At 52.4% G+C, this 57,671-nt stretch carries 49 protein-coding genes and 1 tRNA gene (1 of these 50 running past the window's edge); 19 read left to right on the top strand and 31 right to left on the bottom strand.

The window, feature by feature from the left end; all coding sequences use genetic code 11:
* The 4 genes from BKD14_RS12580 to BKD14_RS12565 form a co-directional block, all read right to left on the bottom strand.
* Window positions 1-577, bottom strand: partial view of a siderophore ABC transporter substrate-binding protein gene (locus BKD14_RS12580; RefSeq protein WP_075656512.1) — the 5' portion only. It extends 335 nt beyond the left edge of the window; only the first 577 of its 912 coding nucleotides appear in the window; the start codon lies at window positions 575-577; its stop codon lies beyond the left edge, outside the window.
* A gap of 55 nt (window positions 578-632) precedes the next feature.
* Entirely contained in the window at window positions 633-1,424 is a 792-nt protein-coding gene (locus BKD14_RS12575; protein WP_075656510.1) for a siderophore-interacting protein, read from the bottom strand.
* Between the two features lie 155 nt (window positions 1,425-1,579).
* Window positions 1,580-2,710, bottom strand: a complete 1,131-nt coding sequence (locus BKD14_RS12570; RefSeq protein ID WP_075656508.1) for an HPP family protein — start codon at window positions 2,708-2,710, stop codon at window positions 1,580-1,582.
* Window positions 2,711-2,808: 98 nt separating this feature from the next.
* Window positions 2,809-3,561, bottom strand: a complete 753-nt coding sequence (locus BKD14_RS12565) for a DeoR/GlpR family DNA-binding transcription regulator (protein WP_075656506.1) — start codon at window positions 3,559-3,561, stop codon at window positions 2,809-2,811.
* Window positions 3,562-3,815: 254 nt separating this feature from the next.
* Between BKD14_RS12565 and BKD14_RS12560 the strand changes: the two genes are divergently transcribed.
* The 8 genes from BKD14_RS12560 (at window position 3,816) to BKD14_RS12525 (ending at window position 14,328) form a co-directional block, all read left to right on the top strand.
* A complete protein-coding gene (locus BKD14_RS12560; RefSeq protein WP_075656504.1) occupies window positions 3,816-4,862 on the top strand; it encodes an autoinducer 2 ABC transporter substrate-binding protein in 1,047 nt (348 codons plus the stop codon).
* Between the two features lie 199 nt (window positions 4,863-5,061).
* On the top strand, window positions 5,062-6,579 hold the full coding sequence (locus BKD14_RS12555) for a sugar ABC transporter ATP-binding protein (RefSeq protein WP_075656502.1): 1,518 nt from the start codon (window positions 5,062-5,064) through the stop codon (window positions 6,577-6,579).
* A 10-nt stretch (window positions 6,580-6,589) separates the two neighbouring features.
* On the top strand, window positions 6,590-7,567 hold the full coding sequence (locus BKD14_RS12550; RefSeq protein ID WP_022709626.1) for an ABC transporter permease: 978 nt from the start codon (window positions 6,590-6,592) through the stop codon (window positions 7,565-7,567).
* A 17-nt stretch (window positions 7,568-7,584) separates the two neighbouring features.
* On the top strand, window positions 7,585-8,592 hold the full coding sequence (locus BKD14_RS12545; protein WP_028233306.1) for an ABC transporter permease: 1,008 nt from the start codon (window positions 7,585-7,587) through the stop codon (window positions 8,590-8,592).
* A gap of 4 nt (window positions 8,593-8,596) precedes the next feature.
* Window positions 8,597-9,679 carry an aldose 1-epimerase family protein gene (locus tag BKD14_RS12540; protein WP_075656500.1) on the top strand — a complete coding sequence of 361 codons (1,083 nt, stop codon included), beginning with the start codon at window positions 8,597-8,599 and terminating at the stop codon, window positions 9,677-9,679.
* Between the two features lie 73 nt (window positions 9,680-9,752).
* Window positions 9,753-10,679, top strand: coding sequence for a ribokinase (gene rbsK / locus BKD14_RS12535; RefSeq protein WP_075656498.1), 927 nt, complete (start codon window positions 9,753-9,755; stop codon window positions 10,677-10,679).
* 280 nt (window positions 10,680-10,959) lie between these two features.
* Window positions 10,960-11,919 (top strand): deoxyribose-phosphate aldolase, encoded by a 960-nt coding sequence (deoC, locus tag BKD14_RS12530; protein ID WP_022709622.1) that lies wholly within the window; start codon window positions 10,960-10,962, stop codon window positions 11,917-11,919.
* A gap of 12 nt (window positions 11,920-11,931) precedes the next feature.
* The gene (locus BKD14_RS12525) at window positions 11,932-14,328 is read left to right on the top strand and encodes an aldehyde dehydrogenase family protein (protein ID WP_075656496.1); all 2,397 of its coding nucleotides are present in this window, start codon (window positions 11,932-11,934) and stop codon (window positions 14,326-14,328) included.
* Between the two features lie 70 nt (window positions 14,329-14,398).
* Here the strand turns inward: BKD14_RS12525 and BKD14_RS12520 are convergent, their stop codons facing one another.
* Window positions 14,399-15,346, bottom strand: a complete 948-nt coding sequence (locus tag BKD14_RS12520) for an AraC family transcriptional regulator (protein ID WP_075656494.1) — start codon at window positions 15,344-15,346, stop codon at window positions 14,399-14,401.
* Between the two features lie 712 nt (window positions 15,347-16,058).
* On the opposite strand from BKD14_RS12520, the gene BKD14_RS12515 reads away from it, so the two are divergent.
* Together BKD14_RS12515 and BKD14_RS12510 are read left to right on the top strand one after the other, a co-directional pair.
* On the top strand, window positions 16,059-16,739 hold the full coding sequence (locus BKD14_RS12515; RefSeq protein ID WP_075656492.1) for a hydrolase: 681 nt from the start codon (window positions 16,059-16,061) through the stop codon (window positions 16,737-16,739).
* A 105-nt stretch (window positions 16,740-16,844) separates the two neighbouring features.
* A complete protein-coding gene (locus BKD14_RS12510; protein ID WP_075656490.1) occupies window positions 16,845-18,539 on the top strand; it encodes an amidohydrolase in 1,695 nt (564 codons plus the stop codon).
* 74 nt (window positions 18,540-18,613) lie between these two features.
* On the opposite strand, the gene BKD14_RS12505 is transcribed toward BKD14_RS12510, so the two are convergent.
* Both BKD14_RS12505 and BKD14_RS12500 read right to left on the bottom strand, forming a co-directional pair.
* The gene (locus BKD14_RS12505; protein ID WP_075656488.1) at window positions 18,614-21,694 is read right to left on the bottom strand and encodes an efflux RND transporter permease subunit; all 3,081 of its coding nucleotides are present in this window, start codon (window positions 21,692-21,694) and stop codon (window positions 18,614-18,616) included.
* A 28-nt stretch (window positions 21,695-21,722) separates the two neighbouring features.
* Window positions 21,723-22,868 carry an efflux RND transporter periplasmic adaptor subunit gene (locus BKD14_RS12500; RefSeq protein WP_075656486.1) on the bottom strand — a complete coding sequence of 382 codons (1,146 nt, stop codon included), beginning with the start codon at window positions 22,866-22,868 and terminating at the stop codon, window positions 21,723-21,725.
* 256 nt (window positions 22,869-23,124) lie between these two features.
* Between BKD14_RS12500 and BKD14_RS12490 the strand changes: the two genes are divergently transcribed.
* From BKD14_RS12490 to BKD14_RS12465, 6 genes are all read left to right on the top strand, one after another.
* On the top strand, window positions 23,125-23,652 hold the full coding sequence (locus tag BKD14_RS12490; protein ID WP_075656482.1) for a sigma-70 family RNA polymerase sigma factor: 528 nt from the start codon (window positions 23,125-23,127) through the stop codon (window positions 23,650-23,652).
* Between the two features lie 150 nt (window positions 23,653-23,802).
* A complete protein-coding gene (locus BKD14_RS12485; protein ID WP_245293638.1) occupies window positions 23,803-24,615 on the top strand; it encodes a FecR domain-containing protein in 813 nt (270 codons plus the stop codon).
* Between the two features lie 157 nt (window positions 24,616-24,772).
* Window positions 24,773-27,499: a TonB-dependent receptor gene (locus BKD14_RS12480; RefSeq protein ID WP_083647105.1), complete on the top strand. Its 2,727-nt coding sequence runs from the start codon at window positions 24,773-24,775 to the stop codon at window positions 27,497-27,499.
* A gap of 181 nt (window positions 27,500-27,680) precedes the next feature.
* Window positions 27,681-28,181, top strand: a complete 501-nt coding sequence (locus tag BKD14_RS12475) for a sigma-70 family RNA polymerase sigma factor (protein WP_075656480.1) — start codon at window positions 27,681-27,683, stop codon at window positions 28,179-28,181.
* 85 nt (window positions 28,182-28,266) lie between these two features.
* The gene (locus BKD14_RS12470) at window positions 28,267-29,223 is read left to right on the top strand and encodes a FecR domain-containing protein (RefSeq protein WP_075656478.1); all 957 of its coding nucleotides are present in this window, start codon (window positions 28,267-28,269) and stop codon (window positions 29,221-29,223) included.
* 111 nt (window positions 29,224-29,334) lie between these two features.
* Window positions 29,335-32,988, top strand: a complete 3,654-nt coding sequence (locus BKD14_RS12465) for a TonB-dependent receptor (protein ID WP_245293637.1) — start codon at window positions 29,335-29,337, stop codon at window positions 32,986-32,988.
* Between the two features lie 45 nt (window positions 32,989-33,033).
* Here the strand turns inward: BKD14_RS12465 and cydX are convergent, their stop codons facing one another.
* From cydX to BKD14_RS12405, 12 genes are all read right to left on the bottom strand, one after another.
* A complete protein-coding gene (gene cydX / locus BKD14_RS12460; RefSeq protein ID WP_075656476.1) occupies window positions 33,034-33,165 on the bottom strand; it encodes a cytochrome bd-I oxidase subunit CydX in 132 nt (43 codons plus the stop codon).
* Between the two features lie 49 nt (window positions 33,166-33,214).
* The gene (gene cydB / locus BKD14_RS12455) at window positions 33,215-34,360 is read right to left on the bottom strand and encodes a cytochrome d ubiquinol oxidase subunit II (protein ID WP_075656474.1); all 1,146 of its coding nucleotides are present in this window, start codon (window positions 34,358-34,360) and stop codon (window positions 33,215-33,217) included.
* On the bottom strand, window positions 34,360-35,958 hold the full coding sequence (locus BKD14_RS12450) for a cytochrome ubiquinol oxidase subunit I (protein WP_075656920.1): 1,599 nt from the start codon (window positions 35,956-35,958) through the stop codon (window positions 34,360-34,362). The genes cydB and BKD14_RS12450 overlap by 1 nt, the downstream gene beginning before the upstream one ends.
* 540 nt (window positions 35,959-36,498) lie before the next feature.
* Window positions 36,499-38,205, bottom strand: coding sequence for a thiol reductant ABC exporter subunit CydC (gene cydC / locus BKD14_RS12445; RefSeq protein ID WP_075656472.1), 1,707 nt, complete (start codon window positions 38,203-38,205; stop codon window positions 36,499-36,501).
* Window positions 38,202-40,061: a thiol reductant ABC exporter subunit CydD gene (cydD, locus tag BKD14_RS12440; protein WP_245293636.1), complete on the bottom strand. Its 1,860-nt coding sequence runs from the start codon at window positions 40,059-40,061 to the stop codon at window positions 38,202-38,204. Before cydD ends, cydC begins: the two co-directional genes overlap by 4 nt.
* Before the next feature lie 13 nt (window positions 40,062-40,074).
* Window positions 40,075-40,656, bottom strand: coding sequence for a GbsR/MarR family transcriptional regulator (locus BKD14_RS12435; RefSeq protein ID WP_033315780.1), 582 nt, complete (start codon window positions 40,654-40,656; stop codon window positions 40,075-40,077).
* 141 nt (window positions 40,657-40,797) lie between these two features.
* A complete protein-coding gene (gene mnhG, locus BKD14_RS12430; RefSeq protein ID WP_075656470.1) occupies window positions 40,798-41,151 on the bottom strand; it encodes a monovalent cation/H(+) antiporter subunit G in 354 nt (117 codons plus the stop codon).
* Complete coding sequence (locus BKD14_RS12425; protein ID WP_022709184.1) at window positions 41,148-41,429, bottom strand: K+/H+ antiporter subunit F; 282 nt, start codon at window positions 41,427-41,429, stop codon at window positions 41,148-41,150. The genes mnhG and BKD14_RS12425 overlap by 4 nt, the downstream gene beginning before the upstream one ends.
* Window positions 41,426-41,908 carry a Na+/H+ antiporter subunit E gene (locus BKD14_RS12420; RefSeq protein WP_022709183.1) on the bottom strand — a complete coding sequence of 161 codons (483 nt, stop codon included), beginning with the start codon at window positions 41,906-41,908 and terminating at the stop codon, window positions 41,426-41,428. Before BKD14_RS12420 ends, BKD14_RS12425 begins: the two co-directional genes overlap by 4 nt.
* The gene (locus BKD14_RS12415; RefSeq protein ID WP_075656468.1) at window positions 41,905-43,557 is read right to left on the bottom strand and encodes a monovalent cation/H+ antiporter subunit D; all 1,653 of its coding nucleotides are present in this window, start codon (window positions 43,555-43,557) and stop codon (window positions 41,905-41,907) included. Before BKD14_RS12415 ends, BKD14_RS12420 begins: the two co-directional genes overlap by 4 nt.
* Window positions 43,557-43,892: a Na+/H+ antiporter subunit C gene (locus BKD14_RS12410; RefSeq protein WP_022709181.1), complete on the bottom strand. Its 336-nt coding sequence runs from the start codon at window positions 43,890-43,892 to the stop codon at window positions 43,557-43,559. The genes BKD14_RS12415 and BKD14_RS12410 overlap by 1 nt, the downstream gene beginning before the upstream one ends.
* Window positions 43,892-46,837 carry a monovalent cation/H+ antiporter subunit A gene (locus tag BKD14_RS12405; protein ID WP_075656466.1) on the bottom strand — a complete coding sequence of 982 codons (2,946 nt, stop codon included), beginning with the start codon at window positions 46,835-46,837 and terminating at the stop codon, window positions 43,892-43,894. The genes BKD14_RS12410 and BKD14_RS12405 overlap by 1 nt, the downstream gene beginning before the upstream one ends.
* 380 nt (window positions 46,838-47,217) lie before the next feature.
* On the opposite strand from BKD14_RS12405, the gene BKD14_RS12400 reads away from it, so the two are divergent.
* Entirely contained in the window at window positions 47,218-48,543 is a 1,326-nt protein-coding gene (locus BKD14_RS12400; RefSeq protein ID WP_075656464.1) for an FAD-binding oxidoreductase, read from the top strand.
* Window positions 48,544-48,564: 21 nt separating this feature from the next.
* Here BKD14_RS12400 and BKD14_RS12395 read toward each other — a convergent pair whose 3' ends face one another.
* The 11 genes from BKD14_RS12395 to BKD14_RS12345 all read right to left on the bottom strand — a co-directional run bounded on the left by BKD14_RS12395 (window position 48,565) and on the right by BKD14_RS12345 (window position 55,547).
* Window positions 48,565-49,023 (bottom strand): hypothetical protein, encoded by a 459-nt coding sequence (locus BKD14_RS12395; protein WP_075656462.1) that lies wholly within the window; start codon window positions 49,021-49,023, stop codon window positions 48,565-48,567.
* Between the two features lie 129 nt (window positions 49,024-49,152).
* Window positions 49,153-49,527, bottom strand: a complete 375-nt coding sequence (gene crcB, locus BKD14_RS12390) for a fluoride efflux transporter CrcB (protein WP_075656460.1) — start codon at window positions 49,525-49,527, stop codon at window positions 49,153-49,155.
* A gap of 29 nt (window positions 49,528-49,556) precedes the next feature.
* Window positions 49,557-49,769 carry a DNA gyrase inhibitor YacG gene (yacG, locus tag BKD14_RS12385; RefSeq protein WP_075656458.1) on the bottom strand — a complete coding sequence of 71 codons (213 nt, stop codon included), beginning with the start codon at window positions 49,767-49,769 and terminating at the stop codon, window positions 49,557-49,559.
* Window positions 49,769-50,389, bottom strand: coding sequence for a Maf-like protein (locus BKD14_RS12380; RefSeq protein ID WP_245293635.1), 621 nt, complete (start codon window positions 50,387-50,389; stop codon window positions 49,769-49,771). Before BKD14_RS12380 ends, yacG begins: the two co-directional genes overlap by 1 nt.
* Before the next feature lie 41 nt (window positions 50,390-50,430).
* A complete protein-coding gene (gene infA, locus BKD14_RS12375; RefSeq protein ID WP_022709174.1) occupies window positions 50,431-50,649 on the bottom strand; it encodes a translation initiation factor IF-1 in 219 nt (72 codons plus the stop codon).
* Between the two features lie 125 nt (window positions 50,650-50,774).
* Window positions 50,775-51,245, bottom strand: a complete 471-nt coding sequence (locus BKD14_RS12370; RefSeq protein WP_022709173.1) for a low molecular weight phosphatase family protein — start codon at window positions 51,243-51,245, stop codon at window positions 50,775-50,777.
* A 3-nt stretch (window positions 51,246-51,248) separates the two neighbouring features.
* Window positions 51,249-51,731: a UPF0262 family protein gene (locus BKD14_RS12365; protein ID WP_022709172.1), complete on the bottom strand. Its 483-nt coding sequence runs from the start codon at window positions 51,729-51,731 to the stop codon at window positions 51,249-51,251.
* Window positions 51,732-51,785: 54 nt separating this feature from the next.
* Complete coding sequence (gene hisD / locus BKD14_RS12360; RefSeq protein WP_075656454.1) at window positions 51,786-53,078, bottom strand: histidinol dehydrogenase; 1,293 nt, start codon at window positions 53,076-53,078, stop codon at window positions 51,786-51,788.
* Between the two features lie 9 nt (window positions 53,079-53,087).
* A complete protein-coding gene (locus BKD14_RS12355; protein WP_075656452.1) occupies window positions 53,088-53,546 on the bottom strand; it encodes a DUF2948 family protein in 459 nt (152 codons plus the stop codon).
* Between the two features lie 145 nt (window positions 53,547-53,691).
* Complete coding sequence (gene murA / locus BKD14_RS12350; protein WP_075656450.1) at window positions 53,692-54,981, bottom strand: UDP-N-acetylglucosamine 1-carboxyvinyltransferase; 1,290 nt, start codon at window positions 54,979-54,981, stop codon at window positions 53,692-53,694.
* Between the two features lie 383 nt (window positions 54,982-55,364).
* On the bottom strand, window positions 55,365-55,547 hold the full coding sequence (locus tag BKD14_RS12345) for a hypothetical protein (protein ID WP_022709168.1): 183 nt from the start codon (window positions 55,545-55,547) through the stop codon (window positions 55,365-55,367).
* A 150-nt stretch (window positions 55,548-55,697) separates the two neighbouring features.
* On the opposite strand from BKD14_RS12345, the gene BKD14_RS12340 reads away from it, so the two are divergent.
* A tRNA-Thr gene (locus tag BKD14_RS12340) sits at window positions 55,698-55,772 on the top strand.
* A gap of 312 nt (window positions 55,773-56,084) precedes the next feature.
* Complete coding sequence (locus BKD14_RS12335; protein ID WP_075656448.1) at window positions 56,085-57,359, top strand: type VI secretion protein ImpB; 1,275 nt, start codon at window positions 56,085-56,087, stop codon at window positions 57,357-57,359.
* Here the strand turns inward: BKD14_RS12335 and BKD14_RS19445 are convergent.
* Window positions 57,353-57,671, bottom strand: a 319-nt coding sequence (locus BKD14_RS19445; protein WP_210215512.1) for a hypothetical protein, incomplete at its 5' end; no start/stop codon positions are given. The genes BKD14_RS12335 and BKD14_RS19445 overlap by 7 nt on opposite strands.

Below are 57,671 nucleotides of genomic sequence, written 5' to 3'. Positions count from 1 at the left end.
CATAGGCGCTGATCTTACCGCCGGTTGTCAGAACCAGCAGACCCGTACCTGCTTTTGCAGTCAGCGCTTTCAGTTCGTCTTTTTTGGCATTCAGCTTGGTCAGCGCATCTTCAGCTTCTTTGTCTTTGCCGAAAATATTGGCCAGAGTGCGAACATTGTCTTCCGAGCTTTTTACGAAATTTGCAGCATCGGCAGTGAGGTCGATTGTCGGCGCGATTTTTGCCAGTTCAGCATATTTGGCGGCGGAGCGACCACCAACAATAATCAGATCCGGCTGCGCAGCGTTGACAGCTTCATAATCCGGCTCAAACAATGTACCGATCTTGATATATTCATCGGCATCATATTTGGTCAGGTAATCCTGCTTTTTGATGGTCGGAACACCCAGAACCTTAACGCCCAATGCATCCAGCGTATCAAGGGATGAAAGGTCAAAAGTGATAACCTTCTGCGGAACATCCGGCAGTTTGGTTTCACCCTGTGCGTGTTTCACGGTGACTTCACCGGCAAGAGCCGCGCCTGCAAACATTAGGGCACCGGCAGCGATGCTTGCGAAAAGTCCTGTCATCCGTTTCATTGCTTTTCCTCTTCAATAGCCTGATTTATCCGGCAGATTTTCGAAATTTCACGTATCAGTCTTCAACATGGTCATGGCCGCCGATACGACCCGGACGCCAGTAACCTTCAGAAGCGATCTGCTCACGGGTCAGGCCGCGCGAGATCAGATTCTGGCGCTGCTTGCGCACATTGCTGGTTTCACCGATCAGAATGGCATGGCCACGGCCATGCGGCAGCATAAAGCCGGCAACCGCCTCTGCCATCAGATCGCTCGGACCGGCTTTCTGATCGCCGCGATGCAGCCATGTGATCTGCGTTGCCGACAATCCTTCGCGGACATCATTCAGCGCGATCTGCGAGGCCACACTGTCCACCTCGATCAGAACATGCATCTGCGCTTTTGCAGGCATGGTTTCAAGAATATGGAAAATCGCCGGAATGCAGCATTCATCACCGGTAATCAGATGCCAGTCAGCATCCTCACGGAAAGATGCGCCACCGCGCGGACCACGTACACTGATCTTGTCGCCGATCTTGGCATCACGGGCAAAAGCCGGTCCGGGTGTCAGATGTGTACCGTCGCCATGCATGAAAAAATCCACATCCAGCAGGCCTTTTTCTTTATCAAGACTGCGGATTGTATAGTCACGACGGCCAAACTCGCCATCGCCGGTCGGCAGCATCATCACAATGGCCTGTCCTGCACGATAGGTGAAGTCTGCAATATCCGGTGCGGTAAAAGTGACACGGCGCATATTGGCCGGAGCATCCGCCACAGCGGTTACAGTCAGTTCCCACTGACGCAGTTGCGGACGGCCTGTTGGTGCCTGTGGTGTCTGTACTGGCGCAGTTTGATCCGGTGTCATTTGCATATTCACTCCCTATAGGCATTCAGAGCGCCGTAGCCCAATGGGGCGTACAAAACTCGCTACACGGCAGGCAAACATCATTTCTGACGATGCCTCATCGCTTTGCCTTATGCTATAGATAAGTGGATAAAAGAAATCAACTTTGTATTATCTTATCCGGAGCTTTTCACCGGCATATCCGGCTGCACCAGTCGCGCGAGGGCTGCAAGCAGGTCGGTTTGCGAGATCAGCCCCTGCACATGGTGATCCTTATCAACAATAATCACCGCATGAGAACGGCCATTGGTGAGCACTGGCAAAAGACTCAGAGCCGTATCCTGCGGCTGAGCCACAGGCGGACTGGTCATCAGCGTTGCAACAACCCCTTTGCCTTTCAGCAATTCACGCAAGCCCACTGTGCCAAGCAACACATTGCGATCATCAACCACCGGCAGCGAGCGGATATTATGCCGGAGCAATAATGAACGGGCATAATCATCCGTATCATCCGCTTTCACGGACACAACGTGGCGTGACATGATCGACGCGCAATCGGGCCCCGCTTTACCCGCCGCATTGTTACGCATGACAGACTGCATCTCGATCTGCCGCAGCAAGACTTCCAGATCTTCACGGCTGATATCGAAACTCTCCTGCATTTCAGACAACGCAGCATCAATATCAGCGGAGGTCGGGCCGCCGCGCATTTGTGTCGGCGTATCCTGCGTCTGGTGCGGATTAATAACCGGTATTGTGTGCGGATAAGGGCGTCTCAGCAGCCTGTGAAAAACAATGCCGAACAACACCACAATCGCAGAATCCAGCGCCACCGGCGTAAAAGGAAACAAGAAGCCCGCCTCGGTCACCGTATGGCCGCCGATCACGGCAGTAAGCGCAATCGCTCCGCCGGGCGGATGCATGGCACGTGCCAGCGACATGGCAAGCACGGACAAAGAAACCGCCAGACCGGCCGCCAGAAACGGCTCTTTCACCAGCTGATAGACAATAACGCCGATCAGGGCTGAAATCGTATTCCCGCCGATAATTGCCCATGGCTGCGCCATCGGACTGGTCGGAACAATGAAGAGCAATACGGCCGAGGCACCGACCGGTGCGATCAGAAATACATAATGCGTGGTGTGGTCATAGAGCCATGCGCTGACCATGCCGGTCACAACAACACAGAGCAGAATACCAAGACTGGCAATCAGTCGGGAACGAAAAGTTGCACCGGCCAGCAAGGGCGCAAAAAGACGGTCTGCCGTGCGTTTCAGACGGCTGCCGTTTTTTTCAGGCGAGGACATTTGAGAAAACCACTATCACATTTCGGGCTGAACGTGATTAGCAGTCATAGACCCTAATAAACAGACAAACCAGAGATAACTGACTAAGAATCTCCGCTTTAATGGCTGAAAATCCTGCGGAATTGCGTAATTTGCGCAAATGGTGCCGAGCGTACTTTGCCGAATTTGCTGCCATCCACCACCAGATAAGAGTCCATCGCGCGGGCAATTGCCATCTGTTTGACTGGAATCTCATGGAAATGTGAACAGGTCACGCCATGTTCATCATGCACACCGCCAGCCGAGATAAAGGCCTTATTGATGATAATCTTCTTCAATGTCTCAATCCCCTCCTCACCGGAGAAAGAGGCTGCGGAGCGGTGGAACAGGCCGCCCAGCACAATCAGGCGTACATCCTCGCGGGATGACAGGATTTCCGCAACATTGAGCGAATAGCAAACAACCGTAACAGACTTATTCTCTGGCACCAGACGCGCCAGATGCGGTGTGGTCGTACCGCAATCGATGAAAATCGTGTCATGTTCTTCAATCATCGCGGCAGCTTCCGCGCAAGCCTGCGCCTTGGCGCCTGCATGACAATCACTTTCGTGGTCAAGACTGTAATCGCTGTGACCATTATTATCCTGCGCAGAGAAAATATAACCGCCAAGGCAGTTCAGCCCCTTGAGCACATCACTATCCGAGCGCGCCAGATCCCCGCCGTTGAGATCCCGCTGCGCCATATCACGGCGGATGGTCATTTCAGAAACACCGAGTTGCGCTGCCGCATCCCGCAAACGCATCACACCTTGTTTTTCCATCAATGCTGCGAGTTCAGTGAGACGCTCGTCTCTGCGGCTGGTTCTGCTCAAGATTCTCCCCCTTTTTGAATCATTTTTACTCTCCCACCTACAAAAAATAGTGCGTTGCGTGAAGCGGCAGTCTTTGCAGACTTGACACATTAAATTATTTAGTGAAACGATCCAAACATAATGATCGGATACTAACAATATAATATCCGTCTTATTGTCAGATAATTTTCCCAATCCAGGATACTGGCCGGAGGGTGACGGGAATTATCGGACAACAGGATGTTTAACAGGTAGGGTTTCTCAGGGAGGATCGCGTGAAAAAACTTCTCGCTTCTGTTGCAGTTGCAATGTCCATCGCTATGCCATCCGCTTTCGCGGAAGGTGTAATCGACACATCCAAGGTCAATAAAGACCTCATCACCACAGCCAATGACAAGAAATATACCATTGCGACCGTTGTTAAGGTCGATGGTATTGCATGGTTCGACCGTATGCGTGACGGTGTGGCTCAGTTTAAAGATGAAACCGGCCATGACGTATGGATGGTTGGCCCAAGTCAGGCTGATGCGGCCGCTCAGGTGCAGATCGTTGAAAATCTGATCGCACAGGGCGTTGACGCTATCACCATCGTACCGTTCTCGGTTGAAGCGGTTGAGCCGGTTCTGAAAAAAGCCCGCGAGCGCGGCATCGTGGTTATCTCCCACGAAGCATCCAACATTAAAAACGTCGATTATGACATCGAAGCCTTCGACAACAAGGCTTACGGCGCCAATCTGATGAAACAGCTCGGCGAATATATGGGCGGCAAAGGCAAATATGTTGCCACTGTCGGCAGCCTCACCTCGAAGTCCCAGATGGACTGGATTGACGGCGCTGTAGAATATCAGAAAGCCAATTTCCCGGAAATGTCGCAGGCAACCGAGCGTCTGGAAACCTATGACGATGCCAATACCGACTACACCAAGCTGAAAGAAGCAATGACCACCTATCCGGACATTACCGGTATTCTGGGTGCGCCGATGCCGACTTCTGCCGGTGCCGGTCGTCTGATCGCTGAAGGCGGTCTGAAGGGCAAAGTCTTCTTCGCAGGAACAGGTCTGCCATCGGTTGCCGGTGAATATCTGAAGAATGACGATATCCAGTATATCCAGTTCTGGGATCCTGCTGTTGCCGGTTATGCCATGAACATGCTGGCTGTTGCTGCTCTGGAAAAGAAAAACGACCAGATCAAAGCCGGTCTTGACCTCGGCCTTGCCGGTTACAATTCTCTGCTCGCTCCGGATGCTGCACAGCCACATCTGCTCTATGGTGCAGGCTGGGTTGGCGTAACCAAAGACAACATGGCTGAATACGACTTCTAATCTGTAAAGAGCCGGAGGCGGTAACAGGCTTGTTGCCGCCTCTGTTTTTACCGGAGCAGACTATGTCCAAATTCAATCATGGATATCGCTCTGGTTTCTTTAATGGCCGCATATCACAGATGTCCGAATTGATCCGGGTTGGCTGTGAAATGCTCCAGCTCTGCGGGAACACATCCGTTCTGTCACAGGCAGGAATAATATGACTGAAAATTTGATAGAACTGCGCAATATCGGCATGCGCTTCGGGGGTGTTAAAGCCCTTGATGATGTGTCGCTGACCATCCGCCGCGGTGAAATCCATTGCCTTGCCGGTGAAAACGGCTCCGGAAAATCCACAATCATCAAAGTGATGTCCGGTGTTTACACACCGCAGGACGGCGAAATCCTGTTTGACGGCAAACCTGCCGGCAAGCTCAATCCTGTCAAATCCGTTCATCACGGCGTTCAGGTGATTTATCAGGACTTTTCCCTGTTCGGAAATCTGACTGTTGCCGAAAATCTGGCGCTGAACACTTTCCTGATTGAAGGCCGTAAAACCATCAACTGGAAACAGGTTCGCGAACTGGCACAGAAGGCGCTCGACCGCCTTGATGTAAAAATTAATCTCGATGCAAAAGTCGACAGTCTGCCAACCTCGGGCAAACAGATTGTTGCCATTGCCCGTGCGGTCATGGCCGATGCGCGCCTCATCATCATGGATGAGCCGACGACAGCGCTGACCCGCCATGAGGTGGATGCACTCTTCAAGATTGTGCGCGATATTCAGGCACAGGGCATTGCCGTGCTGTTTGTCAGCCACAAAATGCGTGAAATGCTGGAAATCAGCGAGCGCCTCACCGTATTCCGCAACGGTAAGAAGGTCGCGGAAGGCCCGATCAGTGATTTTGACGAACCGGCAATTACCCGCGCAATGACCGGTCTGGATCTGAAACCGGACAGCTATGTCTGGCAGGCACAAGAACAGAGCACACAGCCGGTGCTTCAGGTTGAAGACCTGAAAGCCAAAGATTCAGCGACCGGCAATGTGCTGCTCGACGGGGTAAACCTGTCGCTCCATGCCGGTGAAATTGTCGGTATTTCCGGCCTGATCGGCTCCGGTCGTACAGAGCTCGCTTTGTCGCTGTTTGGTATGCTCCCGCAATGCACCGGAAGAATGCAGCTGAACGGCAAAACCATTCATCCGAAATCAGTGCGTCAGGCCATTGATCTCGGTATTGCCTATGTGCCGGAAGACCGCCTCACGGAAGGTCTGTTCCTCACCCAGTCGATTGAGCGCAATATTATTGTGACCTCGCTGGATAAGATGGTGAGCGGCCTCTTCATCAACCGTAAAAAAGTCGATCAGGTCACGAAAGAAATGTTCGACGCCATGCAGATTGCAGCACCGGGTCCGCATACACCGGTCAACCATCTGTCCGGTGGTAATGCGCAGCGCGTGGTGCTTGCCCGCTGGCTTTTGACCGGCGCGAAAGTGCTGATCCTCAACGGCCCGACGGTTGGTGTGGATGTGGGCTCCAAAGCGCAGATTCATGCGATTATCCGCAAACTCGCCAAGGATAACGGCCTCGCTGTTCTGATGATCTCCGATGATGTGCCGGAGCTGGTGCAGAATTGTAATCGTGTTGTCGTGATGCATCGGGGCAAGCTGGTGGATGAATTGTCCGGCAGTGCCATGACTGAAGATGCCGTCAATGACCGGCTGAAGACACTGAACTGAGGAACCGGTCATGAAGTTCTATCAAACAACAGAATTTATCATCGCCTGCGTTCTGCTGCTGGCCATGATTACTATCGGCTTTATCAATCCGGCCTTCTGGTCGCTGGACAATATGTTTGGCCTGCTGCGTTCCAATGTCGTGATCGGCATTATGGCGCTCGGCGTGTTGCTGGTGATGATCTCCGGCGGGATTGATGTGTCTTTCACCGCTTTCGCGATTGCGGCCATGTATCTGACCGTTAAAGCCATGGTCGCCATCGGCTATGACGGTGTGGTTATTCCGTTTATCGCGGCCACGCTGATCGGTCTGGCACTCGGCGCTTTCAACGCGGCGATTATTTACAAGTTCCGTATGATCCCGCTGATCGTGACACTCGGCACCGGCTCCATTGTGCGTGGTCTGGTTCTTGGTCTGGTCGGCACCAGTATCGTCAACATCAACAAGATGCCGAAAGAGCTGATCGAATTCGGCAAGACCGACGTCGTTTCTATGACCTCGGCCACCGGTACGAATTTCGGCCTCACGGCGATGGTTCTGGTCTATCTCGGCATCGCGCTGCTCATTCATCTGATGCTGAAATATACAATGATCGGCCGCTCGATCTATGCCTATGGCGGCTCGCCTGAGGCAGCAAAACGCGTTGGCTTCAGCACCGCCAAGACCATTTTCGTGGTCTATTGTGTGGCCGGTGCGCTGGCCGGTTTTGCAGGCCTGCTGCATTCCTCGATGATCTGGCTTGCCAATCCGCGTGACTTTACCGGCCTTGAGCTGGAAGTGATTGCAGCGGTTGTGCTCGGCGGCGCGTCGATCTTTGGCGGACGCGGCTCGGTGCTTGGCACTTTGCTCGGCGTTTTCATGCTGGTGATGGTCAAGAACTCGCTGATCATCATGAAAGTCGACACCACATGGCAGAAAGTTGTCGTTGGTCTCATCATCATCATCGCCACGGCAATTACCGCATGGCGTGACCGGAAAAATCTGGTGTGAGCGGCGGGGATAAAGATATGAAAAAAGATATTGATACGCGCCGTTTCCTGAGCCCTGCAAACATGGATCGCAACATCCTGCAGCTGGTGATTATCACCGTGCTGGTTTTTGCTGCCATGAGCTGGCTCAATCCGGATAAATTCCTGCGCTATTACAACTTTGAATCGATCAGCTACATCATGCCGGAACTCGGCATTCTGTCGATTGCCATGATGATCGCCATGCTGACCGGCGGTATTGATCTGTCGGTTGTGGGCATCGCCAATCTCTCCGGCATTCTCGCCGGTGTCTATTTTCACTCCACCATGGTGCAGGCCGCCCAAAATTCCGACAGCAATATGCTGTTCTATACGGTGATTGGTGTGCTGCTTGCCTTGCTGGTGGGACTGGTGGCAGGGCTGGTCAACGGGATACTGATCGCCAAATTGCGCATCACGCCAATTCTCGCCACGCTTGGCACCGGTCAGGTGTTTATGGGGCTGGCACTGGTACTCACCGGCGGCCCTGCGATTGTCGGCTTTCCTGATGCATGGAACATGATCGGCAATGGCAAAATCTTCGGTATTGCCACACCTTTCATCATCTTTGTTGCCGTGTCCGGTCTGATTGCGCTGCTGCTCAGCCGCACCACCCTCGGCCTCAATCTGATGCTGATCGGCACCAATCCGAAAGCTGCCGTATTTGCAGGTCTGAAAAAAGACCGCATGATCCTCTATTCCTATATGCTCACAGGTATGCTCGCCTCGCTGGCCGGTATCATCCTGTCTGGTCGTACCAATGCTGCAAAATCCGATTACGGTGCATCCTATCTGCTGCAGGCCGTGCTGATTGCCGTACTCGGCGGCACCAATCCGGCTGGCGGTAAAGGGCGTGTGCTGGGTGTGGGTATTGCACTTGTTGCACTGATGTTGCTGTCATCTGGTTTCCAGATGCTGCGTTTCTCCAATCATCTAATTGATTTCATCTGGGGTGCATTCCTCATTCTGGTGATTGCAATCAATGCATTCCGCAATTCAGACAGGTAAAGCCATGCAGGATATTTCCGTTCATCTTCGCCGTCAGGATTTCACCGACAAGCCGCATGAAATTGCTTCATCGGATGGTCTGACCGTTACTGCATTCCGCTACGCCACCGGCGTTGAAGCACTGATGATTGAAAATCAGCGCGGCCATCTGATCGTTCTGCCCTATATGGGGCAGATGGTCTGGGGTGCGGAATTTGACGGCGTTGACCTGACCATGGGCAACAGCTTTGCCATGCCTCGCCCTGCCAAAACCATTGCCGAGACCTATGGCTGCTTTGCCTTCCATTCCGGCCTGCTGCGCAACGGTGTGCCATCAGCACAGGATACCCATGCCGCGCATGGCGAAATGCCATGTGCCAATATGGATGTTGCAGGGCTTATCTTCGGTGAGGATGAACAGGGCGCCTATGTCGAAGTGACAGGCGAATATGAATATGTGATGGGCTTTGGTGCGCATTATCTGGCACGCCCGTCCGTGCGCCTTTATGCGGATGACACATTATTCGACATCGAAATGGACGTGGAGAACCTCTCCTATGCCCCGATGGAACTGATGTATATGTGCCATGTCAACTTCGCCTATGACGAAGATGCCCGTATCATTCAGCCGACATCCTTCTCGCCGGAAGATACTAAAGTGCGCACCGCCGTGCCTGCCCATGTGACACCAAATCCTGACTATCTGGCGCTGATTGACGAGCTGGCCAAAGACCCGTCCGTCATGGAAGTGCTGGACGATCCTGATCGTTACGATCCTGAGCAGGTTTTCTATCTGCGCAATCTGAAACAGGATGAAAACGGCACCATTCATCAGATGATGAAACTGGAACAGGGTGAGGCTTTTGCCATCTCCTATCCGGCGGCAGATTTCCCGAAATGCGTGCGTTGGGTTCTGGTCAATGGCGATGCGCAGGTTGCAGCTTTTGCCCTGCCTTCCACCTGCGAACCGGAAGGCTATCTGGCAGAAAAAGCCAAAGGCAATGTGCGCCTGCTGGCTCCGGGCGAACGCGCGACTTTCCCTGTACGCCTCGGCTATCTGGCACCTGCAGAAGCTGATGAATTTGAGCAGATGATCACTGCGCTTTAAGGCACTGATCCGGAACAGCTGATGGTGTTCCGAATAAGATTAAGTGCGGAAACAAAGAGATAGAGTAGTTCTGATGTCGAAAAAAATCGCTGTTGTCGGTTCCAATATGGTCGATCTGGTTACCTATATGGACCGTATGCCGGTTCTCGGCGAAACGCTGGAAGCACCTTTGTTTGAAATGGGTTGCGGCGGCAAAGGTGCCAATCAGGCATTTGCTGCGGCACGTCTTGGTGCCGATGTAATGATGGTAACCAAAGTCGGTGATGATATTTTCGGCGACAATACTATTTTCAACCTGAAAAAAGCCGGTATCGACACCAAACATGTCGGCGTTATCAAAGGCAAATCCAGCGGCGTTGCCCCGATTTTTGTCGATAAAAGCGGCGAAAATTCCATTCTCATCGTCAAAGGCGCCAATGCCGATCTGCTGTCACAGGATGTAGATGATGCCGCAGAAGATCTGAAACAATGCGGCCTGATCCTGATGCAGATGGAAGTACCGGTCGAGACCGTCTACCACACCATCGCCTTTGCAGCGGCCAACGGCATTGAAACCATTCTCAATCCGGCACCGGCTGCGGCTGATCTTGATCCTGAACGCATCCGTCAGGTGTCCTTCCTCGTGCCGAATGAAACCGAACTGGCGCTGCTTTCCGGCATGCCGACCTCGACAGACGAAGAGACTATTGCTGCTGCCCGCTCGCTGATTGCCAAAGGTATCCGCACTGTCATCGTAACCCTCGGCGGTCGTGGCGCACGTCTGGTGACAGCGGATGATGTAGTCAATATCGCACCGGTCAAAGTCACCCCGAAAGATACAACCGGCGCAGGCGATGCCTTTATCGGCTCTTTCGCACGGTTCTATGCTGAACACGGCAATGTGGCGGAGGCTCTGAAAAGCGCCAGTCTCTATGCCGCCGACAGCATTACCAAGACAGGCACGCAGAAATCCTATGCATCTCTCGAAGAGTTTGCAGAGTTCTGCAAAAGCCATAGCTGAACCAGAGCGGTTCCAGCCAATATTGAACCATTGGAACCGCTCTATCTATTTGCCTAACGCATTTCCGAACGCAAAACCGGTTCCCACTTTTGCTGGAAAGTGCTCCTAAATATGCTGCGCCAAACGCCTGATAACAGGCAGAACAGCGCGTTGATTTAACCGGTGCAATCACCGGAACTGACAGCTTTCCGGTTCTACCCCCGTAGCCGGAAACCTGTCAGGCCAGCTTGCTTCCACCCAGAACAGGCCTCTGATTGCACCCCAATTTTACGGATATACGATGAGCACTTCTCATGCACGTAACACCGGAACCCCGCTGAAAACCGAATGGTTTGACGATATCAACGTCAACCGCTCGGCACTTGAGCGCCGTGCCGCGACCATTCCCGCCCGCCGTTCGGTGAAAAAGGAATATCAGGCTGCCTGGCTGGTACGCGCCATTCAGTGCATTGACCTGACAACACTGGCCGGTGATGACACTGCCGGTCGTGTGCGCCGCCTTTGCGCCAAAGCTAAAAACCCGATCCGTGCGGATATTCTGGAAGGTCTTGGCCTCGCTGATGCCAATATCACCACCGGTGCGGTCTGCGTTTATCCGACAATGGTTCCCCATGCGGTTAAAGCGCTGGAAGGCACAAATATTCCCGTTGCTTCCGTTGCCACCGGTTTTCCTGCCGGTCTTATTCCGCTGCCGCTGCGTCTGGCTGAAATCCGCTATGCGGTTGAAGAAGGCGCGAAAGAAATCGATATCGTCATCACCCGCGAACATGTTCTGACCCAGAACTGGCAGGCGCTTTATGATGAAATGGCCGCCATGCGCGAAGCCTGCGGCGAAGCCCATATGAAGGCCATTCTGGCTACCGGCGATCTGCAGACCCTGACCAATGTCTATAAGGCATCTATGGTTGCAATGCAGGCCGGTTCCGACTTCATCAAAACCTCAACAGGCAAAGAAGAAGTCAACGCAACCCTGCCGGTCAGCCTGACCATGGTGCGTGCATTGCGCGACTACGGCGAACTCACAGGCCAGATCATCGGCTTCAAGCCTGCCGGTGGCCTGCGTACTGCAAAAGAAGCCCTCGTCTGGCTGTCGATGATGAAGGAAGAGCTGGGTCATGACTGGCTGCAGCCGGATCTGTTCCGCATCGGCGCTTCCTCATTGCTCGGCGATATTGAACGCCAGCTCGAACATTATGTGACCGGCCGTTATGCCGACCTCTCCCGTCACGCTGCGGCATAAGGAATTACGACAATGGCACAGATCAAGGATATTCTGAACACAATGGAATATGGTCCGTCTCCCGAAGCCAATGGCGATGTTGTTGCATGGCTGAAAAATCATTCCGCGCCGTTTGGTCATTTCATCAATGGCCGCTTTACCGATGCAGGCAATGCGCAGATTATTGATGTCATCAATCCGGCAACGGAGCAGCGTTTGGCAGGCATTGCCAAAGGCACTGCGGAAGATGTTGATACGGCTGTCAAAGCCGCACGCGCTGCGTTCGGCAAATGGTCAAAGCTTTCCGGTCATGAGCGCGCAAAATATCTGTACGCCATTGCCCGTCACCTGCAGAAGCGTGAGCGTTTCTTCTCCGTGCTGGAAAGCATGGATAACGGCAAACCGATCCGCGAAAGCCGCGATATTGATGTGCCGCTTGCTGTCCGTCATTTCTATCATCACGCCGGTTGGGCTGAGATGGTGGAAGATGAGTTCCGTGGTTTCTCCCCTGTCGGTGTTTGCGGTCAGGTGATCCCGTGGAACTTCCCGCTCTTGATGCTGGCATGGAAAATCGCCCCTGCACTCGCTGCCGGTAATACAGTTGTACTGAAGCCTGCCGATCTGACACCGCTGACAGCGATCGCCTTCGCAGAAATCTGCCATGAAGTCGGTCTGCCTGCCGGTGTGGTCAATATCGTACAGGGCGACGGTGAAACCGGTGCGCTGATCTGCGGCCATGAGGATGTCAACAAGGTTGCCTTTACCGGCTCGACCAATGTCGGCCGTGTCATCCGCGAACAGATTGCCGGTTCCGGTAAAAAACTGTCGCTGGAACTCGGCGGCAAGTCACCATTCATCGTTTTTGAAGATGCCGATCTCGACAGCGCGGTTGAAGGCGTGGTTGATGCGATCTGGTTCAATCAGGGTGAAGTGTGCTGTGCAGGTTCCCGCCTTCTGGTACAGGAAGGCATTGCCGAGCGTTTCTATGCCAAGTTGCGCAAGCGTCTTGAAACAATCCGCGTCGGTGATCCGCTGGATAAATCGACCGATGTCGGCGCAATCGTTTCGCCATTGCAGGTGAAACGCATTTCCGCACTGATCGCCAAAGGCGTGGAAGAAGGCGGTGCGCTCTGGCAGACTGCGAATGCCCTGCCAGCCAAAGGCAGCTTCATCGCGCCGGGCTTCTTTACAGAAGTGGATCAGGCTTCCACAGTTTGTCAGGTTGAAATTTTCGGCCCGATTGCGGCAGCAACAACCTTCCGCACACCGGCTGAAGCGATTGCACTGGCCAATAACACCTCTTACGGACTGGCCGCTTCCATCTGGTCGGAAAATATCAATACCGCTCTGGATATTGCAGCCTCTGTTAAAGCCGGTGTTGTCTGGATTAACTGCACCAATATGCTTGATGCCGGTGCCGGTTTCGGCGGTTATCGCGAAAGCGGTTTCGGCCGTGAAGGCGCGCGCGAAGGGCTTTATGAATATCTGGTCAGCGACTGGGAAAAAGCTCTGCCGCTCGTTAAAGAAACTGATGCACCATCTTTCTCCGCTCTGCCTGTAGCCGGTGAAAAAGTGGCTGCCGGTTCTATCGACCGCACCATGAAAAACTATGTCGGCGGCAAGCAGGCACGCCCTGACGGTGGTGCAAGCTATGCGGTTTACGGCAAAGGCAATGTTGTCATCGGCGAAGCACCGCTCAGCAACCGCAAAGATATCCGTAATGCCGTAGAAGCAGCAGCCAAAGCCGGAGCATGGGGCGGTGCAACTACCCATAACCGTGCACAGGTACTGTATTACTTAGGCGAAAATCTCGAACAGCGCCGTGCTGAATTCATTGAATTACTCACCACCAGCACCGGTGTTTCCGAGAAAAAGGCAGAAGAAGAATTCGACGCTTCAATCCGTCGTATTTTCTATTATGCCGCACAGGCAGACAAGTTTGACGGAGCCGTTCACTCCACCAAATCGCGTCATGTCACACTGGCCATGAATGAGCCATGGGGCGTGACCGGTATTGTCTGTCCTGATGAATTACCATTGCTCTCAATGGTCTCACTGATCCTGCCAGCCATTGCTATGGGCAACCGGACTGTCGTTGTGCCGTCCGGCCGTCATCCGCTGATTGCCGGTGCTTTCTATCAGGTACTGGATACATCAGACGTACCGGCCGGTGTGGTCAATCTCATCACCGGTGAACGCGATGTGCTGGCGAAAACGCTGGCTGAGCATGATGCCGTGTCCGCGCTCTGGTATGTCGGCTCACATACAGGCAGTGCCATGGTTGAAAAAGCCTCGACAGGCAATCTCAAAGCCACATGGGTAAGCAATGGCCGTCAGCGCAACTGGCTGGATACAGCGCAGGGTCAGGGACGCGATTATCTGCGCCGTGCGGTGCAGGTGAAAAATATCTGGGTGCCATACGGCGCATAATTCAGAAATAATTGATAAAGCCGCCGCCTGTTTCAGGCGGCGGCTTTTTTTATGAGCCTTGTTGCGCATCTTACTTGTGTGCTTTGGCAGCACTCAATCGTTTGCGGCGTAATTCACCCGGGGTCACCATCCGGCATTTTTTCAATGCTGTTGTCATATGGCTCTGGCTGGAAAAACCTGCCCTGTCAGCAATTTCCGCCAGACAAATATCCGTATCGACCAGCATCTCCTCTGCCGCATTCAACCGCAGCATCAGCAAGAATTGATGCGGCGTCTGTCCGAAACTCTCGCGGAATGATGTCAGGAAATGCCCGCCGGACACGCCCAATATATCCGCCATTTTAGAGATGGATAATTTGCGCATATAGTTTTCGCGCAAATAAGCTTCGATACGCCTTGATGCCTGATAAGACAGGCCACCGCTTTCCTGCCGGCTGCTCCCTGCCCTCAGGAAGGAATGGTTCTGTACCAGCTGCACCATCAGGACCGACAGCAATGCTTTAATATATCCTGCGCTGACCGGTGCATTTTTAAGCAGTTCCGCGCGCAACAGATTGGCAATCAGCAGTGCCTTTGGATTTGGCAGTCTTGTAGGATGCGGGAACAATTCTTTAAGAGATAAACCGCCGGTAATATCCTGCAAGTCGCTCAGCAAAGAGTCATCCAGTGCAATCTGAATATAATCCGTTTCAATCGGCCAGCTCATTACATATTCGGCACCTTGCGGAATAATCAGCACTGATCCGGCTGGCGCGTCAAAACTTTCCCCGAATTTGCCCTGCAAAGACCAATGCAGATCTTTGATCGCCGCAAGCGTGATAATGACCACATAATGATCATGCTCACAGCTGAATTTACCGCTATGGCTCATAATATAGGCAATCTGATTATTGTAATGCACCAGATTCTTAAATGTATCAGAGAAACTGCTGTTCAGTTGTCCATCCGCCTCACGGAATAAAATCCCTTGTGAAACTGCAGCATGATCTTCGCCGTTGGCTGTAAATAGATTGTTCATCTCGCACCCCAATGAATTAAACATTATTTACTTGTAATATTTTGCCTTTCCCCTTCTGCCCGCATTTGCAGAAACTGCTGACGGCAGCGGGATGGCACCCCGATTTACACAACCTGTTTTACGCAACCTCACTCTTCACAAAATATCTACCATAGGTTGTATTAACCATGCAATTAAAATTTTACGAGACAAGTTAATTTTTTAATTCCCTGGCAGAGTTTTCATTATCATATTGATTTAACTATAAAATTTACAAAAATTGTAATATTTCAGATTATTCCGATACTAAAGCTGAAAAATACAACCGTTGTAGATCTCTGCACGATAAACAATTACAGGTTGTATTATCGCAACAATCATTGAACACGCCCGACTGATAAAACTGCGTGCGAAATTACCGTTTTCTCAGCTCCCTCCCCGTCAATGCTGTGCTTTTAAGTCAATCCGGTTGGAAGTTTCACATTCCATTTCACAACACCGCAATTGTCTCATAATCAGGACATTAAGGTGTAAACTTCGATCTATACAGATGATTGGTGCAGTTTTATGTTCATATCCAGACGATAACACTTCACGAACCACCGGCTGAGCACAAACAACCAGCCATCAGTCAGTGAGCGTTATCAGAGGAAATTACGCGGCAGAACAAGCTGTCTGACCGCACAGCATATAACCCGTCCGCGAGGCGGATTAACAACTGAGGAGACTTAAAATGACCAATCCGGCAAATTTCAACGGCCAGCGTCCGGTTATCGACCCAAATGATGCAGTTATGCTGCTGATCGATCATCAGAGCGGCCTGTTCCAGACTGTCGGCGATATGCCAATGCCTGTTCTGCGCAATCACGCAACTGCGCTTGCCAAGATCGCAACACTGGCCAATATTCCGGTTATCACCACCGCTTCTGTTCCGCAGGGTCCGAACGGCCCGCTGATTCCGGAAATCCATGCCAATGCGCCTCATGCGCAATATATTGCCCGTAAAGGCGAAATCAATGCATGGGATAATCCGGACTTTGTTGCAGCCGTTAAAGCAACCGGCCGCAAAACCCTGATTATTGCCGGTACAATCACCAGTGTTTGCATGGCCTTCCCGTCAATCAGCGCGGTGCAGGATGGTTATAAAGTCTTTGCTGTTATCGATGCTTCCGGCACTTATTCGAAAATGGCACAGGAAATTACTCTGGCACGTGTGATGCAGGCCGGCGTTGTGCCGATTGATACCGCTGCTGTGGCTTCTGAAATCCAGCGCAGCTGGAACCGTCCGGACGCTCAGGAATGGGCTGAAGTCTACACCAAGATTTTTCCTACCTACCAGCTTCTGATTGAAAGCTATGTTAAGGCACAGGAAGTTGAGAAGAACCACGAAGTTCTCGACTCAATGCGCAAGTAACAACAAAAACGGCAGGCGGTTTCCGCCTGCCGTTTTTTCATTAATACTAATACAAGCAATAAATATCTGAATTCCGCTTCAACTATTCGGAAGGGATATCAAGCCATGCATTCTGTTCTCACAACCACCCCTCTTATATTTGCCGGTCTGACTGCGCTGATGAATCCTGCCGCAGCGAATGACGCAAATCTCATTCTTTACAACGGCAACATCATCACCATGAATGAAAACCAGCCTGCTGCAACGGCACTGGCGATTTCGGGCAATCATATTCTTGCTGTTGGTGATGACACGTTCGCAGAAAAATTCAGCACTGACAAAACCCGCCGCATTGATCTGCAAGGCAAGACTGTCATTCCGGGTCTGGTCGATACTCATATTCATGCCATTCGCGGCGGTCAGACTTATACATCCGAAACCTATTGGTATAATGAAACCAAACTGCCGGACGCTCTGAAAACCTTACAAGAGGCAGCAGCAGGCAAACAACCGGATCAATGGGTTGCCGTTGTCGGTTCATGGTTGCCGGAACAGTTTGAAGAAAACCGCGCTCCGACTGTGGCAGAACTGAGCAAAGCCGTTCCCGATCATCCGGTCTATGTTCAATATTTGTATGATTATGCTTTGCTCAATGAGAAGGGTATCAAAACCTTAAAACTCAATGAAGCCGAACCGGCCCTACCGCAGGGTATTCAGGTTGAGCGCGATGCGAATGGCAAGGCAACCGGTAAATTGCTGGGACATATCGGCTCCTATAATGCACTCTTTGCCAAGATGATGCCCGCAGGTCGCGAACAACAGTTGCAAAGCATGCAGGTGTTTTTCTCGGCGCTTAACAGTGCCGGTATGACCGGTTTTATTGATCCATCCGCTGGCCCTTCTTCCGCCTATGAAAACCTCTTTGCCCTGCAAATGGACGGCAAACTGACGCTGCGCGCAGGATATCGCATTCCGGCCATGCAATCCGGTACGGAGGCGGAATGGTTCAAAAACCTTATGGCCTTCCGCCAGCCTTATTATGACACCGGCATGGTCAGCTTTCTCGGCATTGGTGAATCCATCGTTGCAGCCATGAATGACGGCGTTCAGATGGGGTCTGGCTTCACCTCTCCACAGGCAGCCAAAGACGAGTTACGCAAAGTCGCGCAATTTGCAGCACAACGGCGTATTCCGCTGGAAATTCACGCCTATACCGATGATGCAGCCAGCGATATTCTGACCGTGTTTGAAGATGTGAACACGGCTTATCCCTTGCAGGATTTACGGTGGTCTCTCGCGCATCTCAACACCGGTTCAGAAGCTACACTGGAGCGGATGAAAAAGCTGGGACTGTCCTACACCGTACAGATGGGTCCTTATTTTGAAGGCCCCGCAATTCTGAAAGCCAATGGCGAAGATATTGCTGCCAAATCCCCGCCAACCCGTGCAGCTATTGATAAAAATATTCTGGTTGCAGGCGGCACGGATTCCACACGTATCGGCATTTATGGTATCTGGCAGGCGATTGAATATCACGTCACCGGCCGTTCGCTCGGCGGTGTTATCCAAAAAGCAGAGGATCAATTGCTGTCCCGTGAAGAGGCTCTCGCACTCTATACGAAAAACGCGGCATGGATCGGTTTTGCGGAGCAGAACCGTGGCACGCTGGAGACCGGAAAACAGGCCGATCTCGCAGTTCTGGATCAGCCTTATCTGACCGTTCCGGCAGAAGAAATCGATAAGATACGCTCGGTTCTGACCATTGTAGACGGCAAAATCGTGCATGAAAATCTGACGGAAACACCCGCCGCCGCGCAATAAATATAGATTGCCGGACAGCTAGCCAATAGCAGGCAAGGAGCATAATCCGCTCCCTGCCTGCTATATCCGCACATTCAGAGCACCTCACCCGAGACAGTATGTTTTCTGTCTTCATCGGTTACCGAAGTCAGCTTTTTCAGCTTTCTGCTCAGCCAGCTGTTCAGATCATCCATCGCGGTAAACATAACCGGCACGAAAACCAGACTGAGTGCCGTTGAGGTTATCAGCCCGCCGATCACAGCAACCGCCATCGGCGCGCGAAACTCCGCATCCCCACCGATACCAATGGCAGCGGGCACCATCCCCGCCACCATGGCGATTGTGGTCATGATAATCGGCCGGACACGCGTAATACCGGCTTTCAGCAAGGCCGCATCGCGATCAAGACCTTCCTTGCGGCACTCAATGGCATAATCTACCAGCAGAATAGAATTTTTGCAGACAATCCCCATCAGCATCAGAATACCGATAACCGATGACAGATCCAAAGCCGCACCATAGAGAAGCAGTGCAATCGCCGCACCGCCGATGGAAAGCGGCAAGGCAATCAGAATGGTAAAAGGTTGCAGGAAGTCCTTAAACAACAGCACCAGCACTGCCGCCACCATCAGAATACCGGTCAGCAACGCCAGTCCGAAATTACTGAACATTTCTGCCATATATTCCGCACTGCCATATTCCACTTCGCGGACACCTTCAGGCAGGTTTTTATAGGCGGGCAGCGCAGCAATCGCTGCCAGTGCCGTGCCGAGCGTCGCATTATTATCCAGATTAGCCTGCACCTCGATCATCCGCATCCGGTTCAGACGCTCCACACGGCTTTCCGCAGAACCGAAGGAAATATCCGCAACGGATGCAAGCGGAACCGGATTGCCCGTTGCGGTTCCCACTTTCAGGTTCTTCAGCATATCCAGATCGCTGCGGGCAGAATTCTCCAGCAGAACACGGATCGGTATTTGCCGGTCACCCAGATTAAACTGCGCCGAATTGGCATCCGTCTCACCCACTGTTCCGATGCGGGCAACCATACCGATCGAGGCCGGTGACACACCAAGGCGCGCAGCTTCATCCAGACGCGGTTTTACATGCAGCTCCGGTGCAGGCAGAGGTTCGGATGAAACCACATTGGCGAGTTCCGGCAGTTCACGCATCTGGGCTTCCAGCTCGCGGGCAGCACGGGTGAGATTTTCTCCGCTATTGCCGACGAGAATAATAGCCACTTCTTTGCCGCCGCCGTCTTTTGTAAAGGTGAACTGAATATCCGGTATTGCAGCAACCAAAGGACGGATAACCGCTTCGAATTCCTTCTGGCTTGTCTCCCGTTCCGCACGCGGCTTGAGATTAATCAGCAGGGAGAACTCATTCACACCATCCGATGATGTGGCCAGAATATCCTTTATCTCAGGTCGTTTCAGCAGCTGATTGACAATGTCGTCTGAGACACGGGCGGTCTCATCAAGGCGGGTACCCGGTGCCAGAGTTACGCTGATTTGTGAAACATTGGAGTCGCTTTGCGGCATGAAGCCGGTGGGCAGCAATGTCATGAGATAGACCGAACCGGCAAAAATACCCGCCACCATGGCAAAGGTTGCTTTACGGTGATGCAGCGTCCAGCTCAGCAATCCGAGATACCAACGGCCAAGTACAGAAGATCCCGGCGCTTTATCACTCACCGGATGCGGCTGCAACATATAGGCAGCCATCAGCGGCGTGAGCAAACGAGCAACAGCGAGGGAGACCAGCACTGCAATCGCAACAGTCAGGCCGAACTGTTTGAAATATTGCCCGACCGCACCACCGATAAAACTGACCGGTGCAAAAATAGCGACGATCGTCAGGGTTGTCGCAACAACAGCAAGCCCGATCGCATCTGATGCTTCAAGCGCTGCAATATAGGGGCGCTTGCCCATATGAATATGGCGCTCAATATTCTCTATCTCCACAATCGCATCATCAACGAGAATACCGATGACGAGTGTCAGAGCCAGCAGACTGATGCTGTTAAGTGTAAAATCGAGGAGATACATCGCCGCAAATGTTGGCAAAATGGAAAGCGGCATGGCCACCGCTGCGATCACGGTCGCCCGCCAATTGCGAAGGAAAAGAAACACCACCGCAACCGTCAGCGCAGCGCCTTCCAGCAGTGTGGTGATCGCATTATTATAGCTCTGCACCGTATATTCGACCGTGGAGCTGACCTCCCTGATCTCTGTGCCCGAATTGAGCTGTCTTATGTCCTCAAGCCGGTTTTTGACACCATTGGCAACAACCGTATCGCTATAGCCCTTTGCACGGAACACAGAAAAGCCAACCACGGCTTTGCCGTCCAGACGGGAGAAGCCGCGCGGCTCACCCGCCCCGTCCTGTATTGTGGCAATCTCACGCAACGGGATCCACCGGTTGCCCGGCAATAAGATCGTTAAAGCGGAAAGCTCTTCCACCGTTCTGGCGCTTGCAATCGTGCGCAGCGACTGTTCCCTGTCGCCGATATTGCCCCGCCCGCTCGGCACATTCACATTCAGCTCGCGCAAAGCAGAATTGACCTGATCCGCCGATACACCAAGTGCCAGCAACCGCTCCGGTTTCAGCGCAATACGCACCTCACGATTGACACCGCCCAGTCGCTGCACTTTCTGCACACCGGGCACGGCCAGTAGTTCACGGGTAATCGTATCATCCACGAACCATGACATATCAACCGCCGAAATATCCGACGCGGAAATCGTGTAATAAAGGATTGCCCCGCCTTCAACATCGACACGGCTGACCACCGGCTCCTGAATAGTCTGTGGCAGATCTGAGCGGATCTGCGCCACGGCCTCACGCACATCATTGGTGGCACGGTCGGGATCAACCCCGATGCGGAACTCCACTGTGGTCGTCGACACGCCGTCCGCAATGGAGGAGCGCAGATGTTTGACCCCTGCGATGCCGGATACCACACCTTCAATACGGCGTGTAATCTGCGCTTCCATTTCGGAAGGGGCAGCACTGGCCTGCGTTACCGCAACCGTCACCACGGGAAAGGATACATTGGGATTGGCATTCACCGGCAGCTTATTGAATGCAGCCCAGCCGGCAAGGGTCAGAACAATGAAAAGAACAAGCGTCGGCACCGGCTTGCGGATTGCCCAGGCGGAAATATTACTGGTCATAAACAATACTTTCAGGGAATCCGGATTTTCAAGGCGCCCGTGCAGGAACAGGTGTTACCGTCTCGCCGTCGCGGAGCAGCGGCCCTGCTTTTTCAATGATGTGATCGCCTGCGCTTAAACCCGAACGGATTTCAACAGCTCCGTTCTTGCGCAAGCCGAGCTTGACTGTTTTCTTGACAGCCTTACCGCCGACAACAACAAAGACCGAGGCATCGGATGCCTCACGGCCATGCAAAAGCGCAGAGTCATTGACCAGAATTGCCTTGCTTTGCGAAAACACCACGTCTGCCCTGCCGAAAGCACCGGAGAAGAGCGATATTTGTTTGCCCTCAATCGCGATATAGGCTCTGCCCAGCCGCGTTTGGCGGTCGATTTTCGGCGATAATAAGCGGATATGTCCGGCTGCGATTTTCCCGTCAGGCAGTGTGACATGCGCCGCCTGACCTGCCTTCATCAGCAGGATTTCACTTTCCGGTACTTCAGCCGCAAATTCTATCTCGCCGTCGCGGATAAGGCTGAAAAGTGTGCCGCTACCGGCCAGTGCACCAACGCGCGCATTGCGTTCTGAAATGATACCGCTGACCGGTGCATGAATAACAGCCCGTGCCCTTTCGCTTTTCGCCTCCGCCAGTTGCGCCTCAGCCTGCGTGAACTCGGCCTTTGCCACTCCCACACTCTGCTCGGCAATATTCAGCGCCGACAGCTTATCATCATAGGATTGCTCGCTGACAGCACCATTGCTGCGCAGGCGCTGTGTGCGGTTCAGGTTGGACTGCGCCTGCGCCTGTGTCGCCTCCTGCTGAGCCAGCCATGCACGGGCGCGGGCAACACGCGCTTCTGTTTCTCTGAGCTTGATATCCAGTTTCACCGTATCCAGCCGCATCAGCACCTGTCCGGCGGTTACATAATCACCGGCCTCCGCTTCAACCGCGGCAATACGCTGATCCTGCAATGTTGTACCTACCGCCACTTCTTCGCGCGGCACAAACAGCCCGTTAAAACCCAGTTTCCATTCCGTTGGTACCGGCTTGGCTACAGAAGTGGTGACAGTGCGTTCCGCCACGGCGATCTGAGCCCCCGCAATCGCTGCATCTGCAGGAGCAGCCTCTGCCGAAAAAGCCGCTGAAGCGGCCAGAGAATATGCGGACAGGGAGAGGCACAACAGAAACCTCATATTTGATTACCTTTCAGGTTGGCGGAACTGCATCCGGAACGGCAACACAAACAATATTTTTGTTAAGCTTCAGCGGAGGAAATACAGAAAACTGCAGAACCCGCCCAAACGCGGCGATTTCGGCCTTTCAGCAGCTCTTTCACAGCTACGCACAGGATATTTCCGTGCAGAAATTTTTCAGCTTTTAAATATGAGTATTTTTGTATAGTATTAAAAATCTATTCATCCGCCCCCCCTTTGCACGCAGTCACACGGCATGAGCATTCCATCAACCGACCATTCTGAAGACCTGTTGTCTGTCTATTTGCGGCAGTTGAAATGGCTGCGCGAAATACTCAAAAAACGCACCAGCTCCCATGAGCTGGCCGATGATGCATTGCAGGAAACATGGCTGCGCCTGTCCAAAATACAGGAGCGCTCTTCTGAGGTTCGCGATCATCGCGCTTTCATCATGTGGATTGCCACTAATATTGCGATTGATCTGCTGCGCAAGGAACAGCGCCACCACAAAGCCTGCCTCAGCGATGAAGAGATTTTGCAGGCGATTGCCGATACTGCGCCGACACCGGAGGTCTTCGCGATTGACCGCGACCAGTTGCGGCAACTTATTTACGCCCTGCTGCAATTACCGGAAAAACCGCGTAAAGCCTTATTGCTGGCACGCTGCGACCTGCTGACCCATTATGAGATTGCCCGCCGTCTGGGCGTGTCGGAAAGTATGGTCGCGCGTTATCTCGCGCAGGCATTGCGCCATTGCCGCGATCATTTCCGCACACTCGCCTGAGCCGCTATGCCCGAAAAAATCAGATATAAAACGGATATCAGCTTAAGTGATGAGGCAATCGACCGGATTGTACAGCTGAGCTCCGGACGGGCAACCGCACAGGACCATGCGGGTTTTGCAGACTGACGTCGTCAAAGCGCCGAGCATGAAATGGCAGCACGCGAGGCTGAGGCACTGTGGCACGGCATTGGCACAGCCGGTAAAAGCATCCGCAAATCCGCAAATCAAAAACAATTCACCAGACGCGCGGTTCTCGGCCTGGCCGGACTGATAACTGGTGGTGCCGCGCTGCATCAGACGGGGCTCATCGGGCCGCGTCTCTATGCCGATTTTACAACTGCTACGGGTGAGCAACGCAGCATTATGCTGGCTGACGGTTCAACCGTGTTTCTCAATGCCGGTTCTGCACTCTCTGTTGATATGTCAGCCAATGAGAGACGGCTGACCCTCTATGAAGGGCAAGCACTGTTTACTGTCGCAAAAGACGCGGCACGCCCGTTTATCGTTGAGGCACTTGACGGGCAGACCCGTGCTCTGGGAACGATTTTTGATATTGATATCAAACCTCAGCAGGTTGCTGTCACGGTGATTGAAGGCACTGTCGGTGTCAGCAGCCGGATACAACCTGCAAACCGGACAAGCAATATGGTTGTTGCCGGTGCCAATACCCGTATCCGCTATGAAGACACAGGTAATATATCCGCACCGGAAGAGGTGGATTCCGACATTGAAACTGCATGGCGCCGCGGCAAATTGATTTTCAACGCCAAGCCACTCGGCGATGTGGTTACAGAAATTGAACGCCATCGCGGCGGGACAATTGTTCTTGCCAGCAACCGCCTGCAAACACTGCAGGTCACCGGCGTTTTTGATCTCAACCAGCCGGAAGAGATTTTACAGGCCATTGAAACCACTTTGCCTGTCTCCGTGATCCGCCTGCCTTTTGTGACAATTTTGCGCTAAAAAACTACCCGATTCAAATTTATGATAAAAATAATCATATTTTTATATTTTACCGGTGCAAGATCAGCCATGCCGTTTCGTCTTTGAATTATGAGGCCGGAATTTCCGTCATGAGCGGAGGCCGGAATGTGTCATATTGGTAAGGCGGAATATTTCCATGCAGGCTATCATCAAGGCGAAAAAGCGCTCTTTGTCCCAACATGCGCAAAAGGCCGGACTTCTGGCTTCGGTTGCGTTTATTGCAATGCTTGGCACCGGATTGCCGATGATTGCCCATGCGCAGACCACTGTATCGCAGACGATCAGTTTCAATATCCGCGCACAAAATCTGGGTTCAGCACTTGCCGGTTTTGCCGACCGTGCCGGCCTCAAACTGCTGATGCGATCCGATATGGTATCCGGCAAGACAAGTCCTGCGGTGCAAGGCACGATGACACGGGAACAGGCACTGGGCAGATTGCTGTCCGGCTCCGGCCTGAATTACTCTATTCAGGGCACAACGCTCACAATTCATGATCCGGCAGGAAGCGCCCAATCCGTAGTTGCACCGGACGGCACCGTGACGCTGAACACAATCACCGTGACCAATGGCGGTGCAATTGCAGCCGCTGAAGCGCCATATCACACGGCAGCGCCGACCTCTTATATTTCAGAGCAGACGATTGAGCGTTTTCGCGGCGCAAGCCCTGCAGACATTTTCCGCGGTACGCCGGGCGTGATGTCCGGTGAAGCCCGCAATGGTGCCGGTGCGATTGATGTGAATATCCGCGGTATGCAGGGCATGGGGCGCGTGGCCACCACCATCGACGGTGCGGAAAATGCCATTAATGTCTATCAGGGCTATCAGGGCATCTCGAACCGCACTTTTGTTGATCCGGATTTTCTCGGCGGCATTGATATCCAAAAAGGCTCCGATGCTGCATCCAGCGGCATTGCCGGTACGGTCGCCATGCGTACAATTGAGGCGGGCGATATTGTCAAGGAAGGCAACCGCTTCGGCCTGCGTGTCAAAGGCGGTTTCGGTACCAATTCCAGCAAACCTGAAGAGGGTAATGTTGCTGGCTACGAAATTATCAATAGCGGTTATCCCGGCGATCTGCAGCCGGAATTCGATCACCTCTATGTACCAAGTGTTAAGAGTTCGGATGACACCATGAACCGTCCGGCTTTTCTGAAGCCGACCAATGGTTCAGGCAGTATCGTTGCGGCCATGCAGGATGAAAATATTGAACTGCTGGCAGGCTATGCCTATCGCGAGCGCGGCAATTACCATGCTGGTAAAAACGGCCCTGCTGCCGGTATTGCCAATCTCGGCGGGATGAGCGTATGCAGTTTTCTTTGTAACTTACCCAATCCTGAATACAGATGGTATCCGCAATATATTGAGAATACAGGTCTGGCCAATTACCGCCCCGGTGAACAAGTTCTCAACACCCAAATGGCAACGAAATCCCTGCTGCTGAAAGGCAAGGTTATGTTCGGCGACGGGCATAGTATTCAGCTTGGCTATACAGGCTTTGAAAGCAAGGCCGGTACTTTTAAGGCCAATGCTTTGAGTACGCTCGGACAACAAGCCAGACAACAGCGCCTGACGACAGATATAGAAGCACACACCGGAACATTTAAATATCGCTGGGATCCTGAAGAGAATGATCTGATTAATCTCAAGGCCAATCTCTGGGGTACGAAGCTGAAGCAACGCAATCCGGTCGACTGGCTGCCGGCAAATGCACCGGTCGACTTTAAATCCGGACCGAACCTGTGGACATGGGGCGGCGATATCAGCAACCGTTCACAGTTCACGACTGCCTATGGTGATTTTGATATGACCTATGGCGCGTCTTACAAAGAAGAAGATACCAAGCCGACCGAAGGAACAAGGAAATGGGACACATTTCTTGATTTGCGTGACGGCACCCGTAAAGAAGCCGCAGCCTATATCAAGACAGCGTATAAACCGGTTGACTGGCTGACGGTCAATGGCGGCCTGCGCTATTCCCATATGTGGTCGCGCGATCGCAGCCGCACAAAATATGTTCATCCTGATATGGTTTACGGCAAAGCGCGTTTCAAACAGGGCGGCTTCAGCCCGTCATTGGGTGTCACGGTCGAACCATTTGACGGCGCACAATTCTACACCAATTATTCCAGCACCTTACGCGCGCCGAGCATTATGGAAGCCGTGTCCGCTTTCAATATGACCGTGAATGAAGATGCAAAGGCAGAGCGTTCCAACAATTGGGAAATCGGTGCAAACTTCATTCAGGATGACCTGATTACCGGTACAGATCGTGCAATGCTCAAACTGGGTTACTTCAACTGGGATGTAAAAGATTACATCGCCCGCGAGTTCCACAGATATGCGAACTCTGCGAATGTGCGCATTTTCAATATTGACCGCGCCCGTTTCTCCGGTCTTGAAATGTCGGCCAATTATGCGCTCGGCGGTTTCGAAGCCACACTGGCTGCCAATTATTATCTGAATGTGGAGTTCTGCCGTACCGCTGAAACCTGTGAAAACAAATCTCTCTATGCCGACTATGCCACCAATCACGTACCGCCTAAATATGGTATAGACCTGACCCTGACCCAGAAATTACTGGATGATGCACTCACAGTCGGCGGCCGCATTTCCTATACCGCATCGCGTGCGAGCGGACATGGTGATGTCACAGGTCAGGGCATGTCGCAGTTCATCACGATGATCAACTGGCAGCCTTACACATTGATAGATGTGTTTGCAGAATATAAAATCAACGACACTTATACCGCCAGCGTGCGCGTGGAAAATCTGACAGACCGGTTCTATGTCGATCCGCTCAGCCTTGCACAGCAGCCGGGACCAGGCCGGACATTCTATGCATCTCTGACGGCCAATTTTTAAAGCTCACAGGGACAACCAGACCGCTATGCCGTTGGGTCACACGCACCGGCATAGCCCCTGCCCGTATCTGAAGCGAAGATTTATGCCTTGCAATATAAACTTGATTATAATAGTCAAGATTTATTCTATCGTCATTGCCTGACGAGCCGGACGCATATGCTTTCAGAAAACGGTTACACAGATGTGGGATCTCCATCATCTTTTTAAAAAACATGCGCGTGATATTATACAATCATTACGCCGCAGAGGGCTTCCTGAAGAAACGGCTGCCGATCTGACGCAGGATACTTTTTTACGCGTTTTGGTCTCTCCGCCTGCGGAAAGCAAAACCACTTATAATCCCGCAGCCTATTTGTTCAGAATTGCGCGCAACCTCGGTACAGATCATCAGCGGCGTGAAGGTTTGCTGCGCAGAGCCGATCTCACACCCGAAGATTTCTCAGCCATTGCTGACCCCTCTCCCTCACCGGAAAAACAGGTCTATGACCGGCAAAAACTGATACTGGCACAACAGGCTTTGCAGGAACTACCCGCCCGAACGCGCAAAGCATTCGAGATGCACCGTATGGATGAGATGACCATTGCGGCAATTGCAGCGGAACTTAATCTCTCCGTGGGCAGAACATGGACCCTCATCAGAGATGCCTATGAATTTATTGACAGGCGCCTTACCGGACTGTGACAAATTTTCCCATACACTGAAAATTAACCACGCTCATTCGTAAACAGAAATGAGACAGTAATCTATCCGGACAGGCTTGAAACATATGACCAATTCCGCTGATGAGACAGAGGAAGCACAGCGGCTGTTTCGTGAAGCAGCCGATCTGGCTATCCGTCTGCAAAATGACCCCGTTAATCCCGTTTCTGCCGACATGATTAAAACATGGGTCACCCGCAGCCCTGCCCATGCCGCAGCCTGGGCGCGTGTGGCCGCCATTCATGGCATGACCGGCACTTTGTTCACAGAGAACCGGAAAATACCGGAGAAAAGCAAACTATCCCGCCGCAATTTTATAGCCGGAACCACACTCGGCCTTGGAGCCCTGACCACCGGCGCGCTGACAGTGCCGCGTCTGTGGCTGCTGTCGCAGGCCGATCACATCACCTCCACGGCAGAGATCCGGGACATTCCCCTGCCTGACGGCAGCCTCGCCACGCTGGGGCCTGACAGTGCAATTGCCGTTGATTTTTCTGAGCAAGGTCGTCGTATCGGGTTGCTGTCCGGCATGGCGTATTTTCAGGTTCAGCCGGACAGCGCAAGGCCTTTTACCGTCTCAACCGGCCCTATGCTGGTCACTGCGCTGGGCACGGCTTTTGATGTTTCTGCAGAAAAAGGTTTTCTCTCTGTGGCCGTGGCGCATGGCAGTGTTGAAGCCAGAACCGGCACAGCGGCAGGCGAAAAACTGGAGGCCGGTACGTGGCTTAGTTTTGACAGCGCAAGCAACCGGATTACCCGCGGCGAACAGGATCCATCACAAATTGCAGCATGGCGCTCCAATATGCTGTTTGCGGAAAATGAAACTGTTGCCGCCCTTTGTGCAAAAATTTCCCGCTGGCAAAACGGGCGCGTATTGATCGCTGATCCTTCACTCGGATCGCGCACGGTCAGCGGTGTGTTTGATCTTAACGACCCTGATGCAGCCATTGCAGCAGTTGTCCGGCCTTTTGGTGCTAAAACACGAAAAATTGCGTCTTTGCTGACAATTGTCTCTTCCGTATAAAATATGAGTAAAAACTGAATATTTTTATCCGCCACTCGTAAAGAAGAATATGAGGGCGCTTTCTCATGCAGAAAAAACGCCTGTAATGATTGACCGACGGAGTGAGCAGGCATGACAGGCGCCACCAAACAAGCGGCACGACACACCAAATGCAGCAAAGCCATGATAGCCGCTTTGCTGGCAACCACCGCAATGATAACCGGCGTGGTTCTGACAGCAACCAGCTTCAATGCACAGGCACAGCAACAGACAGGCTTCAATATTCCGTCCGGCCCGCTCAACCGTGCACTCGCAGCCTTTGGCAGCCAATCCGGCACCCAGTTATCCTATGAACCTGCTGTTGTGCGCGGGAAATCTTCTCCCGGGATTTCAGGTGCAGCCACCAAGGAGCAGGCACTGGCGCGGATTTTGCAGGGTTCCGGCCTGACCTATAATTTCACCGGTACAAAATCCGTGCTGATTACCGAGCGTCTTGCCGCCAATTCCGGCGGCACTGCGCCGGACGGCTCACTCATTCTGAACCAGATAACCGTTTCCAGCGGCGGAGCAATCGCTGCCGCAACAGCGCCTTATGAAACGGCAGCACCAACCACCTATATTTCCGGCGAAACAATTGAGCGTTATCGCGGTTCCAGCCCTGCGGATATGTTTCGCGGTACACCCGGTGTCAAATCCGGTGAAGCCCGCAATGGTGCAGGATCAATTGATGTCAATATTCGCGGTATGCAGGGCATGGGGCGTGTATCCACAACCATTGACGGCGCGGAAAACTCCGTCACCGTCTATCAAGGCTATCAGGGTGTTTCCAACCGCACCTTTGTTGATCCTGATTTTATTGCCGGTGTGGAAATCAACAAGGGGGCGGACACCGCTTCATGGGGCAATGCCGGTTCTGTCAGCATGCGCACTGTCGGCGTGGACGATATTGTTAAAGACGGTAATCACTGGGGTATCCGCGTTAAAGGCGGCATTGGCGGCAACACGTCCAAACCACTGGCCGGTGCTCTGAGCGGTTATCAGTGGCCCTATGCGCCATGGGATGCAATGAAAGCTCCTGTCGGTTCAAAAGACGGGTTGGACAGGCCGTCATTCCTGTCTCCGACATCCGCTTCCGGCAGTATTGTCGGCGCCTATAAAGGCGATTCAATCGATGTTCTGGCCGGTTATGCACGACGCAAACAGGGCAACTATCATGCAGGAACGCGTGGCTCTGCAGCGGCCGATCCGGTCAATCTGGGCAGACAGCCTTATTGCAATTCAATGGTTGCCATTCATTGCACACCCAGAAGCCCGGGCAATTACTGGAACGAATATTATGCCAATCAGGGGCTGACCAATTACCGTCCGGGCGAGGAAGTCCTCAACACCCAGCTGGAAACCGAGTCATGGCTGGCAAAACTCAATGCCCGTTTTGCCGACGATCATGAATTACAGCTCGGCTATATGGGCTATCGCAGCGAGGCCGGTGACAGGCTGGCCTCGCGCTTGAGCGGCATTAAAGACCAGTCCATACAGCAAAAGCAAACCGCAGGAACCAGTCTCGACACGGTGACTGCGCGTTATAACTGGAAGCCGGAAGACAATGAGCTGATTGATCTGCGTGCCAATCTCTACTGGACGCATCTGCAATTGCGTAATCCGGTACGCGGCGGGCGTGGTGTTACACCGGGAGGGATCGGCCTGCCTGCCGATTTCCGTGTCGGATCTGACAGTGATATGTGGGGCGGTGATATCCAGAACAAATCCTCTTTCACTTTTGATGCAGGCGATCTGGATTTGACTTACGGCACGTCTTTCCGTGTGGAAGATACGCGCGGCAGTGAACATTCCGCAGCTCTGGAAGGCTGGATGACACCACGCGATGCGATCCGCCATGAAGTCGCCGCTTATACGAAGGCTGCATATAAACCTGTTGACTGGCTTACTGTGAATGGCGGTTTGCGCTATTCGCATTTCTGGTCGAAAGACCGTTTCGACCCCTATGAACGCAATCAGATCAATAATGCAAAGGAACAGGGTTCCAGAACCAATGATGGCGGTTTCAGCCCGTCTGTCGGTCTGACTTTTGAACCGTGGGAACAGACCCAGTTCTATGTCAATTATTCCAATACGCTGCGCGCGCCGAGCATTATTGAATCCGTTTCCGCATTTAACAGCGTTACCGCAAATACAGATGTAAAACCGGAGCGTTCCAGCAACTGGGAAATCGGCACCAATGTCGTCCGTAACGGCCTGCTTGCCGATGAAGATACGGGTATGCTGAAGCTCGGTTACTTCAACTGGGATGTTAAAAACTACATCTCGCGCAATATTGTATATGACACTAAAAATTCGAGCAATTTTGCCCTGAATATCGGCAATATCCACCGTGCGAAGTTTTCCGGTCTGGAATTTTCCGGTCGCTATGAGCTGGACGGTTTCACAGCTGATCTCGCAGCCAATTATTATCTCAATGTTGAATATTGCCGCACATCCGACAGTTGCGACGGCAAGAGCCTCTATGGTGATTATGCCACCAACCATGTGCAGCCCAAATATTCGGTTGACCTGACCCTGTCGCAGAAACTGCTGGAAGAACGGCTGATGCTCGGCGGCCGTGTCTCCTATACGGGACCGCGTGCTATCGGTCATGGCGATGTGACGGCACAAGGCGCATCTGAATTCATCACACCGGTGCTCTGGAAACCCTATGCGCTTGTTGACCTGTTTGCAGAATATAAAATCACTGACAATCTGACAGCGGCATTCCGCGTCGAGAATGTGTTTGATAAATTCTACATTGATCCTCTGGGTCTTGTGACGCAGCCGGGCCCGGGTCGTACCTTCTATGCCAGCCTCACAGCTGATATCGGCGGTGAACAGCAATTGCCGTCCCTGCCGTCCTTCCTGACACGGCGTCCGACAGCTGAAGGCGCTCCGATTGACTGGACAGGCCTTTATGCCGGAGCTCATGCCGGTGGTGTTTTTGGCCGGACATGGGGCAACACAACCGCTCTCGACGGCACATCCAATGCGGTTGCGGCAACGGAATCCGCTGATTTCGGCATGGATAGCGGTTTGTTTGGTGTGCAGGCCGGTTATAACTGGCAATTGCCAAACCGTGTGGTACTGGGCATCGGTGCAGACTGGAGCAAAACCTATCTGAATGCTGCACATAAAGCCCGTACAACAGAGGGCGATTTTGCCGGCACCGGCAATGTGCAGGCGCAGACCCTCTATGACATTGACTGGACTGCCGCTGTGCGCGGTAAACTCGGCTATGCTTTTGACAATAAATGGATGCTTTACGGCAGTGGCGGTGTGGCCTTTGCCCGCGAGAGCCAGTCGCGCGAGCAATATCGTGTCAGTGCAGACAGTTCTGACAAGGTCACAGAAATTGCGCTGACTGAAAAGGAGAAAGCAACACGCTTCGGCTGGACAGCCGGCGGCGGGATTGAATATGCCATTAATGACCGGTGGTCGGTGATGGCGGATTATTCCTACACACGTTTCGGCAAAACCAATTTCAACTTTAACAATGCCCGTGCCGGTATCATGCGTGACTGGGAAACACAGGAAAAGACTGGCGTTGAGATTGTTGACCCGTCAAAACAGCCGGGAATGGGCGACTTCTGCACTCAGTTCCCGCAATATTGTGAGCCTTATGAAAAAGCGATCTATGAGACGGTCAAGCATGAAGGATCGTCGAGTGTTAAAAACGGACGCAAAGCATCCAATTCGCTCGATTTTCATACATTCAAAATCGGTGTGAATTACCGGTTCTGACAAACTCAAAAGCCGGTCTGAGAAAACTCAGACCGGCTTTTTTATTTAATGTTCAGAGCCTGTATGGCCATGTTCTTTGCGCTTGGCAGCATCATCCACCAGCTCATACCACATGGCGTTGAGCACCGCGAAAGCCGCTGCGAGAGGTAGTCCTAAAACCCAGGCGAAATACCACATTTAAAACCTCATATTATATAAGAGACAGAAATGATGACGGAAACGGGCATCAGTAATGCCCCTCTTCCAGATCACTTTCCGTCACTTTTCCGCGCAGCACATAATAGACCCAGCTCGTATAGAGCATGATGATCGGCAGCATAATGCCGGTGCTGATCAGCATGATGAACAGGGTCAGATGGCTGGATGAGCTGTCCCAAACCGTCAGGCTGGCACTCGGATTCAGCGAGGATGGCAGGATGAACGGGAACATTGCCACACCCACCGATGTAATCACACCGAAGATCGACAATTTACCGAACAGCAATGCCACGAGCGGACGCCGTGCCCACACAAAGAGGATCACCGCGAAAGGCGACAGCAGGCCGAGGGCAGGCACAGCCCACAGAGCCGGATAGCGCAGATAATTGGCAAGCCATGCGCCTTGCTCAACCACTGCGGTTTTAAACAGCGGGTTAGACGGACCGTTCGGATCAATCTCACTGGTAATGCGGTAACCCAGACCGGATTTCCAGAGATACAGCCCTGCGGCGACATAAAAGACCACTGTCAGCAATGCGAGAAGCGTACCGTATTTTTTTGCACGTTCAGCCACAATGCCTGTGGTTTTAACACAGAGCCACACACAACCATGCATGGCCAGCATGATGACTGACATCAGACCTGCCAGCAGCGCAAACGGGTTAAGCAAGGCAAAGAATGAACCTTCATAGAAGATCATCATATCGTCATTGATACGGAACGGCACGCCGAGCAGCACATTGCCGACAGCCACACCAAAAATCAGTGACGGCACAAAACCACCGATGAACAATGCCCGGTCCCAATTGTTGCGCCACAGCGAGCTTTCACGCTTGTTGCGGTATTTAAAGCCGACCGGCCGCAGGATCAGTGCGAACAAAATGATGAACATCGCCAGATAGAAGCCGGAGAAAGACACCGCATAAAGCTGCGGCCATGCGGCAAAAATCGCACCGCCGGCCAGAATGAGCCAAACCTGATTGCCTTCCCAGACCGGTTCAATGGTTTCCAGCACCAGTCTGCGTTCCAGATCGGTGCGGGCAACAAATGGCAGCATGGTTTCAATACCAAGGTCAAAACCATCCATTGCCGCAAAGCCGATGAGCAGCACACCCAGCAATACCCACCAGATCAGACGTAAGGTTGAATAATCAAGAAGTTCGGACAAAACCATTATTTTGCCTCCCCGATTTGTACCGGTTTACTGGGAACAGGTTTCTCAAAGGGTGCGGAAACCGGAGCATGATCCGGCTGCGGCCCGTTACGGATCGCACGGATCATCACGCCCATCTCAATAATGAACAGGACTGTATAGATCAGGATAAATCCGCTCAGTGAGATCAGCACGGTTACAGGGCTGAGATTGGAGACCGCCACGGCTGTCGGCAGAACCCCTTCAATACTCCATGGCTGACGGCCGAATTCCGCAACCAGCCAGCCCATTTCTGCAGCCAGCCAAGGCAGAGGAATAGAGAAGACCGCAACCCAGAGCAGCCAGCGGTGTTTGTCCAGTTTTCTGCGTGCAGACAGGAAAAAGAAGGTGCCGGTCAGCAACAGGAAATAGAAGCTCAGGCCCACCATCACACGGAAGGCAATGAACAGCGGCAGCACACCCGGAACAGTATCATTGGCGGCAGCCACGATCTGCTCATCCGTGGCGGTACGCGGATCATCAACATATTTCTTCAGCAGCAGACCATAACCCAGACGCTCACCATATTGTTCAAAAGCCTGTTTGGCTTCTGCCGGTGCCTGCTCGCCCCGTGGCGTTGCTTTGATTGTCTGCAAAGCATCATAAGCCTTGATGCCATCACGGATACGATCCTGAGCCTGCAAAACCAGCTGGTTAATACCTGGAATTTCAATGGTCAGGGAGCGCGTACCGATCAGCCCCATCACATAGGGAATGTGAATGGCATAATGGGTCACGCGGTTTTCCTGATCCGGCACACCAATCAGCGTGAAAGATGCCGGAGCCGGTTCTGTATCCCACATGGCCTCAATCGCAGACATTTTCATGCTCTGATGGTCGGATGTCAGATAGCCGCTTTCATCCCCCAGCACCACAACCGACAAAGCACCGGCCAGACCGAAAGAAGCCGCCACAGTCATCGAACGTTTGGCAAGTTCCAGATGACGGCCTTTGAGCATATACCATGCCGAAACACCGAGAATGAAAATGGAAGCTGTGACATAACCGGCAGATACTGTGTGCACGACCTTGGCCTGCGCAACAGGGTTGAAAACAACGGCAAAGAAGTCCGTGATTTCCATACGCATGGTTTCAGGGTTAAAGCGCGATCCGACCGGATTTTGCATCCAGCCATTGGCCACCAGAATCCACAATGCGGAAATATTGGAGCCGATCGCCATCAGATAGGTCACGGTCAAATGCCCGATTTTGGACAGGCGATCCCAGCCGAAGAAAAACAGGCCGATAAAGGTCGCTTCCAGAAAGAAAGCCATCAGCCCTTCGAGCGCCAGCGGCGCACCGAAAATATCCCCGACATAGTGACTGTAATAGCTCCAGTTCATACCGAACTGGAATTCCATCACAACGCCGGTGGCGACACCGGTTACAAAGTTAATACCAAACAATGTACCCCAGAATTTTGTCATTTGCCGCCAGATCAGGCGGCCGGTCATCACATAGACCGTTTCCATGATCGCCAGCAGAATAGACAGGCCGAGCGTCAAAGGAACAAACAAAAAGTGGTACATGGCGGTGACTGCAAATTGCAGACGGGATAGTGAAACAATATCCAGTTCCATCATCATCCGCCGCGGGGGCGCGGCGCTCCTGTTGTAGCTTAGCGCCGGAAACTATTCGGTATCCGGCAAACTATGCTTGAAAACAAAGCTTTTACGCGTCTCTCCGGAAAATAGGGGGCATTCCGGTCAAAATGCGCGTATATCAAACAGTCCGTATGACCGGCATTGTTGCCGGAAATGTCTGTGAGAAACCTGCAGGGCGGATATGCTCTATCTATTTGCTTTTATTCGTATCTTGTCCGAAAACCGCTTCGCACTTTTCGGGGCACGCTTAAAATAGACCAATTCTAGACTATACTAATTTATAGCATCAGGAAATGCATATCCGTTCCGGCTGGTAATACCGGCCGGTTACAGGGTTCTCACAGTGTGGGGATGAAAGCGGCGCTTGGGAGAAAACCGCTTTCAAAATCAGATAATGTGATCCGTTTTTGTCAGATCATCCCTCTGATTATGTGTAAAAAATCATGCTTCATAAAGCGGGGCTTCCTTTTCAAAGACATGGCTGTCAACGTGTCCGGTTCCGGACAGGTATTCTTGTTAAACCTGACGCAGTGTCTTCAGAATATCTGAAAATGCCTGCGTTCCTTTCAATGCTTCTGCCATCATGCGACCATTGCTCATCACGACGATACGGTCTGCAATCTCGGCTTCGCGGCGCAGATGTGTCGCAATAATCATGGTTCTGCCGTGGCCACCATTCTGACTTGTTGCCTGTGCCAGTCGCTGCAGAATGTCCTGCGCAGTGGCTTTATCCAGCCCTTCCGTCGGTTCATCCAGCAGCCAGAGCGGGGTATTGTGCAGAAACAGACGCGCCAGTGCGAGACGGCGTGCCTGACCGCCGGACAAGCCAAGGCCGCCCTCGCCGAGCATTGTTTCCAACTGCTGCGGCATGTCACCTACCGTTTCTGACAGGCCGGCCATTTCCAGTGCCTGCATCAGATCATCGTCCGTTGCCTTCGGCTGAGCAAGACGCAGATTTTCCGCGAGACTATCCTGAAACAACTGGGTTTTCTGCGTCAGCAGCGTTGCTGCCTCATGACGGATAATACCGGAATCCGCGGTCACCTCACCGGCCAGCAAAGCCATGAGCGTCGATTTACCTGTGCCGCTTGTGCCGACAATCGCCAGTTTTTCACCCTTGCGCACGCTCAGACTGATATCCTGCAGCACCAGAGGCATCTTGTCCTCATAGCGCATATTGATCTGTTCCAGATAAACAGCCTCATGAGGATCGGCCGGTTGTACAGGCACATAGAAATGCGGCTGGGTTTCATAACGGTCGCCAACGCGATGCGCAGCCATCAGCGTGCGGCCAAGTTCCATGGCACCGCGGCGTAATGCTGCAAACGGTTCCATCGCTCCCAGTGCCATCAGCAGCGCAAAAGCAGCAACAGCAGGTGAAATAGTGCCAGCCTCTGCAAGCCAGACACCGCCGAGCAAAGCAACACAGAGCAGCAAAGCCGTAGCGATACCAAAACCGGCACCGACCGAAATTTCAATCCGGTTGAGCTGATCATCGGCATCGGACAATCTTTTGTCAGCCGCACATATGTTTGCGCTTTGCGCTTGCAGACGTCCCGCCATCAGCAGATCGGTCTGGCCGGAGACCAGATCAATGCTGCGCGCGCGTACGGCTTCAACAGCTTTGGCACGGCGGCGCATTGGCTTCATCGCCCAGAGTGCTGCAATCAGCGGCAGGCCAAAACCGGCAAGCACCAAAACCGCCACCATTGCCAGCGAGAAAGTGCTATCCATCAGCCAGAAAGCAAAACCAACCACCAGCATGGTGACAAAAGCCGCACCGGCAGGCACCAGCACGCGCAGATAAAGCGCATCCAGCGCATCAATATCCGCCGTCAGGCGGAACAGCAGACGGCTCGGACGGCGCAAAAGTTCTTTTGCTGCCTGCGGTGCAGCCCAGCTGCGGAACAATTTCTCGCGCAATGCTGCCAGCACAGCCAGCGTTGCATCATGGGTGACCAGACGCTCCGCATAGCGTGACGCAGTGCGCAGAATAGCCAGCAGGCGAATACCTGCAGCCGGTGCAAATACGTCAAAAGCCAAAGCTGTGGCCGTTGCCAGACCGGCAATTGCTGTTGCGGTGATAAACCAACCGGACAGACCAAGCAGCAGAATACCGCACAAAACAGTCACAGCAGCGAGCAACATGCCTGCCCATAATTTGCCGCGCTTTTCCGAGAAAAACAGTTTGAGAACCGGTTTCAGAACTGCAAGTTTCTTCATTCTGCCGCCCTCCGTGCAGAACATACAGGTGCAGCAGCATTGCCGCTGTCTTCCTGCACATGCAGATTTTCCGCACCGCTCAGCCTGTCAACGCGAATGATGCGTCCCATTTTGCGCGCCAGTTCTTCATCATGGGTGGCAATAATCAATGTCTTGCCTTGCGCCATAGCCAGAAGACCCTCTGTTGCCTTGAGCGCGGTTTCACTGTCGAGATGGGCAGTCGGCTCGTCGGCAAAGATAATATCCGCACCGGATTTCAGAGCTGCCCTTGCCAAAGCCAGACGCAGGCCTTCACCACCGGAAAGACCGGTGCCGTTTTCACCAAGATCACTGGCTGCAGCGGCAGAAGCCACATTATCCAGCGCTGCTGTCTTCAGTGCAGTCTGCACATCGCTCAGGGCAAAACCTTCACGGCCGAGTGTAATATTTGAACGCACAGAACCGGAGAAAATATGCGGCTTCTGGCCAATCCATGAGAATTGCTGACGCAGTGTGTCAGCACTGCTCTGATCGAGCACGGTATCATGTATCAGAACATCACCACTGCGTGGTGCGATCAGACCGGCCATCATCGCCAGCAGTGTTGATTTACCGCTGCCGCTTGGTCCTAAGAGTGCAACATGCTCGCCTTGCGCAATCTGTAAGCTAAAGCCGGAGAGCAGATCAGTCTCATCATCTGCATCATAGCTGAAATCCACATCGCGCAGAGTGACAGCATGGTTTTTATCTGTTTCAGCCGGTATCGCAGTCGCAGCAACCGCGGTGAGTTTCATACCGCCTGCACTGATATTTTCCAGCGCATCAATCGCGGCTTCACCGGCAGCGCGGTCATGCCAGACGGCTGAGAGTTCGCGCAGCGGTTCAAAAAATGTCGGCGCCAGCAACAGGATAAACAGCCCCTGCCCCAATGTCAGCGTTGCGCCCCACGCGCCGAAATTCAACTCACCCAGAAGATGGAAGCCGATATAAACCGCAACCATCGCCACGCCGAGCGCTGAAAACAGCTCCAGTACCGCTGAGGACAGGAAAGCAATGCGCAACACGATCATGGTTTTATGGCGCAGTGTTTCCGCATTATGACGCAACCGTTGTGCGGTCAGGTCAACAGCGTGGAATGTGCGGATTGTTGCCAGTCCGCGCAAACGGTCGAGCAGGAAACCATTCATCTGCCCCATTTCCACCAGCTGTTCTTCACTGGCGGCTTTGGCGCGATAACCGATCAGCGCCATGAAAACCGGAATAAGCGGTGCCGCAACCAGCAAGACCAGTGCCGCAGCCCATGAATACCACAGCACAGCAATCAGAAAGACAATGGGAACGATCATGACTTTCATCTGCACCGGCTGGTAACGCGACCAATAAGTCACTACCATTTCGGCCTGTTCGGCGAGAATGCTAGCCGCCTCACCCGATGCCGCACGGTTGCGATCCAGCGGGGAGCGGTCAGCCAGCGCCTGCACCGATTTTGCACGCAGATCAGACAAAGCCGCGCGCGATGTTTTAAAAGCAATCCGCTCGCCCGCGCCCTGCAAAATGGTACGCAGCAGGCCAAGCAGAAAAATACCGGCAACGATCATCAGAAGATTGCTGACTGTACCGCTGACGGTCAGCTCATTGATCGCATAGGCCATCAGGCCCGCCTGCGGCAGCCAGATCAGCGCCGCCAGAACCTGTAACCAGCCGCCTTTGCGTAAATTGGCCGGTTGTGCACGTTTTTTACGGCGCCGTACAGACGCCTTTACAGTTCCGGCAGCCTTGTCGCTGCCGGTAACTGTTACTGCATCAGACATGGATCGTTCCGGCGTTGCCGCCGGAATTTCCGAAGGGGCAGACGAACCGGATAAAGCTTCACTCACTCCGTCCCTCCTTTCACTCTGATTGTCCTTCTTTTTTCTGCGCACGGCTGCGGCCGAGCGAGACGATTTTGTCCTTGGCTTCAAGGAAACGCGTAACCTTTGACCCCATGCTCAAAAGCATGGTCAGTCGTTCGGTTTCGAGCGATTTCACATCATCATACCAGTTGGTCAGGCGTTCAATCAGACCATGCATATCGCCCATACGCGCTTGCGCAAATGCATCGCTCTCTGTCGTCGGCTTTTCCATGAGAATTTCACGCAACACACTCAAAGTCGGATCGACTTCACGTTTTTTGCGCTCTTCCGCCAATGTGCGCAGAATCTGCCAGACATCGCCCGGCGTGGAGTAAAAATCGCGACGGTCACCCGGAATGTGCTTCAGCAAAACAAGGTTCCAGCCTTGCAGCTCTCTGATACCCATAGAAACATTCGACCGTGAGACGCCAAGGGCATCCACGATCTGATCGGCACAGAGCGGGTCTTTAGAAAGATAGAGCAAGGCATAGATCTGCCCGACCGTGCGGTTGATACCCCAGCGGCTGCCCATTTCACCGAAGTGCAGTACAAATGATTGTACGATTGGCGACAATTCCAAATCAGTTGCTCCCGTATTTTCTGAACTTTCAGAAATTACTGAAATTTCAGATATTATTATTGTTGCTCCTCCGCAACCCGCAAAGCAGGTCTGGACAATAAGTCGCAACACAAATCAGAGAAGAGGCACGTCCAGAAATCGCTAATAAAGGTCGTTTGAGGTCGGCAATTGCCGGCTGTCATCCGTTTTATCGCGATGCATGGTTGCCCGCGTCAATAGCATCAGTGTTACCGGCGTTGTCACAAACACAAAAGCGGTAATTAACAGTTCATGCAAAACCGGTCGCGATTGCAAGACTGTAAAGAAAATAATTGATGCAATGAGAATGCCGCCGACGCCAAAAGTCGTGCCGAGTGTCGGGGCATGAATCCGTTCATAGAACTTTTTAAAGCGCAAAAGACCGATCGCGCCGATCAGCGTAATCACTGATCCGCCCAGTAAAAAGACCGAAACCAGAATGGCTGCCCAGAGCGGCAGTTGCGTTGCATGGTTCATTCGATCACCTCGCCGCGCATCAGGAATTTTGCCAGTGCCACGCTGGACACAAAGCCCAGCAGCGCAATCACCAAGGCAGCTTCAAAATAAATCGATGTGCCGGTGCGGATACCGAAAGTGATAAACAACATCATCATCGTCGCATAAAGCGTATCCAGACCCAGTATACGATCCTGCGCACGCGGCCCTGCGATCAGACGCCATGTTGCACAAAGCAGAGCGGCCCCCAGACAAAGCTGGGACAAAAGCAGCGCCCAGGATAAAATCACTGTACTCATGTGAAAATCTCCATCAGCAGGCGTTCATAATGCTGTTTTATTACGGTGCGGAACTCATCTTCTCCGTCTTTATCGAGAATATGAATCAGCAAAACACCCGTTACGGGATTAAAATTTGCCCATGCCGTACCGGGCGTTGAGGTCACAATACAGGCCAGAATGCCGAGCGGCAAACGCCCGCGCAATTGCAGGCTGATGGTCACAAATCCTGCCTGACGCTCTGGCCGGTCAAAAAGAATGATTTTGATGACCGCAATATTTGACCAGAAAATATCGGCAACAACGCGGAAAAACAGTTCGATAATTGCCCTTACAGAGCGAACGCGCACCGGTTCCGGATCCAGCGAGGTGAATGCCAGACCTGCGCCCAATGCAATGAAAAAGCCCAAAATCGTATGACCGGGTGTGAAACCATTGAGCAGCAGCCACATGATCCAGAAGCTCAGCGACAAAACGGGATGCGGAAACAATGCTCTCATTGTGCGTCTCCCTTCGCAGCCGGTGTACTGGCAACGGCCGGTTCAAATCCCGCCGAGCGTTTTGCGTCCAGAACATGGTCGATATAATTATGCGGACGATGCAGTGCCTGCGCGGTCGCATCGAGATAGCGCATCACCGGTGCCGCCTGAATGGTCAGAGCGAGACACAGAAACAACAGCCCCGCCACCGGCACCAGCTCAATAATCAGCACGCGCGGTACATTGCCTTCCATCGATGCCCAGAAAGTACGGATACCGGAGCGCGACATCGCAATCAGTGCCGAGACACCGGACAGAATAATCAGCGTTACATAGGCCCAGCTTGCTGCGGAAATCGGTGCATCAGTGCCCATGCCAGCCGGATTGAACAATGCCGACAACAGCGAGATTTTTGCCACGAAACCGGAAAATGGCGGCAAACCAATCAGCAAAATAGCGCTGACGGCAAAACAGGCACCGAGAATAGCAAGCGTTGCAGGCAAAACTGTGCCGACTTCCTCTTCCTCTTCTTCTTCCTCGTCACCATAGGCTTCAATCGTCACCGCCAGCACGTTGGCCGCCGCATCCTGACCGCGCTCCACCAGCTCAATCAGCAGAAAGAAAGCCGCAATCGTCAGCGTTGAGCTGATCATATAGAACAGAGCGCTGCCGGTTACCGCCACATTGCCCGTACCGATTGCCGCCAGCAATGTACCGGAAGAAACCAGCACGCTATAACCGGCAATACGCCCGAGCGCCTGCGATGCCAGCACCCCGATCAGACCGAAAGTGATGGTCGCCAGACCGATATAAAACAGTCCTGCATCACCGAAACCTGTTGTCCGTGGTGTCAGTTCGCCGAAAAACAACAAAGACAGGCGCAGCAAAACATAAATACCTACCTTGGACATGATCGCGAACAGTGCCGCAACCGGTGCTGCCGCAGCCGTATAGGTTGTCGGTAGCCAGAAATTCAGCGGCCATGCACCGGCTTTCACCAGAAATGCTGTGCCGAGAATGGCACCGCCCGCCTGCAGGAACATCAGATCATCTGCCGGTACATTGGGAATACGTTGTGCCAGATCGGCCATATTCAGCGTGCCGGTCACGCCATAGATCATGCTGACGCCGATCAGAAACAGCGATGAGGCCGCGAGATTGACGGCAATATAATGTAAGCCCGCTTTAACGCGGGTAGCACCGGAGCCATGCAGTACCAGCCCGTAAGATGCCGCCAATAGCACCTCGAAAAATACGAACAGGTTGAACAGATCGCCGGTCAGGAATGCGCCGTTCAGCCCCATCAGCAACAGCTGGAACAGCGTATGGAAATGCGAACCCGCTTTATGCCAGCGTGCCAGCGCAAAACACAGTGCCGCCAGTCCGAGAATACTGGTCAGCAGCACCATCATTGCCGAGAAACGATCCAGCACCAGCACAATCGCATAGGGTGCCGGCCAGTTACCCAGCAGATAAGGAAGCACGCGGTCGTCCGGCGTATTGGCCATATTGACCAGCATGATCGCAACGACAAACAACACAAAAGTTGCTGCAATGCTGATTGCGGCTTTCAGCACACGGCGACGCTCATCATAGAGCAGCAACAAAGCTGCGGTGATGAGCGGCAGCAGAATCGGCGCGATAATCAGATGTTCCTGCCAATCCTGCATTACTGGCTCTCCCTGCCGTCAACATGGTCGGTACCGGTCAGACCACGGGAAGCCAGCATGACCACCAGAAACAGGGCTGTCATGGCAAAGCCGATCACAATCGCTGTCAGCACCAGTGCCTGCGGCAACGGATCGGTATAAAGAGCGGGATCAGGCTGATCACCCAGAATAGGCGCGGAATCTGTGCGCAGACTGGCCATACTGAAAATAAACAGATTAACCGCATAGGAAATCAGCGACAGGCCGATAATCACCTGAAAAGTACGCGGACGCTGTAAAAGCCACAGGCCGGAAGCTGTCAGAATACCAATACCGAGAGCGAGAATAAGTTCCATTAGCGTCCCTCTCCCTGCTTAACGAGTACGGCCTGTTCAGCCTGTTCCGATTGTGTTTTTTCCGAGCGGCGATGACGGATCGACTGGTGTGCCAAGGCAATCAGCATCAGAACGGTGGCACCGACCACAAGTGTAAAGACGCCAATGTCAAACAGCAGTGCGGATGCCACCGGCATTTTGCCGATCAGCGGTACTTCCGCATAGTCGAAATAGGTGGTGAGAAACGGATAACCGGCAAAAAATGAACCGGCACCGGTTGCCGCTGCGGTCAGCAAACCGAAGCCCATCCATTTCACCGGCAGAATGCGCAAATGGCTTTCCACCCAACGTGTGCCAAAGGCGAGATATTGCAGAATAAAGCCGATCGCCATGGTGATACCGGCCGCAAAACCGCCCCCCGGCAGATCATGACCGCGCAGCAGCAAATGCATGGCGAAAACGATAATCACGCCGAACAAATATTGCATAATCACAGAAGGCACAGCGAGATATTCGGACAGGGTTGCACCGGCATGACGCTCCGGATCCGCCTCGTCAAAAGCATTCTGGATTTTCTGCTGTTGCGGGGATTCCATTGTGTCCGATGCCGGACGGAAACGACGCAGCAGCGCATAAACCGTCAGACCGACAATACCAAGCACCGTGATTTCTCCCAGCGTATCAAAGCCGCGGAAATCCACCAGCAACACATTGACCACATTCTTGCCGCCCGCTTCCGTATAGGAATTGCCGAGGAAATAATCGGCAAGCGTTGCAGGGCTGAAACGGGTCATCATCGCATAGGACACAAGCGCCATACCGCCGCCGCCCGCCAGTGCGATAATCAGATCGCGGTAACGGCGTAAGCGCGGCACCAGAGGAATGCTTGCATTTTCATCTTCCTGCCAGCGTTTCGGCAGCCAGCGCAGACCAAGCAGCAACAGAACTGTGGTGACAATCTCAACCAGCAACTGCGTAACCGCGAGATCAGGCGCAGAGAGCCACACAAATGTAAAACAGGTCACAAGCCCTGCGCCACCAAGCAACATCAGCGATGCCAGCCGGTGATATTTAGCCTGATAGGCGGCACCGACCGCACAAAGCGCGCCGATCAGCCAGACAATGGCAAAGACCGGATCCACCGGCAGCGGCACCAATGGCCCCATAAATAGTCCCGCCTGATAAACAGGCCAGGCACCGGCAAAAATCGCAATCAGCATCAGCACCCGCATTTGCGGTTGCAAGCGACGTGTTCCGAACCGGCTTTCAATACTACGCGCCCATTTCCATGAAACAGTTACCAGCACCAGCTCAAAAATACGCTGACCATTGAGATGGCGCAGTAATGGCGGCCCTTCATCACATTTTGCGAGATAGTTTTTCATCACCATGAAGATCACGGTTCCGCCGATCAGCGCAATCACACTCATCAGCAGCGGCACATTAAAGCCGTGCCAGATTGCAAGGCTGTATTCCGGTGTGGCACCGCCAAGAACCGACACGACAGCCGTATGCAGGAACGGTCCGACAATCAATGTCGGCACAATACCGATCAGCAGGCAGAGCAGCACCAGCAACTCAATCGGGAAACGTACCCATTGTGGCGGCTCTTTCGGTGTATGCGGCAGATCAACCGGTGCGGGACCAAAGAAGGTCGAATAGATAAAGCGGATCGAATAAGCGACACTGAAAGCGCTCGCCAGCGTTGCCACATAAGGCGTGACCGTATCGAGCCATGAAGACAGATGTGTCTCTACCGTTTCGGCAAAGAACATCTCTTTGGAAATGAAGCCGTTCAGCAGCGGCACACCAGCCATCGCCGCACTGGCAACCATCGCCAAAGTTGCCGTAATCGGCATGAAGCGAAACAAGCCGCTTAGTTTTCGCAGGTCGCGCGTGCCGGTTTCATGATCGATAATCCCCGCCGCCATAAACAGCGAAGCTTTGAAGATCGCATGATTGACCATGTGGAAAATCGCGGCAACGGCGGATAGCGGACTGCCGAGGCTGAGCAAAGCGGTAATCAGTCCCAGATGGCTGATGGTTGAATAGGCCAGCAGGCCTTTCAGATCCTGCTGGAACAGCGCGAACCATGCGCCCAGCAGCAAAGTCGTCAGACCGGCAAGCCCCAGCAGCCAGAACCATTCTTCTGTGCCCGCCAGTGCAGGCCACAGCCGCACCATCAGAAACACGCCGAGCTTCACCATCGTTGCAGAATGCAGATAGGCTGAAACCGGCGTCGGCGCGGCCATCGCATTCGGCAGCCAGAAATGGAACGGAAATTGTGCGCTCTTGGTGAAAGTACCAAGCAGGATCAGCACCAAAGCCACCGTATAAAGCGGATGGTTTTTAATCAGATTGCCCGATGCCAGAATAACATCCAGCTCATAACTGCCGACAATATGACCAAGCAGCAACACACCGAGCAACAGGCCAAAACCGCCAAGACCGGTAACGGTCAGCGCCATACGCGCGCCGTCACGGGCGCTGACATTCTGATACCAGTAACCGATCAGCAGGAAGAAGAAAATACTGGTGAGTTCCCAGAACACCACCATCAGGATCATATTGCCCGACAACACCACGCCAAGCATCGCGCCCATAAAGGCAAGAAAGAATGAGAAAAAGCGCGGCACCGGATCTTCCGATGACATATAATAGCGCGCATAGATCACCACGAGCAGGCCGATGCCTGTGACCAGCATGGCAAACAGCCAGGCAAGACCATCCATCCGCAAAGTGACATTGAGACCATAGGCAGGCAACCATGCCATCTGCGTGTGCAGAACTTTACCGCCGGTCACATAAGGATAAAGCGCAATGGTCAGCAGCAATGCGGCAACCGCGGTCAGCCCCGCGAACCAGACAGCAACCTGCCGGTCATTCGATCTGAGAAGGCCTGTAAGGGCGCAGCCAATAAATGGCAGTATGATGAGCAAAAAAAGGACTTTTCCGTCCGTCACCATCCGCGCCTGCCCTCCTCAAATTCCTCAAGAGCGGTTTTCACTCTCATAAAATTACATAATTGAAACGAAATTATCTCGTTAAATCCGGTTGTTATTATGTGGTTTTGACCTGCATAATAGCAAGTGCTTGATTGCAACTTATGTCTGCAATTTCCCGATCTCAGGCACAAAATTTCCGATTTCGACGGCTTTTACACAAGGTGTGGAAAAACTCCCCCGCAAATTATCTATTAAATTGGTTTAATGACAAAACTGAGCGCGGATTATGACATGTTTTTTTCATCAGCAGGCAAGTTCCGCCGTTGTTTCTCCAATTGTCGAATCAACCGGAATAGCCGAAGCTGCAAAGTGAAATAGACAAACGCATACAGGAATATCTTATGGGTCCGCAGACAGACAGCGTCCAGTCCTCTCCGTCCTTACCGGCAAAAACGCAGATCGCTATTATCGGCGGCGGGATTATCGGTGTGTCCACGGCACTTTATCTGGCGCAGCGCGGTATTCCTGTAACCCTGCTGGAAAAAGGTGTGATTGCCGGGGAGCAATCCAGCCGCAATTGGGGCTGGTGCCGTCATACCGGCCGCGACAGCCGCGAAATGCCGCTGATTGTTGAGAGTATGAAACAATGGGCGCAGATGAATGCGCTAACCGGCAGGGAAACCGGTTTCCGCACCACCGGCATCGCTTTCGCCGCAGAAAAAGAAGAAAATCTGGAAAAATGGCGCGAATGGGTGAGCATTGCCAAAGAGCACGGCATTGACAGTCAGGTTGTAGGCAAACAACAGGCCGAAGCACTCGCCCCCGGTCTGCAACGTTCGCTCTATGGTGCGCTCTATACCGCCGCGGACGGCCGCGCAGAGCCGCAAAAAGCAGCACCTGCTATTGCAGAAAAAGCGCGCGAGCTGGGTGCTGTCATCATGCAGAATTGTGCTGTGCGCCGGATTGAAACTACCAATGGCCGCGTCAGCACTGTGATTACTGAACAAGGCGCGATTGAGTGTGAAGCTGTGGTGATTGCCGGCGGTAGCTGGTCACGTCTGATTTGTTCTGATCTGGGTATTACCCTGCCGCAGCTGAAAATGCGTTCATCCGTATTGCGCACCACGCCGGTTGAAGCCGGCGTTGAATCTGCCATTGCCTTTTCAGACTTCGCACTGCGCAAACGGATGGATGGCGGCTATACGGTTGCCAGCCTCTCAGGTAGTATTGCCGATATCGTGCCCGACAGTTTCCGCTTCCTGCCAAAATTCATTCCAGCATTGCGCACCGAGTGGAAAACCGTGCGTCTGCGCTTCGGACAGCGCTTTATTGAAGAAGCTTTTGAGTGGAAATTACGCCCCGCTGACCAGAAATCCATCTTCGAGAAAATCCGTATTCTTGATCCGGAGCCGCATAAAGCTGGCAATCAGGTGGTTTTCAAAGCGCTGCAACAGGCTTTGCCTGCCTTCAAAAATGTACAAATCGCCCAACAATGGGCAGGTCTGATTGATACAACACCGGATATTGTACCGGTTATCTCGCCGCTGGATCATCTGCCGAATTGCATTGTCGCCACCGGCTTTTCCGGCCATGGCTTTGGTATTGGCCCCGGTGCTGGCAAACTGATCGCCGATATGGTGACCGGTGAAAAGCCCGTTGTTGACCCTTCACCGTTTCATATCAACCGCTTCAGCGATGGTTCAAAAATCCATATTGAAATGTGGTAGCGGTATAAATGGATTCAAAACTTAAGCCGCTTCTTCCAACAACCAAATATCTGGATCACCTATATACCCAGACATCATACATGGACGTTCAGATTCTTCACTAAAATTATACGCAAACAATGCGAAACGTTTATCTACAGAGAATATACGATATGAGTTTTTTTGCTGCACAGCTGAAAAATACAAATTTAATTTTCCAACATATTCCTCTAAAGAAGCAGTAATTTCTTTCATTGTATAGTCCTGACCAGCTATCACTGGACCGTAGCTATCTATTAAAAATGTTTCCTCATCAGAATTAACTATTCTATATATAGATTCACCATTAATTTCTGATACTAAATTGATTTTCCATTTTGTAGATGAATCTAATTTGTTTATGTTTTCTTTTAAATCAACCTTAAAGAAACCAAATTCACGAAAACGAGAACCCAAAACCATATATTTACCAATTCTTGTATTCTTAATATAATAATTCATAAATATATCCACTTATAAAATTTGTTCATGTAACAATATAAATTTAATCCAACAATTATAATCATTCAAATGACAATTTTTACAGTCAAAGAATAATTTTAAGAAGTTACACAAATTTAAAATAAATAATTACAATAATCGCATCAGATACAGCCCTGCCATCAGGGCTGCTACGCCCAAAATCACAGAGCACAGGATATAGGCCAGTGCCGTGCCAATATATCCGCTTTCCATGAGCAGCACTGTTTCCAGTGAAAAGGCAGAAAATGTCGTAAATCCACCCATAATGCCGGTGGTAAGAAACAGTTTCCAGCTCTCCGCAAGACCGCCACGCGCTGAAAAATAGCCGATAATCAGCCCCATCAGCAGGGAGCCGATAATATTGACCGCAAATGTGCTGAGCGGAAACATTGTCAGTGCGGAGAAACGTGACAATAGCAAACCGGTGCCGTAACGGGCTGCCCCGCCGATCCCTGCTCCGAGAAAAACAATCAGAAAATTCATATTGCTCCCCTGACCGCTTCTGTTTTCTGTCAGCTGTTTTCCTGATCGCTGTCGTCAACCGGCTTGCCGGGAATGACATAAGCATCTGACAGCCAGCGGTTTAAGTCGACACTGCGGCAGCGCGGCGAACAAAACGGATAAGAGTCGCGTACTGAGGGTTTTCCGCATTCAGGGCAAGGCCGCGTCGGACGCAGCGGTGTCACATTTTCATAGGAGACGGCAGGTTTGTCTTTATGTGCCATCACACTTTACCTTCATGCCACTGGTCGTAAACCGGAAAATTTTCACCTTCCAGCAATGCCTGCGTTTCATGCAACGGCAGGCCGACAATATTACTGTAGGAACCGACCATTTTGACGATAAAACTGCCTGCCAGCCCCTGAATAGCATAGCCGCCAGCTTTGCCGCGCCATTCACCGGAACTGATATAAGCATCCATCTGGCGGCGGCTGAGCCGGTCAAAGCGCACACGGCTTTCAACCAGTACCTGACGCAGGCTGCCTTTCGGCGTGACCAGACAAACACCGGTAAAAACTTTATGGGCACGGCCGGAAAGCAGGCGCAGACAATCAAGCGCCACATCCTCACTCTCCGCCTTAGGCAGGATCTGCCGTCCCACGCCTACCACAGTATCGGCTGCGAGAATGAAAGCGGATTTATAATCCGCATCATTCTTCAGCTTGTCCTTAGCTCTTTCTGCTTTCTGTTTTGACAAACGTTTTGCCAGCGAACGGGGATGTTCCGAACGCTGTGGTGTTTCATCAATATCAGCAGGCTGCAGAAATGCAGGTTCAATACCGATTTGCGCCAGAAGCTCAATGCGCCGCGGCGATGCCGAGGCCAGTACCAGAGAATGGGACATTGTTGTCTTCATGGTCAGAGATGAGTCCGGCAGCAGAAATTTTATTTAAAGCGGTAGGTAATACGACCTTTGGAAAGGTCATAAGGGGTCATTTCCACCAGTACCTTGTCGCCGGCCAGAACGCGAATGCGGTTTTTACGCATACGGCCAGCCGTATGAGCGATGATTTCATGTTCGTTTTCGAGTTTTACCCGAAACATAGCATTCGGCAAAAGTTCCGTTACAATACCCGGGAACTCAAGGACTTCTTCTTTAGCCATACGTAACCTGTCTTTTAGTTTAATAAATCTGCATCATGCAGAAGGTCTGAATTTGCGCGGAACCTATATGATTAGAGTCCGTTTGTGAACAACTGAAATGGAGAACTGTTAAAAGCTCTGCTGAATCACAGAAAACGTTCAGTAATTTTCTGTTTTAAACGGTCGCGAACGTCGCGGTAGGCCGATAAACGCTGTTCCCGTGAGCCGGTGACCAGTGTCGGATCAGGCATCGGCCAATATTCCACATTGGCTGCAAAACTGCGCATCCGCTCCAATACCACATGATGCGCCTGCGGTGTCAGCGTAATAATCAGGTCAAAATAACCGTCATTCAGCTCTTCCAGTCCGACAGGCTGTCTTTCATTGAGCGACAGCCCCTCTTCCTCAAGCACCGCATCCACAAACATATCACGTTCGCCGCGTGTTACACCGGCTGATGCGACATAGGTTTTGCCCTGCAGCATGGAACGGGTGAGAATCTCCGCCATCGGCGAGCGTATCGCATTCATTCCGCAGACAAACAGAACGGATGCCGGTTTTTTGACAGTGGCAGCATCTGCAAGAGCATCCGGCACCGGATCAGGAATTATGCTCATCCGTCACCCGCGCCAGTGCAACACACAGACAAGCGTAAACAAACGCCGTGCCGTATCGAAATCAAGATCGATCTTACCTTCAAGCCGGTTCATCAAAGTCTGCGAGCCTTCATTATGCAAGCCGCGCCGCCCCATATCAATCGCCTCAATACGGCTCGGCGTTGCCGAGCGGATGGCTGCATAATAGCTTTCGCAGATCAGAAAATAATCTTTGACCGTTTTACGCAGCGGAGACAGCGAGAGAATATGCGTTGCCACAAGTTCCCCTGCCTCACGCGTAATATTGAAGATCAGGCGTTTTTCAACCAGTGACAAACGCAGACGATAAGGCCCGCCATTACTGTCACCAACCGGAGAAAAACTGTTTTCCTCGATCAGATCGAAAATAGCGACGGCCCGTTCATGCTCAATATCCGGCGTAGACTGGCCGATTGTCTCGTCCAGTTCCACATCGATCAGCCGGGCATTGTCACTTTTTCCGGTCATCACTCTTTACGCAGGCGGTATACAGAAAACCTGCCCGCTGTCCCTCATTCATCGTTACATATTCAGTCGTCGTGAAATCGACAGACCGTGTGCCTGCAATCCTTCAGTTTCAGCCAGCGTAATCGCGGATGGCCCGAGAAGACGCAACTGCTCCGCACCCAGTTTTAAAAGCGAGGTGCGTTTTACAAAATCCATCACCGACAGGCCGGAAGAGAAGCGCGCGGATCGGGCTGTCGGCAGAACATGGTTCGGCCCGCCAACATAGTCACCGATCGCTTCCGGCGTATATTTTCCGATGAAGATCGCACCGGCATTGCGGATTTTCGGTAGCAGACCATCCGTATCAGCCACTGCGATTTCCAGATGCTCGGCAGCAATACGGTTAATCAACGGCACAGCGCTGTCAAAATCATCTACCAGAATGACCGCACCAAAATCCTGCCAACTTGCACGGGCGATTTCCGCGCGCGGCAAAGTCTGTAACTGACGTTCAACCGCATCTTCCACCGATTTGGCGAAATCCGCACTGTCGGTCAGCAGAATTGACTGGGCAAAAGCATCATGCTCGGCCTGCGCCAGCAAATCCGCAGCAATCCAGTCCGGATTATTGTCGCTGTCAGCCACAACCAACACTTCTGACGGGCCTGCAATCATATCAATGCCGACTGTGCCGAAAACCAGACGTTTTGCAGCCGCAACATAGGCATTGCCAGGACCGACGATTTTAGAAACCGGTTTGATGGTTTCAGTCCCATAGGCCAGAGCTGCAACAGCCTGCGCACCGCCCACACGGTAAATCTCTGAAACACCGGCAAGATGCGCAGCCACCAGCACCAGAGGATTCAACACGCCATCCGGTGACGGAACCACAATAACGATACGCTCAACACCCGCGACTTTAGCCGGAACCGCATTCATCAGCACCGAGCTCGGATAGCTGGCTGTGCCACCCGGCACATAGAGCCCGACCGATTCAACAGCTGTCCAGCGTGAGCCAAGCTCAACACCGAGTGCATCAGTATAATAATCGTCTTTCGGCAACTGACGCTTGTGGTAGGATTCAATCCGGTCACGCGCCACAATCAGCGCATCCATCACAGACTGGTCGGCATTTTTAACAGCTTCCTGTACTTCCTCAGCCGTCACAGCAATGCCGGTCTTTTCCAGATCAATCCGGTCAAAACGCCTGGAATAGTCGATCAGCGCCTGATCGCCGCGCTCGCGTACCTGCTGCACGATCTCACGCACGGCACGGTCAACATCTTCTGAAACTTCGCGTTTGCCTGCCAGAAACGCCGCAAAACGGTTTTCAAAATCTGCGGCACTTTGTATGAGCGTCTGAACCACGCTAACCCCTCATTTCGTCATATTATCGGCAGCTATATGATCCGGTTTATTGCCGGTTTCCCAGGCAGGTCCCAGATCAGCAAGGCGCATTTCAATCACTTCAACAGTAAGACGAATGGTCTTATCTGCTGCAAAAACCAGTTCAATCACACCGGAAGGCGCATCAGCCGGTTCAAAATTAATCGCCAGCAAAGACAACACATCCTGTGGTGCGGTACGGTCGATATTCTGTACACGTACCTGCGTTACACGGTCAAAATGCAACACGCTGCGGCGGCGCTCATAGCTCTCTTTGCCGCGTGCGCGCACAGGTTGCTGTTCGCGGGCAAAACGGTTGCACGCAAGAATAAAACGCTGCTCCGCAGGGCGGTAATCCAGATCGCCGACTTTCAGAACCGCATCCTGCATATGTGCAGAAATAATCTGTAAGTCTTCCTCATCCATTGCCACAAGCTTGAGCATTCGCAATCATTCTCCTTGAGCATTTCAATTCGCTAAGAACAGTCTATGCCATTGATATAAGCACTTAACAGTAAAAAGCACTACTGATTAATAGCAAACCCCGACCTGCGACAACAGATCGGGGTTTGGTTCAGAAAAACCTGCAAACAGATTAACCGCTGATGCGGGAAACCTCGGCCCCGCAATTGGACAGTTTCTCTTCCAGACGTTCAAAACCACGATCCAGATGATACACGCGGTTCACAGTGGTTTCACCTTCTGCCGCCAGACCTGCAATCACCAGTGTTGCAGAGGCGCGAAGATCGGTCGCCATCACCGGCGCACCTTTCAGGCGCTCAACACCTTCAACCGTTGCGGTTTGGCCGGACAGGGAGATTTTTGCACCCAGACGCGCCAGTTCCTGCACATGCATGAAACGGTTTTCAAAAATCGTTTCCGTAATATGCGATGTACCTTTGGCTTTGGTCATCAGACCCATGAACTGCGCCTGCAAATCGGTCGGGAAACCCGGGAACGGATCAGTCGTAATATTCACCGGTTCAATGCCGTGACCATTGCGCACCACGCGAATGCCGTTTTCCACATCGGTGATCTCTGCGCCGGTCTGGCGCACGACATCCAATGCAGACTGCAGCAGATCCGAACGGGTATTTTGCAGGACCACATCACCGCCGGTCATAGCAACAGCCATGGCATAAGTGCCTGTTTCAATACGGTCAGGAATAACGCGAACGCGTGCACCTTTCAGGCTGGTTACACCCTGAATGCGAATAGTTGGCGTACCCGCACCTTCAATTTTCGCACCCATAGCATTCAGGCACTCTGCGAGGTTCACCACTTCCGGCTCACAAGCCGCGTTGTGAATGATTGTATCGCCCTTTGCGAGACAGGCAGCCATCAGCGCCACATGGGTTGCACCGACAGAAACTTTCGGGAATGTGAACTCTGCGCCGACAAGACCCGAACTGGTTGTTGCACGGGCATAACCGTTTTCAATCTCGATCTTAGCACCCAGTGCAGTCAGGCTGTCGAGCATCAGATCAACCGGACGTGTGCCAATCGAGCAGCCGCCCGGCAGCGACACAATCGCTTCACCGGCACGTGCCAGAAGCGGCCCGATAACCCAGAAGCTGGCGCGCATTTTAGCAACCAATTCATAAGGTGCAGTGGTGTCGACAATATTCTTCGTGGTGAAATGCACAGTGCGCTCATAGGAGCCGTTCTGATGTTCGCGACGCCCATTGACCGAATAATCCGCACCGTGATTGCCGAGAATGCGTGTCAGCAGCTCCACATCGGCCAGATGCGGCATATTTTCAAGCGTCAGCGTTTCATTGGTCAGAAGCGATGCAATCATCAGTGGCAGAGCTGCATTTTTCGCGCCGGAAATCGGGATAATGCCGTTCAGTTTGTTGCCGCCGGTGATTTTAATACGATCCATAATTTTTCACTTTCACGGCAATGTCTTCCTGCACAAAACGCATTCCCTGCATTTGTCGAGACAGCCTGTTTTCAGACAGTCACAGCAGATGCTGCTTCTGTCCTGTTCCGGTTTTCCTGTTACAGATATCTTTGCCGTGCAAAGTCTGCGCTGATATTGATGCTGCCATAAAGCAGTTTGGTGCTGACACAACAGTCTGATTCAATCAGAAATGTGTCTTTTATTCTAAAATCACACTTTTCATTAAAGCCATGATCCGTCCGGCAGCTTTGCATTATGCGGGAGGCTCATAATGCAAACCCGAACTGTAAATATTCAGGCTTTCGTCTTCCGGACATGATCCTAAATTGAAAAAGTTTAGAAATATCATCCGGACGAGGTATTCAGTCAGTTTCAGTCTTACCGGCAGCAGGCAATCCTTCGCCGCGCTCATCTTCCGCACCGGAACGTCTTGAACGAATCTGCGCTTTGCGACGCATGAGATTCGCACGCAATTGTTCAGAACGGCGCTTAGCACGCTGATCTGCTTCTGCTTTTTGGGATGGGGTATCAGGCTTATCAGTCATTATGCGGTTCTTTTACACCAGCAAACCTGTTTGGAAAAGCATACATATGCACAGGTTTGTACGGTTTTTGTATTTTAAGCAAAAGAAATGCATTTGATGGCTTGCGGTTTCACGAATCTTATGCCAGAAGTCCGCCGCAACGGACAGTATGCTGCGGTAGCTCAGTGGTAGAGCACTCCATTGGTAATGGAGAGGTCGAGAGTTCAATCCTCTCTCGCAGCACCAGTTTTCCCAAAGAATTCAAATAGATGTAAAGCGCCTCATTCGGGCGCTTTTTTCATTTCTGCGTGAACGCACGGAACATAGCGCGAATAAACACGTGCATCCGTGCAAAATCCGTGCACGAGGAATCGTAACAAGCACCTCAAAGAATCAAAATCCCAAGCGGGAATCATCAACACTGATTCACAGCCTCAATTAGCACTCTCGAATCTTCCTTGACTCTTTTCACATAAGAGAACATTTGTAGAACAGAATTGAATTTTTAAAACTTACCGACCTTTTGCGCACTTGTTTGCGCCACGGATTTGTTGTGCCATGCGTAAGCCAGAAACAATTGAACGTCTCTACCTCGACTTTGACGGCTTTTTTGCGAGTGTAGAACAGCAATGCGACAAGCGCCTGCGTGGCAGGCCGGTCGGTGTCGTGCCGTTTGTGGGCACCGACAGAACCGCAGTCATCGCCTGCTCAAAAGAAGCGAAAGCCTATGGCGTGAAAAACGTCATGCGGATTAAGGATGCAAAAGCACTCTGCCCCGATTTGATTTTGGTGCCACAAAATCCAGACCTGTATCGCCGCGCTCACAACGCCCTGCTCTGCGAAATTGAAACCGTCATTCCTATCGATACGGCCAAGAGCATTGATGAGCTGACCTGTATTCTGGATGAGCGCGGTCGGCGTGATCCGGAAGGCTTAACACACCAAATCAAAAGCACCATTCACAAAAACATAGGCGAGTTTATCACCTGCTCTATCGGCTTCGCAGCCAACCGGCAGCTGGCAAAGATGGCCTGTAAGGCTGGAAAGGATGCCAGCAAGAAGGTTGGTCAGTATGGCAATGGTTTAGCAATCTGGCACCCGCATATGATGCCGGAGCCGCTGTTTAAGGTGAAGTTGGAAGATGTTCCGGGCGTTGGCCACAGCATGAAAATGCGGCTTGCTCATAGTCAAGTGATCACAACTGAGCAGCTCTACAATCTGCAGCCAAAACATATGCGCAAAATCTGGCGAAGTGTGAATGGTGAACGGCTGTGGATGGCGCTGCACGGCTACGACATTCAGGCCATGCCGCAGAAGCGTGGCATGTATGGCCATGCTCGTGTATTGCCGCCGGAGAGCCGTAGTATCAACGGAGCCTATGAGATTGCCCGTTTGCTCTTGGTCAAGGCTGGCAGGCGATTGCGGCGCGAGGAATACTATGCCAGCGGCTTGTGGCTCTGGATGGCAATTGATGGCGGCTCATGGTTCCGCACGATCAAAATGCCGACCGTGAATGATGAGCAAGCCATTATGACAGCGCATACAGCGCTTTGGGAATGCGCACGGCGAGAGCTGCCAAGGCGCACAACCATTTTCCGTGTCGGCGTCACCCTGATAGATTTGAGCGAGGCCAATGCCCGTCAGCTGGATATCTTCAACAATGATGATGCGATCCGGCAGAAATGGGAAAGAGCCAACGGCGCTATGGATGCGCTCAATTCCAAATATTCCAGCACGATTGTTCACATGGGCGAATGGAAGCCCCCAGCGGGTGGCCATGTCGGCGGCAAGATCAGCTATGTGCGCATCCCCTCTGCGGAGGACTTCTACTGATGGGTAACTGGAAAACCAAATACAGGGTCAGTGATTTGTCTGACACTCAAAAGCTGGAAATGATCTGCAGGAAATGCAGCAGGCTTGTTTACATCAACAAGGCCACGATCTGCACAGCCAAAGGACGTGAGCAGCTTTATCTGGATGAGATAGAGAAACGCGCCCGATGCAAGGCAAGAGGCTGCAAAGGTCAAATGCGTATGGCCATGGTTCGGCAGGATGAAATGTCCGGCTTTACCGGAGGGCTGGCATGATGCCAACTTTACGCAGCTTAAGTCATCTTGACCTGCTGCGCCTGACCTGTGGAGGGTG

Origin of the sequence: Pseudochrobactrum sp. B5 (genome assembly GCF_001939785.1) — a bacterium.
GTDB classification, from domain to species: Bacteria; Pseudomonadota; Alphaproteobacteria; order Rhizobiales; family Rhizobiaceae; genus Pseudochrobactrum; species Pseudochrobactrum saccharolyticum.
The sequence above is the reverse complement of the archived record's forward strand: the minus strand, read 5'-3'. Positions and strand labels throughout refer to the sequence as shown.

Excerpts from the sequence above, each read along its gene's own strand:
- BKD14_RS12575 (WP_075656510.1), bottom strand. The coding sequence starts at position 1,424 with ATGACACCGGATCAAACTGCGCCAGTACAGACACCACAGGCACCAACA.
- BKD14_RS12570 (WP_075656508.1), bottom strand. The coding sequence starts at position 2,710 with ATGTCCTCGCCTGAAAAAAACGGCAGCCGTCTGAAACGCACGGCAGAC.
- BKD14_RS12555 (WP_075656502.1), top strand. The coding sequence starts at position 5,062 with ATGACTGAAAATTTGATAGAACTGCGCAATATCGGCATGCGCTTCGGG.
- BKD14_RS12550 (WP_022709626.1), top strand. The coding sequence starts at position 6,590 with ATGAAGTTCTATCAAACAACAGAATTTATCATCGCCTGCGTTCTGCTG.
- BKD14_RS12545 (WP_028233306.1), top strand. The coding sequence starts at position 7,585 with ATGAAAAAAGATATTGATACGCGCCGTTTCCTGAGCCCTGCAAACATG.
- BKD14_RS12540 (WP_075656500.1), top strand. The coding sequence starts at position 8,597 with ATGCAGGATATTTCCGTTCATCTTCGCCGTCAGGATTTCACCGACAAG.
- rbsK (WP_075656498.1), top strand. The coding sequence starts at position 9,753 with ATGTCGAAAAAAATCGCTGTTGTCGGTTCCAATATGGTCGATCTGGTT.
- deoC (WP_022709622.1), top strand. The coding sequence starts at position 10,960 with ATGAGCACTTCTCATGCACGTAACACCGGAACCCCGCTGAAAACCGAA.
- BKD14_RS12525 (WP_075656496.1), top strand. The coding sequence starts at position 11,932 with ATGGCACAGATCAAGGATATTCTGAACACAATGGAATATGGTCCGTCT.
- BKD14_RS12520 (WP_075656494.1), bottom strand. The coding sequence starts at position 15,346 with ATGAACAATCTATTTACAGCCAACGGCGAAGATCATGCTGCAGTTTCA.
- BKD14_RS12515 (WP_075656492.1), top strand. The coding sequence starts at position 16,059 with ATGACCAATCCGGCAAATTTCAACGGCCAGCGTCCGGTTATCGACCCA.
- BKD14_RS12510 (WP_075656490.1), top strand. The coding sequence starts at position 16,845 with ATGCATTCTGTTCTCACAACCACCCCTCTTATATTTGCCGGTCTGACT.
- BKD14_RS12505 (WP_075656488.1), bottom strand. The coding sequence starts at position 21,694 with ATGACCAGTAATATTTCCGCCTGGGCAATCCGCAAGCCGGTGCCGACG.
- BKD14_RS12500 (WP_075656486.1), bottom strand. The coding sequence starts at position 22,868 with ATGAGGTTTCTGTTGTGCCTCTCCCTGTCCGCATATTCTCTGGCCGCT.
- BKD14_RS12490 (WP_075656482.1), top strand. The coding sequence starts at position 23,125 with ATGAGCATTCCATCAACCGACCATTCTGAAGACCTGTTGTCTGTCTAT.
- BKD14_RS12485 (WP_245293638.1), top strand. The coding sequence starts at position 23,803 with ATGGCAGCACGCGAGGCTGAGGCACTGTGGCACGGCATTGGCACAGCC.
- BKD14_RS12480 (WP_083647105.1), top strand. The coding sequence starts at position 24,773 with ATGCAGGCTATCATCAAGGCGAAAAAGCGCTCTTTGTCCCAACATGCG.
- BKD14_RS12475 (WP_075656480.1), top strand. The coding sequence starts at position 27,681 with ATGTGGGATCTCCATCATCTTTTTAAAAAACATGCGCGTGATATTATA.
- BKD14_RS12470 (WP_075656478.1), top strand. The coding sequence starts at position 28,267 with ATGACCAATTCCGCTGATGAGACAGAGGAAGCACAGCGGCTGTTTCGT.
- BKD14_RS12465 (WP_245293637.1), top strand. The coding sequence starts at position 29,335 with ATGACAGGCGCCACCAAACAAGCGGCACGACACACCAAATGCAGCAAA.
- cydX (WP_075656476.1), bottom strand. The coding sequence starts at position 33,165 with ATGTGGTATTTCGCCTGGGTTTTAGGACTACCTCTCGCAGCGGCTTTC.
- cydB (WP_075656474.1), bottom strand. The coding sequence starts at position 34,360 with ATGGTTTTGTCCGAACTTCTTGATTATTCAACCTTACGTCTGATCTGG.
- BKD14_RS12450 (WP_075656920.1), bottom strand. The coding sequence starts at position 35,958 with ATGGAACTGGATATTGTTTCACTATCCCGTCTGCAATTTGCAGTCACC.
- cydC (WP_075656472.1), bottom strand. The coding sequence starts at position 38,205 with ATGAAGAAACTTGCAGTTCTGAAACCGGTTCTCAAACTGTTTTTCTCG.
- mnhG (WP_075656470.1), bottom strand. The coding sequence starts at position 41,151 with ATGAACCATGCAACGCAACTGCCGCTCTGGGCAGCCATTCTGGTTTCG.
- BKD14_RS12425 (WP_022709184.1), bottom strand. The coding sequence starts at position 41,429 with ATGAGTACAGTGATTTTATCCTGGGCGCTGCTTTTGTCCCAGCTTTGT.
- BKD14_RS12420 (WP_022709183.1), bottom strand. The coding sequence starts at position 41,908 with ATGAGAGCATTGTTTCCGCATCCCGTTTTGTCGCTGAGCTTCTGGATC.
- BKD14_RS12415 (WP_075656468.1), bottom strand. The coding sequence starts at position 43,557 with ATGCAGGATTGGCAGGAACATCTGATTATCGCGCCGATTCTGCTGCCG.
- BKD14_RS12410 (WP_022709181.1), bottom strand. The coding sequence starts at position 43,892 with ATGGAACTTATTCTCGCTCTCGGTATTGGTATTCTGACAGCTTCCGGC.
- BKD14_RS12405 (WP_075656466.1), bottom strand. The coding sequence starts at position 46,837 with ATGGTGACGGACGGAAAAGTCCTTTTTTTGCTCATCATACTGCCATTT.
- BKD14_RS12400 (WP_075656464.1), top strand. The coding sequence starts at position 47,218 with ATGGGTCCGCAGACAGACAGCGTCCAGTCCTCTCCGTCCTTACCGGCA.
- BKD14_RS12395 (WP_075656462.1), bottom strand. The coding sequence starts at position 49,023 with ATGAATTATTATATTAAGAATACAAGAATTGGTAAATATATGGTTTTG.
- crcB (WP_075656460.1), bottom strand. The coding sequence starts at position 49,527 with ATGAATTTTCTGATTGTTTTTCTCGGAGCAGGGATCGGCGGGGCAGCC.
- yacG (WP_075656458.1), bottom strand. The coding sequence starts at position 49,769 with ATGGCACATAAAGACAAACCTGCCGTCTCCTATGAAAATGTGACACCG.
- BKD14_RS12380 (WP_245293635.1), bottom strand. The coding sequence starts at position 50,389 with ATGTCCCATTCTCTGGTACTGGCCTCGGCATCGCCGCGGCGCATTGAG.
- infA (WP_022709174.1), bottom strand. The coding sequence starts at position 50,649 with ATGGCTAAAGAAGAAGTCCTTGAGTTCCCGGGTATTGTAACGGAACTT.
- BKD14_RS12370 (WP_022709173.1), bottom strand. The coding sequence starts at position 51,245 with ATGAGCATAATTCCTGATCCGGTGCCGGATGCTCTTGCAGATGCTGCC.
- BKD14_RS12365 (WP_022709172.1), bottom strand. The coding sequence starts at position 51,731 with ATGACCGGAAAAAGTGACAATGCCCGGCTGATCGATGTGGAACTGGAC.
- murA (WP_075656450.1), bottom strand. The coding sequence starts at position 54,981 with ATGGATCGTATTAAAATCACCGGCGGCAACAAACTGAACGGCATTATC.
- BKD14_RS12345 (WP_022709168.1), bottom strand. The coding sequence starts at position 55,547 with ATGACTGATAAGCCTGATACCCCATCCCAAAAAGCAGAAGCAGATCAG.
- BKD14_RS12335 (WP_075656448.1), top strand. The coding sequence starts at position 56,085 with ATGCGTAAGCCAGAAACAATTGAACGTCTCTACCTCGACTTTGACGGC.